The organism is Bacillus sp. LLTC93 (genome assembly GCF_002993125.1).
GTDB classification, from domain to species: domain Bacteria; phylum Bacillota; class Bacilli; order Bacillales; family Bacillaceae; genus Bacillus; species Bacillus zhangzhouensis.
The window spans coordinates 1-57671 of the sequence record NZ_PVME01000005.1 but is presented as its reverse complement, the minus strand read 5'-3'; the positions used below and the strand labels follow the sequence as shown (position 1 = coordinate 57671).

The window sequence follows — 57671 nt, the reverse complement described above, 5'->3', positions numbered from 1 at the left end:
GAATCAATGAAGTAGACGGGAAAGTACAAGCATTCCTTGCACTGGACGAAGAGAAAGCACGTGCGTATGCAAAGGAATTGGACGAGGCAGTTGGTGAAAAGGACGAGCTTGGTCTATTGTTCGGTATGCCGATCGGTGTGAAAGATAACATCGTGACGAAGGATTTACGTACAACAGCATCAAGTAAAATCTTGCAGAACTTTGATCCAATATATGATGCAACCGTTGTGAACCGTCTAAGAGAGGCGGAAGCTGTCACAATCGGTAAACTAAACATGGACGAATTTGCAATGGGATCTTCTACAGAGAACTCAGGCTACAAAGCAACGAAAAACCCATGGAATTTGAATACAGTTCCGGGTGGATCAAGCGGTGGATCAGCTGCATCTGTTGCAGCAGGTGAGGTACCATTTTCTCTTGGATCAGATACAGGCGGTTCTATTCGCCAGCCAGCATCATTCTGCGGGGTTGTAGGTCTTAAGCCGACATATGGCCGTGTATCCAGATACGGTTTAATTGCATTTGCTTCATCATTAGATCAAATTGGGCCGATTACGCGTAATGTAGAGGACAATGCTTATGTTCTTCAAGCGATTTCTGGCGTCGATCAAATGGACGCAACAAGTGCAAATGTCGATGTCCCAGATTTTCTTTCTTCATTAACTGGCGACATCAAAGGTCTTAAAATTGCAGTGCCGAAAGAATATCTTGGCGAAGGCGTTGGCGAGGAAGCAAAAGAGTCTGTTCTCAAAGCGTTAAAAGTATTAGAAGGACTTGGTGCGACATGGGAAGAAGTGTCTCTTCCGCATTCTAAATATGCGCTTGCGACTTACTACTTACTGTCTTCTTCAGAAGCATCTGCGAACCTTGCGCGTTTTGACGGCATCCGCTATGGCTACCGTACAGATAACGCAGACAATCTCATTGATTTATACAAAAATACACGTTCTGAAGGCTTCGGGGACGAAGTAAAACGCCGCATCATGCTTGGCACATTCGCTCTAAGCTCAGGATATTATGATGCGTATTATAAAAAAGCACAAAAAGTCCGTACATTGATCAAAAAAGACTTTGAAGATGTGTTCGAAAAGTATGATGTCATTGTAGGACCAACAACACCTACTCCTGCATTCAACATCGGTGAAAAAACAAGCGATCCACTTACTATGTACGCAAACGACATTTTAACGATCCCTGTTAACCTTGCAGGCGTTCCGGGAATCAGTGTGCCTTGTGGATTTGCAAACGGTCTTCCGTTAGGACTGCAAGTCATCGGCAAACACTTTGATGAAGGAACAGTTTATCGCGTCGCTCACGCTTTCGAGCAAGCAACAGATCATCATAAAGCAAAACCTGAACTGTAAGGGGTGAATCAGAATGAACTTTGAAACGGTAATTGGACTTGAAGTCCACGTAGAGCTAAAAACACAATCAAAAATCTTCTCAAGCTCGCCGACACCTTTTGGTGCAGCTGCCAATACACAAACAAGTGTCATCGACCTTGGTTATCCTGGCGTATTGCCTGTACTGAACAAAGAAGCGGTGAACTTTGCGATGAAAGCGGCAATGGCGCTGAACTGTGAGATCGCAACAGACACAAAATTTGACCGTAAAAACTACTTCTATCCTGATAACCCAAAGGCTTATCAAATTTCACAATTTGATAAACCGATCGGTGAAAACGGCTGGATTGAAATTGAAGTAGACGGCAAAACAAAACGAATCGGTATTACGCGTCTTCACTTGGAAGAGGATGCAGGAAAACTGACGCACACAGGCGACGGTTATTCACTCGTCGATTTCAACCGCCAAGGCACACCGCTTGTTGAAATCGTATCTGAGCCAGACATTCGGACACCAGAAGAAGCGTACGCTTACTTAGAAAAGCTTAAATCCATTATTCAATATACAGGCGTATCCGACTGTAAAATGGAAGAAGGCTCACTTCGCTGTGATGCCAATATTTCTCTCCGCCCAATTGGACGTGAAGAGTTTGGAACGAAAACAGAACTTAAGAACTTGAACTCGTTCGCTTTCGTTCAAAAAGGGCTTGAATTCGAAGAGAAACGTCAAGAGCAAGTATTGCTTTCTGGCGGTCTAATCGAGCAAGAAACACGCCGTTATGACGAAGCGTCTAAAAAGACAATTCTGATGCGTGTCAAAGAAGGCTCTGATGATTACCGCTACTTCCCAGAACCGGATTTGGTGGAGCTGTACATTGATGATGAATGGAAAGAGCGCGTCAGAGCATCGATCCCAGAGCTTCCAGACGAGCGCCGTAAACGCTACATCGATGAGCTTGGACTGCCTGCATACGATGCGATGGTTCTGACGCTGACAAAAGAAATGTCTGATTTCTTTGAAGCGACCATTTCAGAAGGTGCAGAAGCGAAGCAAGCATCGAACTGGCTGATGGGTGAAGTATCTGCCTACTTAAACTCTGCTCAAAAAGAGCTGGACGATACAAAACTAACGCCTCAAGGGCTTGCTGGCATGATCAAACTCATTGAAAAAGGAACGATTTCCTCTAAGATTGCCAAAAAGGTATTCAAAGAACTAATCGAAAATGGGGGAGATGCAGAAACAATCGTCAAAGAAAAAGGACTTATCCAAATTTCTGACGAAGGTGCACTGCTCAAACTTGTCACAGAAGCACTTGATAACAACCCGCAATCCATTGAAGACTTTAAAAATGGAAAAGACCGCGCCATTGGTTTCTTAGTCGGACAAATCATGAAAGCATCGAAGGGACAAGCAAATCCACCGATGGTCAACAAGATACTTCTTGAAGAAATCAACAAACGCTAAATAGCAAAAACCGCCTCATGAAGAGGCGGTCAGATTGATGACAAAGGGCTAAAATGATCTTTATTTTAGCTCTTTGTCTTTTTTTCAGCGTGATATGAAAACCCTTGAAGTCTAGGAAGGCCGAGTACTGGAGCGGAGCGAATTTGATATTCGTGAGCACCAGCACGCAGAACTGACACCGAATGCGAGGGTTTGTCTTCACGCTGACCGCCTTATGGAAGAGGCGGTTTTTTTGTATGGGAATGACAGGGTCTTATCATAGATTCAGACCACCGCCGTATATCAATTCGGAGATTCTTTTCTTATAATGAAGCATAAGCGAAAGAACATATTCGAAGGGGATCAAGGTGAACTAAATGAAAAACGGCACGTAATGTTATTGCAGAAACAGCTTCAATTGTTCCACTACTCTTAGGACGGCAGGGTCCTCACACATGTCTAAATTTGTCAGCATCCCTTGAATGACCGGCTTACGAGGCTCATCTTTCGCTAGTTCTTCTTCAATTACTTCGATAGATACGAGCGTATCATCAGAAAGCAGATGCTCAAGCTTTAACAATCGAAGCTCCTCTCGAAGGGAAACGGCATTCGGCGCTTCATCTTCCCAAATGGCTTGATTCAGAATCGGTTTCGTCTTAGAACGAAGCAGTCCTTGAACCAAATCATCAAACCGATCGAGTATAAAGGAAGAGAGCTCGTCAAATGATAATTGGATATGATCTTGTAAAAGTAGTAACTGCACATATGATTGAATGATTCCTTGGGTCATGACTGACAGGTCAGTTATATAAGGTTCAATCTGTTGTCCATAAGTAGCCAATAGGGAAATTTGTATTTCATCATGCATTTGTTTTTTCACAGTTTTAGAATGCTTTTTAATTTGCTGATTTTCTGGAATAATGTTCTCGCTGAGGATCAAAATGATAAAATCCTTGTTCTCTGCAAAATGCTGAAACTGTTCAGCGATTTGTTTCTGAAAGATCTCTCTAGGCGCAAGATGCTGATTCTCTTTTCGAATTTTTTCAATACTTTGCATAGAAGTGTCGATATAATATTCGAACGCTCGGTTGAAAAGCTGTTCTTTTGATTTGAAGTGCAAATAAAACGCACCCTTAGAAATTCCGCACTCATCTGCTATTTCCTGAATGGTCGTAGAAGAAAAACCCTTTTTCGCAAACAACTGGATGCTTGCTTTAATGATTTTTTCTTTTTTTTCGTTCATGAAATGAGACCCCTTCAACTTTAGAATGTTTTGCCAAATAAGTAAAATGGTTGACTACATTGTATATCACCGATTATTATGATATAGAATGACCAGTCAGTCAATACATAACAGAAAATGGAGGACATAATGAATTCGATCATCAATTTTGTATTAAAGAATAAGTTCGCTGTATGGCTCATGACAATTATCGTAACAGTTGCTGGTCTATATGCTGGATTGAATATGAAACAAGAATCAATCCCGAATATCAACACTCCAGTCATTACGGTTTCTACAACGTATCCTGGTGCAACGCCGGACGAAGTATCAGATAAGGTGACCGATCCAATTGAAAAAACGATCCAAAACCTAAATGGAGTGAGTGTCGTCACTTCCAATTCATATGAAAATGCGTCATCCATTCAAATTGAATATGACTATAGCAAAGACATGGATGAGGCGAAAAAAGAAATTGAAGATGCGATTAGCAATATCAACTTCCCAGAAAATGCGGAACAACCAAAAATCGCACGTTTCACCATTAACGCCATTCCAATTTTAGCACTCAGTGTGTCTGGCGATAAAGAATCCTTACAGGAATTAACTGAAAAAGTTGAAAATGATTTGATCCCTGCACTCAAAGGTCTCGATGGAATCTCATCTGTAGATGCATCTGGTCAACAAATCAAAGAAGTGCAATTCTCATTTAAACAAAAGAAACTCGAAGAATACGGTTTAGATGAAGAAACCGTTCAAAACATCATCAAAGGTTCCGATGTAAACCTGCCACTTGGTTTATACACATTTGACAACAAGCAAAAATCGGTTGTCGTGGATGGTAACATTTTAAGCGTGAAAGACTTGAAAAATATGCGTATTCCTGTGACAGGAGGGGCCGGTAATGCCTCTGGCGGAATAGGAAATACAGGTGCAGTTGGAAGTGCTGAGCAACAAGCAGCAGCGGGCAGTCAGTCTGTAGAGCTCCCAACAGTGAAGTTATCTGAAATAGCCAATATCAAAGTAGTAAAAGAAGCAGAATCAATCTCAAAAACGAACGGTAAAAATAGTATCGGACTTCAAATTATGAAGGGCTCTGATGCAAATACAGTTAGTGTTGCAGAAGAAGTCACAAAAGAACTAGACAAATTTAAAAAAGACAACGATGGAATGAACATAAGTTCAACTTATGATCAGGCAGAGCCAATCAAAGAATCTGTCAGCACAATGCTGAATAAAGCAATCATTGGTGCCATTTTCGCCGTTATTATTATTCTCTTGTTCCTTCGTGACATCAGATCAACATTGATCTCGGTCATCTCGATCCCGTTATCACTGTTAATTGCTATCTTAATTTTAAATCAGCTCGATATTACGCTGAACATTATGACCCTTGGCGCGATGACCGTTGCAATTGGTCGTGTCGTGGATGACTCCATTGTCGTCATAGAAAACATATACAGACGAATGGCACTCAAAGATGAACCGTTACGAGGAAAAGCCCTTGTACGAGAAGCAACGAAAGAAATGTTCTTGCCAATTATGTCTTCAACGATAGTCACAATTGCCGTGTTCTTGCCATTAGCACTTGTTGGTGGCATGATCGGTGAATTATTTATCCCATTTGCATTAACAATTGTGTTTGCATTACTTGCATCACTTCTTATAGCCGTTACGATCGTTCCAATGATGGCACACAGCTTGTTTAAGAAAAACTTGTATGGCGATAGAAAAGAGCTCAAAGAACACAAGCCAAGCAAGCTAGCACTTGGCTACAGACGTGTGTTGAACTGGACATTAAATCATAAATGGATTACGTCTGGAATTGCCGTTCTTATGCTTGTCGGAAGCTTATTCTTAGCACCACTTGTTGGCGTTAGCTTCTTGCCACAGGAAAGTGAAAAAACAGCAATAATCACGTACACACCTGAGCCTGGACAAACAAGAGAACAGGCTGAAGATGAAGCGAAGAAAGCAGAAGAATACTTAATGAAACGTGAGCATGTCGATACAGTTCAATATTCATTAGGTACATCAAATGCTCTGATAGAAAATGCTGGCGGAACTTCAAATGGTGCGCTCTTCTTTGTTAAATATGAAGATGACACACCGAACTTTGAAAAAGAAAAAGAAAAAATCAGCAAAGATATTCAAAAAAATGCATCTCAAGGTGAATGGAAGTTACAAGATTTCTCATCTGGCGGTACGAGCAATTCTGTCACTTACTATGTGTATGGTGATACAGCAAGTGACATTGAAGGTACAGTAAACGATGTAGAAAAGATTTTAAAAGATGAGAAGAACTTGAAAAACGTGAGCACAAGCTTGGCTGATAAATACGATGAATACACATTTAACGCAGACCAAGAGAAGCTTGCTAAACTAGGCCTTACAGCTTCCCAAATCGCACAAGAGATTGCACATCAAAGCAGCGAAATCACTTTAACGAAGGTGACAGAGGGCGGCACAGAAATTGATGTGAAGCTTCAAACAGATAAAGACGAATACAAGAGTAAGAAAGATTTAGAAGATAAAAAAATCACGACACCTACAGGGCAAGAAATCCGAATCGGAGATGTAGTGAAGGTCAAAGAAGGAACAACGGCAAATACAATCACGAAACGTGACGGTAAAATCTACGCTGAAGTATCCGGAGATATTACAACGGATAACGTAGCGAGTGTCACACAAGACGTACAGAAAAAGGTCGACAAGCTTGACTTGAAATCTGGTGTAACTATTGATTCAGGCGGTGTGAGCGCAGATATTCAGGAATCCTTCACACAGTTAGGGATTGCGATGCTAGCTGCCATTGCCATTGTGTATCTGGTATTAGTTATCACATTCGGTGGAGGGCTTGCACCATTTGCGATCCTGTTCTCACTACCATTCACAGTCATTGGTGCCTTGGTCGGATTGTTTGTAGCGAAAGAAACGATCAGCTTAAACGCAATGATTGGCTTGCTGATGCTGATAGGAATCGTCGTAACAAATGCCGTTGTCTTAATTGACCGAGTCATTAATAAAGAGAAAGAAGGACTCTCAACAAGAGAGGCATTACTGGAAGCTGGTACAATAAGAGTACGTCCAATCTTAATGACGGCACTTGCGACAATTGGGGCACTTCTTCCATTAGCATTAGGATTTGAAGGCGGAAGCCAAATTGTTTCAAAAGGCCTTGGCGTCACAGTCATTGGTGGTCTGGCAAGTTCAACATTGCTGACATTGGTTATCGTACCAATCGTATATGAAATGTTAAGCAAATTTAAACGCAAAAAGAAATATGTAGAAGAAGATTGAGATGAAGCCCCGCTTTGATGGCGGGGCTTTTTTATGTTGAAATCTGACAAACAGCTCTTTTCATAAGCTCTTCAAATGCTTGGAAAAATGCATCACGATCGACATGGTCAATCACTTGAATTGATTTTCCATCTGTATGCTTTTCGGTACGTCCTTGCTTTGGCGTTTCGGTGTAAACGATCGCATTCATTTCCTTTGAACGAGTAAATGATGAGGAAGCAAGAGTGATCGTTGTCAGCACGTCCCATAAGTAGTAAGTCGAATTGGTTTCATGATGAATGAGCGGCGGGCAAAAGGCGTAACACTGTCCAATAAAATCAATCCCGATATGAGAACGAAGGGAAGCCCATCGCTGACGAATATCAGGTGTAAGCGGAACTTGATTTGTGCTCTCAAGTGCGACCATTTCAATAGGAAAGCGTTCCTGAAAAACAGTGCTGACAGCATAAGGGTCCCAAAAGGCATTCCATTCTGCTGTCCCATCATGCTCGGGTTCTTCGACATTGCCTTTTTCAAGGAACGTACCGCCCATCCACACCAATTTCTCAATTTTATTAGAGATTGAAGGATCTTCTTCTAAAGCGCGTGCAAGGTCTGTGAGCGGACCAGTAAAGAGCAGAGTGACAGGTTCTTTTGCCTTTTTAACCGTTTCAATTAGATGAAGGTGTGCTGGAAGCTTGGACACTTTTGTATCAACAGTGCCTTTTTCATTTAAAATCGGCAGTGCATCTACATAAAAAGCATGCATGCGCCATTCCTTTGGAAATGGATTGACACCTCTAGAATTGGAAGCAGCGACTTCAATCTCATATGGGCTAAATCGGTCAATGATTTTCTGAGACGCACTCAGCGCGGGCTCTAAATAACAATCAGCAGGAATCACAGACATTCCGATGACTTTCAGGTGCTCCATTTGCAGGAGAAGAAATAAGGAGACGAGGTCATCAACACCGCCGTCATGATTGAAATAGACAGGCTTTTTCATCGCATACCATCCTTTGCAGCGTTTTCTTTTATCTTATCAGAATGCTTATCTGTTGAGGGAGATGTGCCATGAGATTTCAAATATGAGGTGGTTGTTCTGTTGCCATTTTCAAAACTCATAGTATAATTAAAGGTTGTTAGTGGTGAAAATAGATTGCATAATGAATATAGGATGATGATGAATGAAACGTGCTCGAATTATATACAATCCGACATCTGGGCGGGAACTCTTCAAGAAGAATTTACCGCAGGTTTTGCAAAAATTTGAACAAGCTGGTTATGAAACATCTTGTCATGCGACGACATGTGCAGGAGATGCGACACAAGCAGCAGAAAAAGCCGCACAGAGAGATTTTGATTTAATTGTAGCAGCAGGTGGAGACGGCACGATCAATGAAGTCGTCAATGGACTAGCGCCGCTTGATAAAAGACCAAAATTAGGAATCATTCCAGTTGGAACGACAAATGACTTCGCAAGAGCACTTGGAATTCCAAGAGAAGATATTTTAAAAGCAACAGATGCCATTATTGATGGTGTAGCAAAGCCGCTTGATATCGGTAAAGTCAATGGCCATTATTTTATTAATATTGCTGGTGGCGGCCGCTTAACAGAACTAACCTATGAGGTGCCTAGTAAGCTGAAGACAATGCTTGGACAGCTTGCTTATTATTTGAAAGGCATGGAGATGCTTCCTTCCATCCGCCCAACAGAAGTTGAAATTGAATATGACGGCAAATTGTTTCATGGAGAAATCATGCTGTTTCTCGTTTCACTCACAAACTCAGTAGGCGGCTTTGAAAAGCTAGCACCAGATTCCATTCTAGATGACGGTATGTTTGACCTGATTATTTTGAAGAAGGTCAATCTAGCAGAAGCTATTCGAGTGGTTAGTCTTGCACTTCGAGGCGAGCATATACATGATAACAATGTCATCTACACAAAAGCGAATCGCGTCAAAGTAGATGTAAAAGATAAAATGCAACTCAATTTAGATGGTGAATACGGCGGCATGTTGCCAGGTGAATTTGAAAACCTGTATCGCCATATTGAATTTATTGTGCCAAAAGCAACAGCTGAAAAATAGGGTAGAGATTGAACTTGGTTCCTTATGGCGACCAAGTTTTTCTTTGCAAATGAGGTGATGAAATTGGTGAACATGAAACCACCTGTTCAAAAGAATGAATATTACAATGTAACCTTCGAAGATTTAACGCACGAAGGTGCTGGTGTCGCTAAGATTGAGGGCTTCCCTGTTTTTGTACCTAATGCTCTCCCGGACGAACAAGGAAAAATAAAAGTAACACGTGTCAAAAAAGGATTTGCTTTTGGACGACTTATGGAGCTGACAAAGGAAAGTCAGCACAGGCAAGATGCGCCATGTCCCATTTACAAGCAGTGCGGTGGCTGTCAAATTCAACATATGAGCTATGAAGGCCAGCTGCTATTTAAACAGAAACAAGTAAAGGACGTATTAGAGCGGATCGGCAAGCTTGATATGAGCCGTGTAAAAGTTCATCCTGTACTCGGCATGGAAGACCCGTGGAATTACCGAAATAAAGCACAAGTTCCAGTTGGCGAACGGGAAGGCGGGCTTGTTGCAGGATTTTATCAGCAGCGTACCCATGAAATCATTGATATGGAAAAATGTTTGATCCAGCAATCAGAAAACGATGAAGTCGTTCAAGCTGTCAAAGAAATATGCCAAGCGTTCGGTATCAAAGCATATAACGAAGAGCGGCATAAAGGCTGGCTGCGCCATGTCATGGTTCGCTACGGCATTGCAACAGGTGAAATGATGGTTGTTTTTGTTACTAGAACGGCTGACTTTCCGCAAAAGCAGCAGGTGATTGAGCAGATGATAGCACGTTTCCCACACGTTCGGTCAATTGTGCAAAACGTGAATTCGAAGAAAACAAATGTCATTTTCGGAGACGAAACGACCGTTTTATGGGGAGAAGAATACATTTATGACACGATTGGCGACATCAAATTTGCTATTTCAGCCCGTTCGTTTTATCAAGTGAATCCAACTCAAACAAAGGTTCTTTACGACAAAGCGCTTGAATATGCAGAGCTGCAAGGCGAAGAAACCGTTATCGATGCCTACTGCGGAATCGGTACGATTTCCTTATTTCTCGCACAAAAAGCAGGCAGAGTATATGGCGTAGAAATTGTGCCAGAAGCGATTGAAGATGCAAAACGCAACGCTGCCTTAAACGGGATTAACAACGTTGAATTCGCAGTTGGCGAAGCAGAAACTGTTATCCCAAACTGGTACAAAGAAGGCATCAAAGCAGATACGCTAGTTGTCGATCCGCCAAGAAAAGGCTGTGATGAAGCACTGCTTGATACGATTTTAAAGATGAAACCAAACCGCGTTGTGTATGTGTCCTGTAATCCCGGGACGCTTGCTCGTGATTTGCGTATTCTTGAAGATGGTGGATATGTGACGGAAGAAGTGCAGCCTGTGGATATGTTTCCGCATACGGCGCATGTGGAGTGCGTGGCGTCTTTATCCCTTAAATTGTCTAACTAAAATAATCTTCTCACAGATAATTAACATTGCCGATTTCCATGTTTGACTCAATATTATCCCGGTATCCTTCAATTGGATTTCGGGGTTTTTCTTGTCAAATAACTCCTCTTTTCTCTTATATCTCCTCTATTCCTTGGGGTTTCTCACTTTATCCAATATACCGTCCATAATAGTTCGAAGAATGCCCCGCAGGCTGTTTAATCGTCGGGACAGCCGCCGTTGCTCATACAAGTAAAAAGCCGTACAGCAAGCCCTGGCGGCGGCTTACTACTACCCTGACAAAGGGGCGGAAAAATAATGGCGTTGATGGCTATTACGGACCGAAAATTGCGGATGTGGTCAAACGATTACAACTTATGCATGGTCTTGCTGCTGATGGCATCTATGGTCCAAAGACTAAAGCAGCGCTAGAAAAGCTATTAAAATAAAAATCTATAGACATACGACTATAGATAGTAAAAGCTATGAAATAAACAAACCCCTTCTCCATTATTGGATGGGGGGTTCTTCTTCTATATTTTGATTTTTTTGATCCAGCGCAGAGGATATGATATCAAGTCCAATGTATAAAAAACTAACAAAGAAAGATAAAATTAATACACCATTCCCCCATATAGAAACTTCAACTATCTCCATATTTAGTACATATTTAATTGAAAAGTAAATAAGAGCCCACGAAGCAAAAAATTCTAAAATATAAGTTATCCATTTTGGAACCTTCAACAAAAAAATTATTCCTTTCCCTATAAATAAAACGATAAATGACCAAAAAATCACAATGATGCTGACTAACAACGAAAAGGTAATTAAAGAGAAAAATGAATCATAAGTGATGTATTCACCGAAAAGAAAATTTACTCCCAATGAGACTAGGTAAAGCATGGCAGTTGGAAGGACAATAACGAAACTTAGGGAAAAAAATATAAGTAAAATAAGAAGAACGGCAGCAATAGCGCCAGGGGCTTCATCTACAACGTTTTTCTTCCTTAGAAAAGTATAGAATATGATAGACACTAAAAGGAGTATTAAAAAAGTCAATGAAATCACGTAAGAAAAAGACATGAAGACCCTCCATAAAAAAGCGCTATTAGAGTCGTTAAAGTGTTTGACTGAATAGGGCTAGTACTGTTATTTGTTGCGGCTTGTTGTAAAGAAGTTTTATACACCTTCGTATGTACTGGTGTTGTTGATTTAGCCGGCTCTGCTGCAAACGCGGTAGTCACACCAAGACCGGAAGTTAATAAAGTTGCGCTTAGTAGTGCAGGAACAAATTTTTTTTCTAAGAGTCATGTTAATTTCGCCTCCGAAAATTCAATGTAGAGGCTGTTTATAATGTTAGAAAAATCTTGTTGTCCAAGCAACAATTATAAGATACATCTTAAGAAAATCCAGTGAATTAAGTCTTAAAATCGTATAGGTCTTTTATATAAGATAGTACCTTTTTAACGGCGTTTACGTCTCCTGAAATGTTTGATATTTTATATAGTGCTGATCGTATTTTGTTAATGTTCATTTTAAGCTCCTTTTGCGTCTGTCCATTATAAAAAAACGTCCCCAAAAGAATACTTTTAATTACAATAATTGTTTATAGTTGATTATGATCAAAGCCTGTTATAATAAGGTTTCTAACATCAAGAACGAACGTTTGCGTTGAATCCTTACAAAAGTATATAATGATTAAAATTGCTGAACGAATTTATAGAAGGACATGCCCTTTAGGCGCTATGTCATGAGAGGAATTGGATGAAAGATGAGTAAAAATTTCTGGCATGATTTACCACGGCCATTTTTTATATTAGCACCAATGGAAGAAGTGACAGATGTTGTGTTTCGTCACGTTGTGAGTGAGGCGGCGAGACCAGATGTGTTTTTCACAGAGTTTACGAACAGTGAGAGCTATTGCCATCCTGATGGCATTCAAAGTGTGAAGGGGCGTTTAACGTTTACAGAGGATGAGCAGCCGATTGTTGCTCATATTTGGGGAGACAAGCCTGAGAACTTTAGACAAATGAGTATTGGAATGGCGGAGTTGGGATTTCAGGGGCTTGATATTAATATGGGCTGTCCTGTTCCGAATGTTACACAAAACGGGAAGGGCAGTGGTTTGATTCTTCGTCCAGACGTTGCCGCAGAGCTGATTCAAGCGGCAAAAGCTGGGGGTTTACCTGTCAGCGTCAAAACAAGACTTGGTTTTACCGAGGTCGATGAATGGCGCGGATGGCTCAGACACATATTGGAGCAAGACATTGTGAATTTATCGATTCACCTTCGCACAAGAAAGGAAATGAGCCAAGTTGATGCGCATTGGGAGCTCATTCCAGAGATTAAAAAGCTTCGTGATGAAGTAGCACCTGATACCCTTTTGACCATTAATGGTGATATTCCTGATCGAAAAACGGGCTTAAAGCTTGCTGAGCAATATGGAATAGACGGAGTGATGATTGGGCGAGGGATTTTCCATAACCCATTTGCCTTTGAAAAAGAGCCGAAGGAACATACGAGCGATGAACTGCTAGGTCTTTTAAGATTACATCTTGATCTCCATGATCAATACTCATCACTAGGTCTGCGTCCGTTCACAGCACTACATCGCTTCTTTAAGATTTATGTAAAAGGATTTCGAGGAGCAAGTTTCCTAAGAAATCAATTAATGAATACATCATCAACAGATGAAGTGCGTGCGATGCTTGATGAATTTGAAGCGAGAAATAAAGAACAATCATGATAAAAAAAGAGGAGGGATAACCCTTCTCTTTTTTTATAATAGGACTATTAAACTAGTTCTAATAAATGGTAAGATGAGATAGAAATGACATTTGGAGGTATTTTGATTGAAACCATTCTGGGATAAAGACATAGAAAGCGAAGAAACATTTAAGAAAATCAATGAGAAAGGAATTGCAAAAGCTGAGAAGAAATTAGGCGTCATCCTGCCGGATACATATAAGAAACTCATCCTTGAACAAAATGGCGGCTATACCCTACATAACGCTTTTCCGACAGATCAATCGAATGGTTGGGCAGAGGATCATGTACAGTTCAACCATTTAAGAGGGATTGCCAAAGGCGAAGGTATTATGGATAGTGATTATTTAATAGAAGAATGGGAATTGCCTGAGGGACTTGTGCTCATTTGTGGGGATGGTCATACGTGGATCGCATTGGATTATAGAGAAACGAAGGAGCACCCGCCTGTTCATTACTTCGATCTAGAGGACGAGACAGATTTCAAACTAGCGGATTCGTTTGATGAACTGATTGCTGGGCATTATACCGCAGAGGATAGCTTAGAAGATGGGATGTCAGATGAAGAGTGGCTGGCTGAATACGAAAAGCAAAATAAACCATTATCAAAAGAAGAAGTGAAAGACATTTTCATCACCAAAGACCCTGAACAACTTTCAAAAATCTCAAATTTTCAAGTGGAACAAATAGATGATATTAAGTGGATTTTTTCTGAAGTAGAAACATATATGGACACCATTCAAGACGAAGAAATGTTAACGACTGCTGGCTGGGCAATCAATACAATCTTTATACTGAATGAAGAAATGATTAAGCAGCATGCTGATGTTGTTGAGAATGCACGTCGTTTTGCGGAGCATTTGAATCAATCAGAAATAGATGAGATGCACGACATAGCCAATAATATATCGATTGCGTTGGAATTTGATTTAGACGAGTAATAAATCTTTCTTTTTTAGTGAGAAATCTGTTATTTCAACAAAAGACCCCCTTACCAAAAAGGGGGGTCACCAACCACTTACTCAGCGCTCTCCTCAACCTCACGGCTATCTTCTGTTTCACCAATATAAATAGGGCCGTTTGCATGGTCGATTCGGATTGGCCATTCGTATGGGACTTGCAGGCGTCTTGCGATGGCTCTCCAAAATTTAGTGGAGTCGAGTTCGAATTCTTGGAAGTCTTTTAATAAGTCTTTGTAAGACGAGCCATCAAATTGAATGTACATGTCTTGCAGGCGGATGAACGCGACATGTCTCACTTCTAGTGCTGCCGCAGCTTCCATTTCTTCTTCTGTTGCTTCTCCAATGATCGTTCCTGCGGGTGGAAGCATGTCATATACATTAAATTCCTCTTCTTCTTCATGGGCTGCATTGTGCTGTTGATCTGACATTTTCTTCACTCCTTCTACTATTCATCATTGCTACACTTCTATTATCGGAAGAAAATGCGAAATGTGGAATGAATTCAGGAAGGAGATGCACGACACTTGCTTTTTTTCAAAGAATCTTTTAAGATAAATTACAGATATAAAAGGTCTATAATAGATAGGAAGGAATCATCTGATGAAATATTCTAAAGCGACCAACTATGCGCTGCATACGATGGTGTTTTTAACTCTTGCGCCAAAGGGAAAAGCGATGGGTGTTGAGCCTCTTGCTAAGATGCAAGATCTTTCACCAACCTATTTATCAAAAATTTTAACAAAGCTTGTGAAGGCGGGATTGATTGAATCAACGCCTGGTGCAAAGGGAGGATACACCATTCTCAAACGAAAGGAAGACATTTCGTTTTTAGACGTCATTCAGGCTGTAGAAGGGCACACGAATTTATTTCGCTGTTCCTTAGAGCACGAATCTTTAATGCCTCACGATGGTTGTTTGATTGAACAAGTCATGCAGGATGTTGAAACAAAAATGCAAGAAACCCTCAGTCAAAAACGTTTAATTGATATTGCGAGTCAAATTGAGCAGACAGAAAAGAATCCATTTTTCAAGATGTAATTTTTTTGATCAAATTATAGATATAAAGAGTCTTTGAAGTCTTTAATAAAAAGGAGAGATTCATATGTTCATAGATTGTGCCATTATTGGAGGCGGACCAGCTGGATTAAATGCAGCACTTGTTGTGGGAAGGGGCAGAAAACAGGTCATCGTGTTTGATGACGAGCAGCCAAGAAATCGAGTGACACAGGAATCACATGGTTTTATTACAAACGATGGAATGACACCGTTTGAGATCAGAAAAGCGGGAGAGGCAGATCTTCAGACCTACCCTAATATCCAAATCAAACGAAGTAGAATTGTTGATATACAAAAGAAAGAGGACCGCTTTACGTTACTGACACACGAGGGTGAGACGGTTGAATCAAAAAAAATCATATTGGCAACGGGACTTCAGGATATTTTACCAGAGATCAAAGGGATTCATGATGTGTATGGAAAGACGTTGTTTAGCTGTCCTTTCTGTGATGGATGGGAATTAAAGGACAAGGCACTTGCGCTCATTGCAGAGAATCATCGTGCCTTGCATATGGCTAAGCTTCTCTCCAATTGGACAAAGGATTTGATCGTGTTTACGAATGGGCAACAAGTGTTAGCTGAAGAGGAAAGGGTACTTCTTTCGGCGCATTCTATTCAAGTCATTGATGTGCCAATTGTGTCGATCGAAAATCACAATGGGCAGCTGCACTCTCTTCAGCTTGCGGATGGGGAGAGAGTAAAAAGAGAAGGCGGATTTGTAGCAAGTGATTTCAAGCAATCAGCCCCATTTGCCGAAAAGCTTGGCTGTCAAATGACGAAGAATGCGGGTATTGAAACAGATAGCCTTGGACGCACATCCGTAAACGGTGTATTTGCATGTGGTGATACTTTAGGTGGTCCTGCTCAGCTAGTTCTTGCAGCAGCTGCTGGCAGTCAGGCAGGAATGGGCGTGATTCATGAGCTTGTACAAGAGGCGTTTCAAGAAAAAACATCTCTATGAAAGAGATGTTCAACGATGAACGGTTTTTCGTTTTGCTAGGACGTGAGCTGTCCAGTCGAGAAGAGCGTAAATCACAAAGAAGATGATGATCCAGCTGCTGGCATCGACCCATATATTGGTGATCTGAATGATGTTCACCTGATCAAGTCCAGCCTGAATCCACATCGTGATCAATGATGTGAGAAATACGTGTAAAAGCCATTTTGATTTTTTCAATTGGTCACACCTCCATCTCTTTCCATCGTATAAGAAATGACAGTTCATTTCCAATTGTTTTTCTCTATGCTTCAATATTAAAATAAGACATAAAACCAATGGAAGGACATCCTATGAGCGATCAAACAAATATATTTTTAAACACTTATTTTCCAAATCTGTACCTAGCACCGCCTCTCTTTTATGAATGGCCGTATGGGCTTCGGTTTGAAGTAGCAGATTGGTCATTAGGAAAGGAAACAGAAGTGTTAGAAACAGCAGGAGATCGCGCTTTACATATTGTAAGGCATTCCTTTCAAGCAGAAGACGATGTGCTGCTTGTGACTGATGTGTATACAGAACATGAACATGAATTAACGAAACGTAAGCTCCTGGTGTATCAAAAATATGTCAATCGGAAAGTGCGTTACCGATTGCGTCATGAGCCTTTGACCTATGTACACCCAGAAATAGAAGAGGTTATTCAGTTAGAGCGGTTTACAATCAACTGCCGTCTGAGAGATATTCGGTTGCGCCCTTTGCTTCATGCGATATGCCAAGAAGATTTTTTTACACCAAATCAGATCATGAAGGGAAAACTGGGGTATGAAATCTATCTCATCAACCTCTCAAAACAGATGATTTTTCACTTATATGATGATCGAGGTTGTGATCTTATTGCAGCAGACCCTGAGCGTCTACGCCCAGTCTATGAAGGCTTACAGCACTGGCTATTAGACTATGATCGCGCTCAGATGGACCGGCTGTTTGCAGGCAAATAAGAAAAACCGCACTTTCAACTAGTGCGGTTTCAACGTGAAGACAAACCCTCGCATTCGGTGTCAGTTCTGCGTGCTGGTGCTCACGAATAGAAAATTCTCCAGTACTCGGCCTTCCTAGACTTCAAGGGTTTTCATATCACGCTGAAAAGAAGACAAAGGGCTAAAATAAAGATCATTTTAGCCCTTTGTCAACAATCTGAACCCGCACTTTCAACAAGTGCGGGTTTCTTTTTATGCTTCTACTTTATTGAAAAACTGTGGCAAATACTCTTTGTGTGCTTCTAGCATTTCATCTAGGATGCTTTTTGCAATGGCATCTGATGGCACAAGCGGATTGATGGTCATCGCCACAAGTGCTGTGTTGTAATCGCCTGTAACGGCTGCTTCAGCGGCTACACGTTCAAAGGATTTAATTTGAGAAATAAGTCCTTTCACAGCGACCGGCATTTCACCAACAGCGATTGGTTTAGGACCGTCTTTTGTGATAACGCAGTTGAGTTCAACGGCAGAATCATTTGGAATGTCACTAATCGCGCCATTGTTAATCGTGTTCACCGGCTGAATGTCGTGCTTGTCGTTATAAATCGATGCGATCAAGTTACAAGCCGCATCACTGTAGTAGGCACCGCCTCGTTTTTCAAGCTGTGGCGGCTTGATATCGAGATCAGGGTCTTTGTAAAGCTCGAACAGGTCATTTTCTAGTGCACGAACGACTTCTGCACGAGTCCCTTCGCTCGCTGCTGCTTTCTTTTCTTCAGCCAGCATATCACTTGTTTTGTAGTAGTAGCGGTGATACGGACAAGGAATCACGCCAAGACCTTTTAAGAAGTCTGCATCCCAAGGAATCGCATGAATATTGTTCATCGACATTGTGGAATTTGGATCTGCCATGTCTTCAATGACTTGATCCATGATGCTTTTGCCATCTAAGAATACGTTGAGTCCAAATACCATATGGTTTAATCCAGCAAAGCTGACTTCGACTCTGCTTGCGTCTACATCCAGCCCTTTGGCGATTCCCATGCGAATGCCGATTGGCACGTTACATAAGCCAACGACTTTGCGGTGGTTTGAATAGCGAAGAACTGCTTCTGTGACCATACCGGCAGGGTTAGTGAAATTCACAAGCCATGCGTCAGGGCATAATTCTTCAATATCTTTGACAATATCAAGAATGACAGGAATGGTGCGAAGCCCTTTAAAAAGACCTCCTGGACCATTTGTTTCCTGACCAATGACATCATATTTTAAAGGAATGCGTTCATCCTTCATGCGTGCTTCAAGCAGTCCGACACGGAATTGTGTTGTAACGAAATCAGCACCCGCAAGCGCTTTCTTACGATCTAGTGTTAAATGGACGTCGATTGGAAGGCCTGCTTTTTTGACCATTCGTTTTGCAAGGTCTCCAACGATCTCAAGCTTTTCTTTTCCAGCTTCAATATCGACGAGCCAAAGTTCGCTAATCGGAAATTCATCGTACCGTTTAATGAATCCTTCCACAAGCTCTGGTGTATAGCTTGATCCTCCGCCAATTGTGACAACCTTTAATCCTTTTGCCATGTTCTGCACCTCCGAATAATGTAACGCGCAATGTTATAATAGAATGTAGCCAATTCTTTTTCTTTTGTTTGTACATCTATAGCTTATCGTGAGAGCATCTAGTGCGTAAATGACTTCAGCGTCTTTAGGCAAGGGTGTCTCATTTAGAGATTTGTTACATAGAAGAAACACGTTGTGACATATTGTTTGTGAAAGGGGAAGTCAGATGTTTTCAAGTGAGGTCATTTCGAGCTTTAATGAACTAGAAAGCGCTTTATATCGATACATTATGGAAAACAGTGAAAAGGTCGTGTATATGAGAATTCGAGACTTGGCAGATGCCGCTCATATTTCCACCTCGTCTGTCCTTCGCTTTTGCCGAAAAGTGAATTGTGAAGGCTTTTCAGAGTTTAAAGTAAGGCTCAAAATGTATTTAGAATCAGAACAAACACCTTCTTTGAAAAGCACTCAGCATTTTCTATATGAATTTATAGAACGAACACTCAAAGGAGACTTTGAGGAGAAAATCAAAGGGGCAGCGAGGCTCATTGCCGAAGCAAAAAACGTACTGTTTATCGGGACTGGCAGTTCTGGTATTTTGGCGCAGTATGGGGCAAGGTACTTTTCGAGTCTTGAGAAATTTTCATTTTACATCAATGATCCATTTTTCCCGATGAATATGCAGTATTTGGACAATAGTGTCACCATTGTGCTTTCTGTCTCAGGGGAGAACCGCATTACGATTGATCATATTTCGAAATTAAAAAGAGAAGGAAGTACGATCATTAGCATTACAAACAATCAGCACTGCACAATTTCGCGAATATCTGACTTAAATATTGCCTATTACGTCACAGATGAACGAGTGCACAGAGCCAATATCACGACACAGACGCCGGTCGTGTATATATTAGAAACAATGGCTCGTGAGATGTTTACGATGTTAAAAGAAAAGTAAAAGAGCCGCTGTATTAAACAGCCGCTCTTTTTTTCTGCACCATGAAAGCGAGGATGGCGATGCCTGAACAGATGAGCACAAACAGACCGCCTAATAAATACACAAACCTTGCTCCGAATGCATCTGCAATCATCCCAACAAAGAAAATGGATAAACCGACAGATACAGAAGAAAGGACGTAGTGAGCGGAATACACCTTCGATAAATCACGGACTGGTGTTTCCGTTTGAAGAATGGTTTGCTGCGAAACATCTCGAATTTGATAGGCAGGTCCCATCAGGATACAAAGCACAAGAGCAAGCCACGGAAGGCTGTTCAGTGCAAAAAGAATGGTCAGGACCGCATAGATGAATGACCCTGCTGCCATAAAGAGGAGCAGCTGCCTTTGTATGAAACGACTCATCCACGCAGCCAACAGCCCGCCTATAATGGCACCAGTATAATAAGCAGCATTGATAAATCCCCACCAATCTTCACTTTCTTTTAAATCGTGTGTGACAAAGGCAAGCGTAATGGCTCCGATCCAAACAGCACCCGCTATATTTTCACAAACATCCATAAAGGTCAGGGTGCGAACGGTTTTATTTTTCCAAATGACCGTCCAGCCGTCTTTGAAACTGTTCAGCTTATTTGCTTTTCGATCTACATCTTCTTGCTTAAGAAGAGGAAAAACGGGCATGAAAAATAGATATGACAACACAATCATGAGACAAGTAATCCCCAGTAAATAAAATGGACCAATAAACAAGACGAGCATTCCAGTAAACGAATAGCCGGCGATTTGAACCATTTGATGAAAAATGGAGGCTGTACTATTCGCCTTCACAAGCTGATTTGCTGGCACAAGCATCGGCATGATCGCCTGTAATAAAGGACTGATGAATCCGCCTGTAATGGAAATCAAAATGAGCGCTCCAAACAGCCACACCATATGCTGCTGAAAGAAATGAAATTGAGCTGTAAACACGATGAACATTCCAAGACGTAAAAGAGGGACCCATTTCAATAGACGATAGGCTTGAAAGCGATCTGTCAAAACAGGGGAAATGAGCCCAGCCAAAAGCTGGCATAGCGTTCTAATGAGCGGAAATACAGCGGCATACGCAACAGATTGTGTATCTTGATAGATGACAAACGTGATGGTCATCACAAAAAGAATATCACTTAGCATGAGGAGGCTTTTACTGCCTGTATAAAACCAAAACTTATTTCCCATATCAAACCGACTCCTTTTCAAAAACAAGTTCAGTATAGCATGGGGATGAAGTGCCTAGAGGCTTTCCATTGAAAAATACATCTTAAGGATGAGATGATTGTGATAAGCTTTAATGAAAGACACCATAAGGAAAGGGGTTCAATCTAGTGAGAAAATTACCGGCACATGACTTTTTGGACAAGCTCGGCATCCCATATGACATCAAAACATTTTCTGCCGAAACAGAAAAAGGTGCAGCAAATGTAGCGGAAGCCCTTGGTTTTCAGGAAAGACAAATGATTAAAACATTGATCTTTGAAACAGGGGAAGGGGAGCAGCTGCTTGTGATGGTTGGCGCTGACCAGCATATCAAATCAGGAAAACTAAAGAAAGCGGCCGGCTCCCGCAATATCAAAATGGCTTCACCGGACACGGTTCTTGAAGTGACGGGCTATCGAATTGGTTCGATTCCGCCATTTTGCTGGCAGCCTGAAGGCTTTCGCACGATTATTGAAGCTTCGCTATTAGAAGAAGAGGTATTAGGAGTTGGAGCGGGAGAATGGGGAAATGAAATATTGATGACTCCAAAACGATTAGTTGAAGCGGCCAAGGCTTTACCGTTTGACATAGTTCAGCCATCTAAATAGAGAAAGTGCCTGTTACTTCAGCAGGCACTTTTTTAATTTGAAGGAGGCGTTGTAAACGGACCAATGTCCTTCATTTGCAGGAAGGCATTCACCGTCTTATTTTCTTCAAGATCATTCGCTCGTTTGCAGACAACGACAGGTCTGACGATTTCAATTCCTTCAATGTACACGCGCCCAATTTCTTTCCGATCGAGACTTTTGTGAACAGCATCACGAGGAACAAGAGTGATGCCATAGCCTGCTTTGATCATTTGAATCGCTTCATGGACACCGCTGAATTGTAAATCAACGGTCGGTTTTTTAATTCCTTTAGAGGTAAAGAGAGAAAAGAGCTTTTCTCTTGTGGAACTGCCTTCTTCGCGCATTAAAAAAGGTTCATGGCTCAGGCGCTCAAGCGGGACGGTTTTTCCGTTCAATGGATGGTCCGCCGGGACAATAAAATCATAGCTTAAATCAGTCAAATGGGAGGTGAGAATCTCCTCGTGGTGCAGATCTTCAATCACAGCGATGGCCACATCTGATTGATATTGCAGAAGACTCTCTATGACTTGAGCGGAGTTTCCGCTTTTTAATTCAATTTCGGTCTGTGGTGATGATGTTTTAAAAGCAGCAAGCCAATCAGGCAGCAAAAAATTGAGCGGTACGTAGGTAGAAGCGATTCGGAGTCGCCCTTTTTTTCCGTTTTGTAATAGCGTGATCTGATATTCTACTTCCTTTTCAGCTTCAAATACTTGACGGGCATAAGGATACAGAATTTTCCCCATTTCCGTGAGTGTAATTCCCCGGCCGTTTCGTTTAAAAAGGCGAAAACCGATCTCTCTTTCAATGCTTCTGAGTTGAGCTGTCACAGCTGGCTGTGTCAAAGCTAACACATCTGCCGTTTGTGTGACGCTTTTTGTTTCTGCAACCTTTGCAAAAATCCGGAGGGCATGTAAATTCAATTTTGCACCACCTATCAATTATTTTGATGATTAAATCAAAAACATTCATTAGATTTATTATAAGGTATCCCTTATCGTAAAGATAGCGAAGGGGGCAGAGAAAAATGGACCATCGTCAAAAGCAAGTCGTCTCAATATCGCTCATCACAGCGTTTGCACTCATTGGAGATTCAATGCTTTATATTGTTCTTCCGATCTATTGGAGAGAGATCGGTTTATCATCCATTTGGGAAGTCGGATTACTGCTGTCGATCAATCGATTCATTCGCATCCCTCTAACGCCTGTTGTTTGGTGGTTATACCGATATGTGCCAATGAAGACTGGCGTATTGATTGCTATCTTGATAGCCTCAGTGACAACGATGCTATATGGTGTTAGCGGTTTTTGGCTGCTGCTCATTTGCCGCTGCTTATGGGGATTGGCATGGACTTTATTACGTATGAGTGGAATGCGGTTAATTGCTGAAATGGATGAAGGCTCACAAGGCCATTTGACTGGTCTTTATAACGGGCTTTACCGTCTTGGCAGTTTATTTGGAATGTTATTTGGCGGGTTATTCGCAAGCTTCATCGGCTTCCAATCGATGACGCTCGTCTTTGGTTTACTCTCATTGCTAGGGTGTATTTTTTATGTGTCTTTGGATGAGATTGAAAAGGGGCAAGGTAACGAAGTGTATCAAGGTATTAAACAGAAGTGGTTTGCACGAGATGTAGTAAAAGTACTGATGACTGGAATGTTTATAGCACTTGTGATACAAGGTTTATTTGCTTCAACGCTGAGTCATGTGATTGAAGCAAAGATCGGTCATGGTGAATTTGCTCTTTTCGGTTACGTCATAGGCGCATCTGCTTTAAGTGGAGGGATTCAAGCGATCAGATGGGGGTGGGAACCATTTGTCGCACCGAGAACAGGCAGGTGGTTTGACAGGGTGGTGTTGAAAGAACGAATGCTATGCTGGATGTTTCTTTCGTTTGGAGGTCTCAATATGCTTGCGGTCATGCTGAAGGTAAGTGGCTGGTTTCTTGTTATGTTGCTGTTGATCCAACTGCTGTCAACGACCTTAACGACGATGACAGATACGTTTGCTTTTCAAAAAGCCTCTACTCAAACAGATAAGAATCGCTTCCTTGCAAGCTATTCCTTCGTTCAAGATATTGGTGCTGCTTTAGGACCTTTGTGCGGATATACGATGATTCATTTTTTTGGATCAAGCAGCGTCTTTTGGCTGATGATTATCATCAGCTTACTGCTTTTAAGCATGTGGGCGAGAGGCAATCGGTCGCATGTCTCTTCTGGTGCAGTGTGAAAATTTTCCGCTTTACGCTGTTAGGTAAACCTCTTGATGTCAGCATATGCAGAAGCTGATATAAGTAAAAAACTGCCTCATGCAGCTGAACGCAAGGGGCAGTCATATTCTCTTAATCTATGTCTGAATCGTATGCTTTTTGCGTCAGCTGGCTGACGACTTCTTTTAAGGCATTTGGTTTATGAAATTCAACAGGCGTGCTTCCTTTTTCGAATACGATTTGGTCTGCTTCAACTAGCACAACATAACGATTGTTGACCTTTGCAATATGGATCGAGTGGCCAAAGTCGGCTAGAAGACTTTTGATTTCTGTTTCACCTAGACGCATTTTCATCGTGATATCAGGGGTTTGTTCAACAATGTGTGAAGCCGCTAACGTGACCTGTTCTGTATCGAGCCGTTCCCTGATCTCCCGCTTTTCACTCGCTTCCCATATTTCAAGGTCCTCTTCAAATTGTTTTAATTCTTCACTTTCATCCTGTAATGTTTCAAATACTTGTTCCTGCACCATATTCATGACCTGTGATTTCATGATTTCAGGCATTGATTCTCCGTATTCGACGAATTTTAGAAAGTCCTCAAAATAACGGGCGTGAGAGGACTGGTGAATTTTCACTTCTGCTTCCTCTGTCATGCCCTCTTCTGGCATAAACGGATATTGAATCGATTTCATGTTTTTTGTTGTAATGGCCATTTCGACTTTTCGAATCAAGGTAGATGTATCGGCGATAGAAGCGACTTTCTGTTCAAAATCGCATTTCATGATAAAGACAAAGGAGTCATCGAAATACTTTTTAGGAACCGCAGACGCAACTAAAAAAACGCCGCCTCTGACAGCACTTGTATCTAAATAAGTGCGAACAAACTGTTCACTGCACTCATTAAACACTTCTTTTGAATCAGCAAATCTCGTCTGATGAAATAAATTGTAGTTTGGATTTGAATCAAGCTCATGACCCGGTTCTACAATGAAACGGCCAATTTTGGTCGGCACTTGTTCGGATTTAGGGTGTCTGTCCACTTTTCGTTTGACGATTTTTTTCAGTTCACCGTCTAGAAAATCCTTCAGCTCACTTTGTTCAAATTCCTCTTGGTCTAATGTTTGATAATGTTTAAATCGTTTATTTGCTTGTTCATCTTTGCCTTCGACTTCAACGACAAAGAATGATAGAAAACGTATTGTAAAATCCATTGATTGGTCACCACTTTTTCTTCTTCGGATATGTTGAGTATAGAAAAAGGAGTGAAAATCGTCAACGAATGGAGAATGATCGTGTCATTATTTCCCGAGAAATGTTTATTGAAAAACACTTGATAATAATTATCATTCTTGATAGAATGATAAAAGAAAAGAAGGAACCTGCCAGTTCCTTCATCTCAGAAAAAAGTATTATTTTGTTTCAAATGTTTCGCAATCAGTTTCTGCATTGCGAGTCACGTCAGCGATTGTGCTTTTACCAATTTTAATTGTAGAAGCTGTACAGCTGTTTTCAGCCCAAAAACGGCAAGAGTTCACTTCACAAAGTACATTTTGTGCCATGGGAATTCACCTCCGTGATTCATATTGAGAATGAAGCAAGCTGCCACTTGAATTCATTCAATCTCGTAGTCTCTTTATAGAAAGAGGCTGTTTGTGCTGTGTATGCACATGTTTATCATACCATCTACCCTGAAAATATACAATTTAAACTTTGAAGGAGCGAGAATACAAATCTCGCTCTTTTTTATTTGTAAAAATAGTTAAATGCTAGGTGGCACCCTCTCTCATTTCGACATATGAATAGAGTAGATTCAAAACCTGAAGTCGGACAAAGTATGAGGATACATGTACTGATTTTCCGCATAAAGATAGGGTTTTCAATCAAAATCTTCATAGAGAGATGAGGGGAGAAGATGAAAGCAGTCATTCTCTGCGGAGGAAAGGGAACGAGAATGAGTGAGGTCACACAAGCGCTTCCTAAACCACTTGCTATGATCGGAGATCGGCCTATTCTATGGCATATTATGAAAATCTATCAGTATTACGGTGTAGACGAGTTTATCTTATTGCTTGGATATAAAGGTGAGAAGATCAAAGAGTATTTTCTCAACTATGACTGGCGGCACCACAGCATGCAGCTGGATATGTCGACAGGAGAAATGAAGCTTTTAGGGAAAGCAGAAAACTGGAAAATCACCTTTTTAGATACTGGCGAGAATACGATGACTGGCGGACGTTTAAAGCAGGCGCAGGACTACATTGGTGATGAGACATTTATGATGACCTATGGTGATGGGCTTGCCAATATCAATATGTTTCATTTGCTCAAACGTCATCAGGAGCTTGGGGCAGCAGCCACTGTCACGGGAATTGAAAAGATGTCACAGTACGGGACGTTGAAGGTGTATAACGGGATGGCACAATCCTTCTCTGAGAAGACGGATAGTATCGGGATGATCAATGGAGGATTTTTTGTGTTGTCTCCAAAGGTTTTTGATTATTTGACAGACGATGACCAATGTGTGTTCGAAGCGGAGCCTCTTCAAAATCTGGCGAATGATGGAGAGCTTGCGGTTTATGAGCACCACGGATTTTGGACAGCAATTGATACGTATAAAAACTTGAAAGAAATCAACGGCATGTGGACAGAAGGAAAACAACCATGGAAGGTTTGGTGACGGCATGAGCGGATTTTGGAAGGGCAAGAACGTATTTGTGACTGGATGTACAGGGCTTTTAGGAAGCTATCTCGTCAAGGAATTGATTGATCAAGGCGCAAGCGTGACAGGGCTTGTACGTGATCAAGTGCCAAGATCGAATTTATATCAAGGCAGTCAGTTTGAAAAGATGAACGTGGTGCAAGGCGCACTTGAGGACATGCAAACGATTGAACGTGCGTTAGGAGAATACGAAATTGATACTGTCTTCCATTTGGCAGCCCAAGCCATTGTTGGGGTCGCAAACAGACATCCTGTTTCTACATTTGAAGCCAACATTTTAGGCACATGGAATGTGCTGGAGGCGTGCAGAAGACAGCCGCTGATCAAACGAGTCATTGTGGCTTCAAGTGACAAAGCATACGGTGATCAGGAGCAGCTTCCATATGATGAAGACATGCCGCTTAACGGGAAGCACCCGTATGATGTATCAAAAAGCTGCGCAGATTTAATTTCTCACACGTATTTCAACACGTATGGTCTTCCGGTTTGTATTACGCGGTGCGGCAATTTATACGGAGGCGGAGATTTGAATTTTAATCGAATTATTCCGCAAACCATCCAGCTAGTTTTAGAGGGAGAGGCGCCGGAAATTAGAAGTGACGGCACTTTTATTCGTGATTACTTTTACATTGAAGATGCGGTCAAGGCCTATTTGCTGTTAGCTGAAAAAATGGAGGAAAAAGGGCTGGCTGGAGAAGCCTTTAACTTTAGTAATGAAATTCAGCTGACGGTCCTTGAGCTCGTGGATAAGATTTTAAAGGCAATGGGAAGTGATCTGAAGCCTCGTATTCTGAACCAAGGAACGCATGAGATTAAGCATCAATATTTATCGGCAGAAAAAGCGAGAAAGCTGCTCGATTGGAAGCCTGATTACTCCATTGATGAAGGTTTAGAAAAGACCATTGAATGGTACCGCGAATTCTTTCAAAAATAGAGGTGTAAATAGATGAACAGCATATATTGTACGGTTCTATCAAGTGGAAGACTTTATCAAGCCATTGCGTTTTTCTTATCGTTGAAGCAAGTAGAAGATGATGCTGTCATCAAGACGTTATGTATGGATGATGCTGCATTTGATTTGCTTCGTCAAATGAAATTCCCACATGTCGATCTTGTCCATGTACGAGAACTTGAAACACCGGAGCTGCTAGAGAAAAAAGAGGAACGGGATGCGTCGGAATATTGCTGGACATTAAAGCCGATGTGGATTGAGAGGTTATTTGAACAGGAGAAGGCGGAGGAAGTGACATATCTTGATGCGGATTTGTTCTTTTATGAGAGCCCACAAATCATTTTTCAAAACCAGCCGGATGCTTCTGTTTTACTCTCGAGAGGAGATATTGTCATTCCAAGCTTCGATCCTGAGGAAGTGAAAATGCTTCAGAAGCTTTTAGGGCGCTATAACTCGGGCTTCCTACATTTTAAAGGAGACGAAGCCGGAAGGAAGTGTCTCAGCTGGTGGAAAGAAGAATGTCTAAAAGAATGCAAAAATGCGCCGGGAGAAGGCAAATTTGGCGATCAAGGGTATTTGGATCATATGCCGATACTGTTTGAAAAAGTAGAAGATATTAAAACAAAGGGCGTCAATATTGGTCATTGGAACTATGGGCAGCATTCCTATCGGGAAGAGAATGGACGTATTCTGCTTGAGGATGGGAGCCCGCTCATTTGCTATCATTTCAGCGGCTTTCGCATCGTGAGTAAGGATCATATGCAGCAAATCCATGAAAAAGGAAGAAGTGACTTGCCATTTTTCCAAGAAGCCTATCGAAAAGTACTTCGTCATGTGATTGAATCTGTGGAGCAAGTCAATCCAATGTTTAACGGCTATGCCAAACTGGAGGGGGATGACGCATGAATGAAAAGCCAAAGGTAAGCGTCATTATTCCGAGCTATAATGCGAAAGAGCGTTTAGAAGGGAGCCTTTTTTCCTTAACGCTTCAGGAAACGGATATTCCATTTGAGGTCATTGTCGCCGATAATGGGTCGACTGATGGCACGATGGAAATGCTCGAAAAAATGGAGGTGAACTTCCCATTTAAAAAGGTGCGTGTTCCTGTCAATCAAGGGATTGCTAAGGGGCGTAATCATGCCATTCGTGAGGCAGAGGGAGATCTGCTGATTTTCCATGACAGTGATATGCTGGCAGAGCCGAGGTTTATTCAAAAGCATGCAGAGGCACATGCAGATCAAGAGGATCTTGTCATTTGCGGTGTGTGCTGGAAGCGGATCTATCGTTATTTTTACACAGCATTTGATAAAGATCATTTGATGAGTTTGAAAAAGCAAGGTCTGTATAAGCGGGAAATGAAGAACAAAACGCCTCTTTTATCAATGGAGGAAGTCGAAAATGGTGCATTTCTAGAGAAAAGCTTCGATTTGCAGTCTGAGTTTATTGATATCCTCAAAGACATCTTGCACACGTATCATTATGATTTAGGTTCTTATGAGTTGCCGTGGAGATTTTTTATTACAAATAACTCCTCTGTCAAACGCAAGCATGTCATGGCACTGGGGATGTTTGATGAAAATATCGTTCGGTACGGGTTTGAGGATTATGATTTAGGGATCCGTCTGCATCAGCTTGGCCTGTCATTTGAGCTGAGAGAGGATATCATGAGTGTGCATCAGGAGCATCCAAGTAATTTAACGTCATTTGATGACATCAAATATAACATTTTGTATATGTGCGAGAAGTACAACAATATTGATTCCATTGATGTCCATTTGGCATTCTCTGGCCCGTTTTCTCACACCGTGACAAATGACATCGTGAAAGAAATTCGGAAGCTGCGTGAGCATCCGTCATTTGATGGTCTGTTATCTTATTTTTTAGAGCTGCTTCATTTGATCACAGAGCGGAATGTAGGCATCAAACGTGATCAAAAAGATGTGCTGACAGCAAAGCACTTTCCGTTGAAAAAGCTGTCAGAGACTGCGCAGCTTGCAAGGCAGGAATATGGCTGCACGGTTCTTGTCGAAGCAATTCAAGGGCTGACGCAAGAGCTGTTACGCGTGGATTTGTTTCAAGTGGATGTGTTGTAGATGGCGTCCTATCATTTTACAACCATCGTGTCGAATACCCATGTATTTAAGCTGCTGGCGCTGATTCATTCGCTTGAACAAACCGCCCATTCATTCAAGCTGTCTGTTTTATGTGCGGACCCTTTGGCTTACAAGGTGTTAAGTGAGTTCCCTCATCCGCATGTCCAATATGAACAGCTTCAAGATATTGAAGATGATTCGCTGCGAAAGGCAAAAGATGATCGTACGTTCCATGAGTATTGCTGGACGCTAAAGCCTGCCTTTCTACTCAAAATTCTTGAGTCATCAGATGCAGATTATCTCGCTCATTTGGATACCGATTTGTATTTTTATCATGATCCAGAAGCCATTTTTGCAGAGAATCCACTCGCTCATTTATTTTTGACAGATCATATGAATTCCAAGCGGTTTTATCACTTTTATGAATTGTCAGGCCGCTTTAATACTGGTTTTGTAGGCTGTCGTAACACAGACGTTGCCAAACAGGCGGTCACGCAATGGAAAGAAAACTGTATTGCGCACTGTACAGTAGAAATGGATACGAAAAAAAAGACGTACGGAGACCAGCGGTATGTTGAAAGATGGATCGATGATTTTGACGGTGTCCATGTGGTGACATCTAAAGGGGCCAATGCGGCGATTTGGAATATCGAAAACTACAAGCTTTCAGTTGTGGAAGGGGATATTTACCTCGACGAAAATTCCCTGCTGTTCTATCATTTTTCTGCCTTTACGATCATTGATGAGAATACCTTTAATCTCAATTGGTATTACTATATGACAGAACAAAAGCTGGTGGATCATCTGTATATTCCGTATGCCGACTTGGTTCATCAAAAAATTAAACAGGTGAAAGAGGTATTTCCAGAATTTCAGCAAGGGTTTATTGCGAAGAAGCATGTTCCTGACACTCATTTTTATGAGATATGAAAAAACCGCTCAGTTAATGAGCGGTTTTCAATTTTATGATTCATTCCATTTGGAGATGGTATGATCACTAGGAAGTAAAACGGCTAAGATGCCTAAAATCGGTAAAAAGGCTGCACCGATCATGGTAGGAGTTAAACCGAAGGCATCAATGAATGAGCCGAGGGCAACCGATCCGATCGCACCCATTCCAAACGCAAGCCCAACAGTTAATCCAGACATTGTGCCAATTTTCCCGGGAAATAGTTCTTGGGCGTATACCACTGTGACAGAGAAGCTTGACATCAATATGAGTCCAATGAGTCCAAGTAGAACGTACGCAAAAACAGGTCCGGCAAATGGTAATAGAAGTGCAAGTGGAAAAGATGCCAATAAAGAAGCCAAAATCACGTTTTTCTTACCAAATCGATCTGCAAGCGGTCCGCCTAAAAATGTCCCGACTGCACCTACAATAAGAAATAAGAAAATATAAGTCTGTGATTCTTTAATCGTCACACCATATTGTTCAATGGCATAGAACGCATAGAAATTCGAAATGGCATTCCCATACCAAGAGCGGGCAAAAATAAGAAAGACGATAATGCCAAGTGCCGCGAGTGCTGACTTACGGTGAATATCAGACCTTGGAGCTTTCTGATTTGCTTTCTTGGCTTGTGCTCTAAAGGCTTGAAGCTTCGCAGCGTACCATCTTGAAATATAGAGAAGAAAACCGACAGCAATCATCCCAACAATCGTAAACCAAGCCACTCCTGGTTGACCGAGCGGGACGAGCATTAATGCAGCGATAAGTGGTGCAAAGGCTTGACCTGTATTCCCGCCTACTTGATAGATGGACTGGGCAAGTCCGCGTCTTGGACCAGCTGCCATGTTGGCAACACGGGAGCCCTCTGGATGGAAGATCGCAGAGCCGAGTCCGATAAAGGCGACGCAAAGCAGAATGGTCGCAAAGGATGGAGCAAAAGCAAGCCCGAATATACCGACAGCACTTGAGAATAAAGCAATAGGAAGTGCATAGGGCATCGGCCGTTTATCTGTGTACCACCCAATAGCAGGCTGCATCACGGAGGAGACCATATTTAATGTAAAGGCAATCAGCCCTAATTGTGTAAAGGTCAGCCCCATTGAGCGTTCTAAAATAGGGAACATGGCAGGAATAACGGCTTGCAAAGTGTCGTTGAGCATATGGCAAATACCAATGATCAGTAAAATGGGATAAACCGTTGAACCGGTTACAGCTTTTTGTGGTTTATCCTTTGCACGAGCAGCAATAGCCAATGAGACTTCCTCCTTTCATCCAACTGTTTTCTTTTTTTGCATTCCTCTCATTTTATTCATAAGGTGAACTATAAAACAATAGTAAATTGTCATGATTTAGAAAAAAAGAGACACAGCACTTGATTGATAGCGTGTGTCTCTAAAGGATTATTGATAAAAAGAAGCGATCACAGGCTTCATTTTTTGAATGACAAGTCCACTGCCGCCGCGGTTTTTCACACCTTCGATCATGCCGACGAGGACGTAATCTTCTTTTTTAGGATTAAACGCAAGTAAAAATCCATTTTCAGTGCCATCTGTTGCACCTTGTTTGCTCTTTAGCTCTGCCGTTCCAGTTTTAGCGGCAATATCAGCTCCTTCGATTTGTAAGGAGTGAGCTGTACCGTTTGGATTGGTGACGACTTGAGTGAGCGCGTCTTTCACCGTGTTTGCTGAGTCTTCTTTGATGATTTGTTTTGGTGATACTGTTTTTTCATCTTGAATCACTCGAGGATAGACAAGCTTGCCTCCTGTTGCAAAAGGAGAATAGGCATGTACTTGCTCAATCGGTGACATGAGTAGTTCCCCTTGACCATACGCCGAGTCAGCGAGTAGGATGTCAGATTGAATGCCATCGTTCGACACTTGTGCTGGCTTCATTGTAAATGGCATGTGTAAGTCTTCGCCAAACCCAAATGTTTTCACTTTTTTCTCGTAGGTTTCTTTACCAATTTCAAGTGCTTCCTGTCCGAAGTAAATATTGTCAGAGTACACAAGGGCATCGACCATATTCACTTTTTCTTTGGCGTGCACCCGTGTAATTTGATAATTTCCCCATGATTGATCCTTTTGCCATTTCAGTCCTTGAATGGTACGCACTTTATTAGGCTTTGTGACACCTGTTTCTAGCCCAATGGCTGCTGTAATGGTTTTGAATGTGGACCCTGGTGCATACCTGCTTGCATATCGAGCTTGGAATGGGAGGTCTGGGTTTTCACTGTATGCCTGATATTGCTTAGGTGTCATCCCATTTGTCATGAGATTGACATCGTAGGAAGGCGTGCTGACAAGTGCTAATAGATCACCAGATGATGGATTCATGATGGTGACAGCTCCTTTTTCACCTTTCAGCTGTTCATAGGCTTTTTTCTGTAGAGAAGCATCAATGGTCAGCTTCACTGTTTTTCCGTCTTTTCGGTCTGTTTTTTGCAATGTTTCTTCAATACCTGTTTCATCATGGACAATGAGAATGCTGCCACCATCTTGTCCTCGTAAATTTTGATCAAATGTGAATTCAAGACCGGTTTTGCCAATGATTTGATCAGCCTTTAATGCTGGATTCCTTTTGATATCATCCGCATTTGCTTTTCCGACATAGCCTGTTAGATGAGCAGCGGCTTCGTTATATGGATAGTAGCGCATTTCCTTCGATTGATAGGTGACGCCGTTTACGTCCTTAGGAATCGGCATTTGCTCTAACATAGATTTCAGCGGGACAAACGTGTCGTCTGTGACCCATGTTTGTTTCAGCTGATTTTGAATCAATTCCTCATCTATATCAAAAGCTTTGCTGATTTTTTTAATATTGCTTTCTTTTTCATTCCCTGTCCCGAGCTTTTCTGGGATGATGCCAAGTGCGTTTCCACCCGTTGTTTCTGCTAAAGTACGGCCTTTCCGATCCACAATGTTTCCGCGTACAGCAGGATCTGGTTTCACCTTGATGGTATCTCCCTTCTCCATTTGCGGGAAGATGAGACTTGGCTTCCAGTCCACTTTCCACTTGTCATCTTCTTCAGTGAGAACCCCCTTGTATGACAGCTTGTTCAGTTTTCCAAGAGACGTTTTCATCGTGACATCATAGGTGAACTGATACCCATTTCCTTTGTCCTGTTTTTCGACTTTGACCTTTGATACGTTCAGATCATAAACACCAATTCCATTAAAAATATTGTCGTATTTTTCGGTTAGTTGTTTTTTGGAGAAGTCATTGGCTTTCAGAGACGCACTTGTCACCTCATCTGACAACTTCGCAAAGTCTTTCTTCTCCATGTGTTTCGTAAAGGACTCGGCCGCCTGTAACGCCTCTTTTTCTTTTGAGAAAAGAGTATCTTTTAAGAAAAAGAAAGCAGCCGCAAGTACGATCATGCTAAGAATGGGTATGATGACTTTTTTCTGTTTCCAAAATGCTTTTCGTTGATCTGTAAACAATGAAAACACCTCAATTTTTGATTAGATCCTCTATATTTTACAGTTATTGCGTGTGATTTGTATAGTTTCTCCTATGAAAATAGACCAAGTCTTGAAGTAGAAATATGAATAAATGACAGGTTGCTTCTCTAAAAGATATCTTCATTTTTTCTTATGATTTAAAGGATTTCTTTAGCAATCATCGAATGTGGAAAATTAGAAAAAATTTTACAAGCGTTTTCATTAGGGGGGATTGTGATCGTTTATAAAAAAGTGAATTTAACTGGACTTGTTCTTGGACCAATGCTATTCTTGTTGATTCTTTTTCTCATACCAGAAAATGAATTGACCTATGCTGCGAGAGTGGTATTAGGCATTACGGCTTGGACTGCGACGTGGTGGGTAACAGAAGCATTGCCGATACCAGCAACCTCTTTATTGCCAATCATCCTTCTGCCAACACTTGACGGGCTCTCTATGGAGCAAACATCAAGGGCTTATGGAGACCCGATTGTCTTTATGTACATGGGCGGATTTATGATCGCAATCGCAATTGAAAAATGGAATTTACATAGAAGAATGGCATTACATATTTTAAAGATCATTGGCACAAGAAGTGACCGCATTGTATTAGGTGTCATGATCTCGACTGCTTTTTTATCTATGTGGATTTCCAATGCAGCTACAGCACTGATGATGCTGCCAGTGGCACTGGCTGTGATTAAAGAGGTCAAAGCGAACGAAATCTTATCTGGTGTATCTCTTGAACGATTCAGCAAAAGCATCTTATTATCGGTTGCTTATTCAGCGTCAATTGGTGGTTTGGCGACACTTGTTGGGTCTGTGCCAAATGCTGTTTTTGCAGCGATGTCAAAAAAGCTGTTAGATCGGGAAATTATGTTCTTTGAATGGTTTTTGTTTGGTTTTCCCGTGGCGACGGTTCTTCTTATTCTCTTATTTTTGTATTTGACCAAAATACAGTTCAAGGTAGAGCACACAGGTGAAATGAGTGTAGCGTTCATACGAAAGGGGTTGGAAGATTTAGGGAAAATGAAACAAGAGGAAAAATGGGTTTTTGCTATTTTTCTCATGACGGCTTTTTTGTGGATATTTAAAATCTTTTTGTTTGGAGGTATCAACGTATCTGATACATCTATCGCCATTTTTGGTGCGATGCTGTTGTTTCTCATTCCAGCGACAAATGGAGAGAGAATACTAGAATGGCAGGATATGAAACAGCTGCCGTGGGGGCTTTTGCTTTTGTTTGGTGGTGGGCTTTCGCTCGCTACGGGATTTGCAGAGACCAATCTAACAGCATGGATCGGGGGAAATTTACAGCATTTAAATGGGCTTTCGTATCTCATGTTGTTGATTATTTTAACCGCCGCTATTTTATTAATGACAGAAATTATGTCCAATACAGCTGTTGCCAATATGATGATTCCGATTACGGTAGGGCTCGGCCTTGCAATTGGCATCGAGCCGTACGGTTTAATGGCTGCGGCTGCCTTGGCTTCCTCATGTGCGTTTATGCTGCCGATCTCCACACCGCCAAACGCCGCTGTCTTTAGTGCGGACGTGTTAAAAATATCTGATATGGTCAAGGCGGGCTTTTGGTTAAATATCATCAGTATTGTGGCGATTGTTCTTGCGGTTTATTTCTGGCTCCCGATCGTGCTTAGATGAGGGCTTTGAGCGAATCGAGACTATCGGTGTTGGTGTTTCTTTTGGCTTCGGTGCTGGGGCTGACTTTTTGATGCTGGTTTCTTTTGGCGTATAATAGGTTGCCCCAATATTGAGTCTGCCTTGAAGCTGGTCAATGGAAAGCTCACCAAACTCTAAGTGATAGTCAATTTTATCCACGTGCAATGATTCAATATGAATATGCGTATCCTCTGAGACAGGTGAAGCAGCAGGTGCAGACATTTTTTGCTCAAGAGCGGTTAGTCTTTTTTCCAGTTCGACGACAGATGGAGGTGGACTGGATTTCGTTTTTTTAAAGAGTGATTGAATGAAATGTTTCAAGTGGACCACAACCTTTTCTTCCGCCTTGCTTTAGTCTATGGAAAAGCTGCCCGGTATATACTTATAGAGATGACAAGAAAGGGGAGAAGTGCATGCTGCCTACACGGATTCAGATTGCCCATATGAAGACGAACTCTATTGGCAAAGGGTCCTCGATGACATTCGGTTCGACGATCGTACGAAATCACTGCTCTACGATAAAAAGAAACAATGGTTTTGGTGAGCAAAATGCGGATGGCGTGATCACGATCCTGCCAATTGAAACGATTGATGATCGTGATCAAATAGACGCAGTGAGTATCAATATTCGTCATCTATCATAATCGCAGTTGCTTTTCCTTCATCCTTTTGCAAACGGATGTACAGAACGCCGTCTTTAAAGGCGGCATTCATTTGACCAAGAATCATCTCTGGAAGCCGAATTTTTCTTTCAAACGGACCATATTTCCCTTGTTTTTGGCGAAAGTCCTGCTCGTTAAAAAAGGAAATACGCTGCCCTTTCACAACCAAATATTCACCATATGATAACACCTGTACATCTTCTTTCCGGTAGCCAGGTAAATAAATTAAGTACTGAATTTCTGTAGGGGTTTCCACAATGTCGATTGGTGGAAACGCCGTCTCTGTTCCTCGTTGATCTTGCTGCGTAAATGTAAAGGGGGACGGACCATTTGCCATAAAGGGAGATCTTTGCTCATCATCGAAAATCATTTTCCAAAAATCGTCTCCATGCATTTGCTGGGCAATGTCCATCCACTGCTTCATTTTTTCGAAGTCCATGTGAAGACCTCCTGTTAACATACTTGATGGGTGCTTGCATATACCTATAAAAAGGAGGTTTATCTGTGGTTCAACCAACTCCGTATATCAATATTAATATTTTCATGTTAAAAATTAATTCCTTTGAAAATGCGTCGGCGGTGAATGTCGGACAAAATTTGTTAGCAGAGTGGCAAAACTCAGATAAAAAAAATCAGGGTTACGGACAGAATTTTGGAGATGCCAGCGGTTTTGTCGGTACAAAAAGCCATGTAGATGATCGAGATCAAGTGGACTCACCTGCCTCTTTTTCGCCAGCAGCTAAACCTATTCAAAGGAAGTGACGTGTGATGTTATTCTCACCCTCAGTCGTCAATGTCGGTGCTTTTAAAATCAATGCAATGGACCGGGGTGCATCGCTGACGCTAGGTCCTTATCAGCAGGTCGATTATTTTCTTTCGATGAAACTAAACCAAGGTTTTGGTGAGGACAATGGAGATTGTTCACCGCTTGTCATTCCAATTTCAAGCGTGTTAGATCCAGATATGATCGACTCAAATTCAGCCAAAAACAGCGTGATTTAAGCAAAAAAAGAGACCGGGAATCCCCGAGTCTCTTTTCTAATGTGTTTGATTGAGGTGACTGTTTCGTCTTGCGTAGGTGAAATAGACAACAACACCAATGGCCACCCAAATAAGAAAGGCTCGCCACGTCGTCCATTTAAGTGTGGCCGCCAATATCATACAAATGATCGCACTAATAATTGGAAGAACAGGTACAAATGGTACTTTAAAGGCTGTCTTCATATTCGGATGTTTCTTACGTAAAACGATGACGGCAATCGAGATCACCGTAAAGGCTGCAAGAGTACCGATGCTCACTAAATTTGCAAGCGTCGATAAATTCACAAATCCAACGATACATGCTGCAACCGCGCCTGTCAGCCAAGTGTTGGCAACGGGTGTTTTGGATTTCGGATGAACCTTTGAAAAAATCTTTGGCATCAGCCCATCCCGGCTCATCGCAAAGGTTAAGCGAACCTGTGCATAGACAAGAGCGATTAAAACCGTCGTAATCCCGATAATCGCACCGGCGGATATGATACCAGCCACACTATTAAGGCCAACCACTTGAAGAGCAAAAGCGACAGGGTCACTGACATTCAGCTTCGTATAGTGAACCATGCCTGTTAAGACAAATGAGACGCCGATGTATAAAATGGTACAAACACCGAGCGCACCGATGATTCCAATTGGCATCGCTTTTTGCGGATTTTTGACTTCTTCTGATGCATTGGCGATCGCATCAAATCCAAGGTAAGCAAAAAAAACAGTTGCTGCCCCTGCGATCACGCCATGAAAGCCCATTGGCATAAAGGGTGTCCAGTTTTCAGGTTTGACGTAAGCGAAACCTGAGATGATAAAGAGAAGGACAATGGCGATTTTGATCAGCACAATGATGTTATTCAGCTTCGTGCTTTCTTTTACGCCTCTTGAGACAATAAAGGTAATGAGTAAAATAATGAGTGCGCCTGGAAGGTTAAAGACGGCGCCATCAGCGGCTCCAGGTGCTGCCGATAAAGCTTTCGGTATGTGCAGGCCGAATCCACTGAGCAGTGATTGAAAATAGGACGACCATCCACTTGCCACAGCAGAGAGTGCAACAACATACTCAAGCATGAGATCCCAGCCCATTAAGAAGGCGAGAAATTCACCAAGTGTTGCGTAAGAATACGTATAGACGCTTCCTGATACAGGAATGGATGAGGAGAATTCCGCGTAGCAAAAAGCAGCAAGGGCGCAAGCGAGCGCAGCCAATATAAAAGATATAATAATCGCAGGTCCCGCATCTTTCGCAGCAGCAACCCCCGTAATCACAAAGATCCCTGTTCCGACCACACAGCCGATGCCAAGCAAGATTAAATCAAATGTATTCAAAGAACGACTGAGCCGCTTTGTTTGACTTTCAAGCATGAGCTGGTCGAGAGACTTTTTTCGAAATAAAGAACTCATGTTGACCTCCTAATGGATAAATCTTTTCGTAAGACGAATGTTAGTATATGCGTAAATGACAATTTAGTCAATTGGTTGAAAAACGCTTTAAATCACTAAAGTGTTAAACGTCACAAGTGAATCAGTGTGTCAAAAGAGACATCCGCCGGCATAGGGCAGGCGGATGTGGTGACAGACGATCTATGTCTGTTCAGCAAATATTTTTTCATTGTACAGTACACTCGGATGGGTAGGATAATGTGCTGAGGAGGCAAGGTGATGTTTTTTGGCTTGATCCAAATCACCGAGCTGATAATAACAATAGCAGAGCTGGAGGTGAGGGTACCACGTTTTATATTGTATGAGCGTGAAGGCTGTTTCGTTTTCAGGAGCCTTCAGCGCCTGCTCATACCAAAAGATTGCAGCCTGATGTTTATTTTGCGTTTTTAAATGATCCCCGATTCGGCAGCAAAATTCTGGGCGGGGCTGATCATATAAGAAGGATCGCAATAATGAGGATAAGGCCGCTTCCTCAAAACCTGTCGCATAATAGCAGTCAGCTAAATATTGGCATGCACGAATTTCATCCTCAATCCAGCACTGTTTTGTTGCTAAAAATTCATGATAAAAACGAATTGCTCTGACATGCTGCTGGTTATCTCTTAGTTCATTGGCAAAGTAAAAGAGATCACGAGGCGTCATATTCTCTCCTTTTGCAAGCATGTCTTCATAAATTCGCAGGTTGCGTCCAGGCTCGCCAGCTGTTGTTTTCTTGCGCTTTTGATGAGTGACGGCTATATCGGCAGGAAAGATGTTGCCATAGACTTGAAGAAATTCATGAACGGCCCCGTACCACTGAAAATTCAAGGCACGCTTCACAAGCCGATTTCTTCTATATTTAAAATTCACCTGACCGTCCCCATCAAACCCAACGTGATAAAACATTGAAACGGCATCCACTGCGGGGTCAAGTGTCTGCTTGAGGTGAAGAAGTTTTTTTTGGTCTTCTTCAAGCAGGACATCGTCAGCATCGAGCCATAAGATATACTCTTTGGTTGCATGTGAAAAAGCGAAATTTCGTGCTTTTGCAAAGTGCTGGACCCATTCAAAATCCAGTACCTGTGCTGAAAAGGAGTGAGCAATTTCCTTCGTTCGGTCTGTTGATCCCGTATCAACGATGATCATCTCATCTACAATGTCTTGAACAGAAGAAAGACAGTCCGCTAAAACCTCCTCTTCATTTTTCACAATCATACATAAGCTAATGGTTATCATCTTTAGATCACCTCTTCATAGTGTATCGAGCATCGAAAGGAAACATTCTTTTCAGCAGCGGTTTTTTTAAAACTAGTTTTCTGCTACTGGCTGATTTAAAATAAAGGAAGAATCTATGTAAGGGCTGATAAAAATGAGTTTATTGAATGTTGAAGGATTATATAAAACCTATGGCGAAAAAACGCTGTTTGATCATATTTCTTTCCATATAGAACCAAAGGAACGGATCGGGTTAATTGGACCAAATGGAACAGGGAAGTCAACGCTCCTAAAGGTGATTGCAGGACTTGAATCGTTTGAGGAGGGTGACATCACGAAAGCAGGGACACTTGATATCGAATTTCTCGAGCAAGATCCTGAAATGAACGGGAATGAAACGATTCTCGACTACATTTTTTCTGGAACGGCACCAATCATTCAAACGATGAAGGCCTATGAACAGGCGCTCGCCGATTTAGAGCATGATCCGCAAAATGAGGCAAAACAAGAAGCGCTGATGCGCATGCAAAATCGGATGGATCAGGAGGACGCATGGGATGCGAACCTTTCGGCAAAAACGATTTTGACAAAGCTTGGGGTCAAAGATGTGAGCCGTTTTGTTCATGCATTATCGGGCGGCCAGAAAAAGCGTGTCGCGATTGCTAAAAATTTAATACAGCCTGCGGGTTTGCTGATTTTAGATGAGCCGACCAACCATTTAGATAATGCAACAATTGAATGGCTCGAAGGATACTTAAGTCAATACAGCGGTGCTGTCATCCTGGTGACACATGATCGTTATTTCTTAAACCGCGTCGCCAATCGGATTTATGAATTAAATCAAGGGCAGCTGTATACGTATAAAGGAAATTATGAAGTCTTTTTAGAAAAAAGAGCGGAACGAGAAGCAGAAGCTCAGGTGAAAGAAACGAAACGTCAAAACCTGCTTAGGCGAGAGCTTGCATGGCTGAGAAGAGGGGCGAAAGCAAGAACGACGAAGCAAAAAGCACGCATCGGCAGAGTAGAAGAGCTGAAGGATCAAAAAGGGCTCGATGCAAAAGGTGAGCTTGATTTTGCTATCGGCTCGCACCGCCTTGGAAAACAGGTCATTGAGGCAGAAGACATGTCGATATCATTTGCTGGTCAGACACTTGTGGAGCGGTTTACAGATTTAGTTGTGCCAGGCGACCGTATCGGATTTATCGGACCGAATGGAGTGGGTAAATCCACTTTACTCAATTGTTTAGCGGGCAAAATGGAACCGACCACTGGACAATTGATCATTGGACAAACGGTTCGCATTGGCTATTACACGCAGGATCATAAAGAAATGAATGAAGAACTGACCATTATTGATTACATCAAGGAAACAGCTGAAATCGTCAAGACATCTGATGGCGCGATCGTGACAGCAGAGCAAATGCTAGAGCGGTTCTTATTCCCAAGATCCATGCAGCGGACTTTTATACGCAAGCTGTCAGGGGGAGAGCGCCGCAGGCTGTATTTACTAAAAGTCTTGATGGAAGAGCCGAATGTTCTCTTTTTAGATGAGCCAACGAACGACCTTGATACAGAGACGCTCAGCATTTTAGAGGATTATTTAGAGCAATTCCCTGGCGTTGTCATTACGGTGTCGCATGACCGTTACTTCCTAGACCGAGTCGTCAATCGCCTGCTTGTCTTTGAAGGAAATGGACGCATTTCACATTTCCAAGGAGCTTACAGCGATTACATGGAGCAAGAAAAGGAGCAGAAGCGAACAGAGACAAAGCCTGCTGAAAAACAAGTAGAAGCCGCACCTAAAAAGAGAAAAAAACTTTCCTATAAAGATCAGCTTGAATGGGACGGAATTGAAGACCGGATACAGGCATTAGAGGAAAAACACCAACAGCTTGAAGCCAGCATTGCTGAGGCAGGTAGTGATTTTGGGAAAATTCAAGAGCTGATGGATGAACAAAAAGCCGTCGCTGAAGAATTAGAACAAGCGATGGATCGCTGGACAGAACTGTCGATAATGATTGAGGAATTAGAAGGTAATGAAAAATAAGGATTGGAACAAAAAAACTGTAGAGCGTCTCTACAGTTTTTTTTGATAAGAGCATTTGGCATAGGCGTCATGCTGGTGAATGGATTCCTCATTACGACACTCGACTTGAAAGCCTCTGATCCATTGTTGCTCATATAATTCTACCGCAATCAACCTCGCGACATCCTCTACAAAGCGTGGATTTTCATAAGCCTCTTCTGTTACTTTCTTTTCATCAGGCCTTTTGAGCACGGGATAAAGCGATGCACTCGCATTTGATTCAATGATGTGTAAAAGAACTGCCTTCATGTCGTCAGGAAGCAATGCTTGTTCAAATAGCTCTACCTGAATGGAAACAGAGCCGCGCTGATTATGCGCACCATATTCACTGATTTCCTTTGAGCAAGGACATAATGTTGTCACCTGTGCGGTGCAGCCAACATGACAGGTCCAGCCGTTTTTTTCATGAAAATGAATGTCATATTGCACAGTCGCATGCATCAAACCTGACGTTCCGCTGACCGGGCTCTTTTTTTCTATGAACCACGGGAAGGAAACTTGAACCGAGGCAGATGGCTGATTCATTTGCTTAGCAAGCTGTGCTGTCAATTCTCTTAAGGAATTCATATCAAGCGGCTTACCGCTCTCATAAAATGAATGCAGCTGTTCGGTGAGACGGCTCATATGAATGCCTTTTTGATGAGCTGGAAGATATGTGCTCAGTGCAAAGACAGCGGAAGTTGTTTGGGTCTGTGGTGTCGTTTTAGACACAATATGTACAGGATAGGACACACGGCAGATGCCCACTTGTTCTAGATGAAAATAAAAGTCCTGCTCCGTTTTTTGTATGTCCATCATGTCTTCTTTTTGACAGGGCTTCGTTCCAAGGGTTGGTGGTACAGATCCAAATAACTGATGGCGTTCTTTTTTGGGTGGAAAAGATAACATGCAATGCCTCCTATAAATCGTAATTATTACTATTTATTTTGCATGAAACGACTAAAGAAATCAAGTTTCAAAACTTTGACGTTTACGTTAAGGTTATAAAGGTGTATAATAAAATATGAATTGATGAGCAGGAGGCACTGGCGATGGAATGGATGAAAATTGATCAAGTGGCGAAAAGAAGCGGTCTGACAAAACGGACGATTCGTTTCTATGAAGAGATTGGTTTATTATCAGCACCAAAGCGAACTGAGGGCGGTGTCAGACTTTACTCAGAGGACGACATGGAAGAGCTAGAGAAAGTAATGCAGGCAAAAGAGGTACTCGGCTTTTCTTTACAAGAGCTTCAATCGTTTATGGAAATAGGAAAGCAGCTAGAGTTGAATAAAGAAGGCTACTTGCTGTCACTTGATCCGAAGGAACGATTAGAGAAGCTGTTAGATATTGATGCGCAGCTTCATGAACAGCATCAATTGATTACAAAAAAGCTTGAAACCATCCAATCCTTTAAAAAGGATCTTGAAATGATGAAAGAAAGAGCGGCTCATGTCATTGAGCAATTACAAAAATAAACACCTCTGTGTGTTTATTTTATTTTGTCAACATTTGAAGGAAAGGTTCTGATGGAATGAAGGAAGAAGAAGTATTGAAACAGCGTACAAGTCTGCTTAGGCAGCCGAAAGCCGTTTGGGCTGTAGCCTTTGCGTGTGTGATTTCGTTTATGGGAATTGGGCTCGTAGACCCGATTTTGCCAGCCATTGCGTCACAATTACACGCATCTCCAAGTCAGGTCTCTCTTTTATTTACAAGCTATTTACTTGTGACCGGCTTTGTGATGTTTTTTACTGGCTTTATTTCTAGTCGTATCGGTGCCAAATGGACGTTATTAGTAGGACTCATCTTTATTATTGTCTTTTCTGCTTTAGGCGGTACCTCTTCAACCATTAACGAATTAATTGGCTTTAGAGGAGGATGGGGCATTGGGAATGCCTTATTCATTTCAACTGCACTCTCTGTCATTGTTGGTGTGTCTGTTGGGGGAAGTGCGAAGGCCATTATTTTATATGAGGCCGCACTAGGTCTTGGGATTTCTGTTGGACCGCTCCTTGGCGGTGAGCTTGGAACCATCTCTTGGCGCGGGCCATTCTTTGGCGTTGCAGTGTTAATGCTCGTGGCTCTTTTAGCCATTACGTTTATGCTTCCACCCATACAGAAGCCTCAGAAAAAAGTGAAATTATTCGAGGCTGTTGGGGCTTTGAAATATAAAGGGCTTTTAACGATGGCATCTGCCGCTTTCTTATACAATTTCGGTTTCTTTGTGCTTTTAGCGTATTCGCCATTTGTGCTCCACCTCGATGAGCATGGTCTTGGCTATGTCTTTTTTGGATGGGGGCTCTTTTTGGCTGTGACATCCGTTTTCTCAGCTCCAGTCATTCATCGCAAACTTGGTACATTGACTGCTCTTGTTGTTCTGTTTGCTTCGTTTGCTGTGATTTTATTCGGCATTGGGGTATGGACGTCACATGTTGTGGTGGTCATCTGCGGGATTGTCATAGCTGGGGGAATTCTCGGCATGATCAATACAGTGCTCACGACGGCTGTGATGGGCTCGGCACCTGTTGAGCGTTCGATTGCTTCATCTTCATATAGTGCCGTACGATTTATTGGTGGTGCGATTGCTCCTTGGGTTGCCGGAGTACTCGCTGAAGCCTATACAGCAAGCACACCTTACTATGTAGGGGCGGCTGTTGTTCTGCTAGGAATGATCATCCTGCTCCTTGGCCGAAAGCATTTGGTGAATATTCAAGCAGGTCATTAAATAGAAAAAAGCCTTATATCTGCATAAGATATAAGGCTCAGCGTGTAGACAAACCCTCGCATTCGTTGTCAGGTCTGCGTTCCGGTGCTCACGAATGTTCAATTCGCTCCGCTCCGGTACTCGTCCTTCCTAGACTTCAAAGGTTTTCTATCACGCTGAAAAGAAGACAAAGGGCAAAAATAAAGACCATTTTAGCCCTTTGTCAACAATCTGAAGCCTTTTTTATAATACTTTTGTCGTCCAAGATTCGCAATTCCATGTGTCTGTTGCGACATCTTGATAAAATTCAGGTTCGTGGGAAATCAATAAGACGCTGCCTTTATATTCTTTTAAAGCGCGTTTTAGTTCTTCTTTGGCATCGACATCCAAGTGGTTTGTCGGCTCATCGAGAACTAGTAAATTGGTTTCTTCGTTGATCAGTTTGCAAAGACGAACCTTTGCTTTCTCTCCACCGCTTAAAACAGACACGCGGCTTTCAATATGTTTTGTCGTTAATCCGCATTTTGCAAGGGCGGCTCTTACTTCATATTGCGTGTAAGAAGGGAAGGTGCTCCACACCTCTTCAATACAGGTGTTGCTGTTTTGCTCTTTTACTTCCTGCTCAAAGTAGCCAATGTGCAGGAATTCTCCGCGTTCAACCTCACCAGAAATTGGCGTAATCTCTCCTAGAAGACTTCGCAGCAACGTCGTTTTTCCGATTCCGTTTGCGCCGTATAACGCAATTTTTTGCCCACGTTCCATTTTCAAATTCAAAGGACGAGAGAGCGGCTCCTCATAACCGATCACTAGATCCTTCGTTTCAAAAATCAATTTCCCGGAAGTACGTGCAGGTTTAAAGTGGAATTCTGGTTTTGGCTTTTCTGCTGCCAATTCGATCATGTCCATCTTATCCAGCTTTTTTTGACGAGACATGGCCATATTTCTTGTGCTGACACGTGCTTTGTTTCTTGCGACAAAATCCTTTAATTCAGCCACTTCTTGCTGCTGCCTTTTATAGGCTGATTCCAGCTGCTGCTTTTTGACTTCGTACACTTGTTTGAATTGATCATAATCACCGACATAGCGAGTCAATTCCTGATTTTCGACATGATAAATCAAGTTAATGACACTGTTTAAAAACGGAATATCATGTGAAATGAGGATAAACGCATTTTCATATTCCTGTAAATAACGCTTCAGCCACTCAATATGCTGTTCATCCAAATAGTTGGTCGGCTCATCGAGAAGGAGAATTTCTGGCTTCTCTAACAGCAATTTTGCCAGCAGCACTTTCGTACGTTGACCACCACTGAGCTCTGTCACATCACGGTCTAGTCCTAGATCCGTTAACCCAAGACCTCTTGCAATTTCTTCTATCTTGGAATCAATGATATAGAAATCATTGTTTGTCAGTGCATCCTGAATCACGCCAACTTCTTCTAACAGCTTTTCTAGCTCATCAGGGTCAGCTTCACCCATTTTTCCATAAATGTCATTCATTGTTGCTTCCATGGAAAATAAATAATGGAAGGCATCTTGAAGGACGTCACGGATGGTTCTTCCCTTTTCTAGTACCGTATGCTGATCAAGGTAGCCGACACGGACATTTTTTGCCCATTCGACTTTTCCTGCATCTGGCTCTAGCTTACCAGTAATAATATTCATAAACGTTGACTTTCCTTCACCGTTGGCGCCGATTAAGCCGACATGCTCGCCTTTTAATAAACGGAAGGAGACTTCGTGGAAAATGGCTCTGTCACCAAAGCCATGGCTTAAATCTTTAACAGATAATATCATTTTTTACACCTCAAATAGATTCAAAAACGGCTAGTGCCTCTCATGATTATATCGAACTGTCCGGCTCGATAAAAGCATCAAAAGAAAAATTGCGTTTCAAAGCTGATTTTGAGATACTTAAGGATAGATTGAATCAGGATAAAGGAGATCGACATGACGGAAACTTGGGCATTTTTTAAAGAAGCAAAGCCATTTATTCAAGAGAACTTTGAAAAGGCTGGCTTCAAGCAACCAACAGCTATACAAGAAAAAACAGCAGAGTGGATTACGGAGAAGCGTGATGTGATCGCAGAATCACCAACTGGAACAGGGAAGACACTTGCGTATGTTCTGCCGCTTTTAAATAAAATTGATGTGAATATCAAACACCCGCAAGTCTTAATCTTGGCACCTTCAAGAGAGCTTGTGATGCAAATTTTTGATGTCGTGCAAGAGTTCAAACAAGGATCAGACATCAAAGCCATCTCCTTGATTGGCGGAGCGAACATCAAGAAGCAGCAGGAAAAACTAAAGAAACACCCGAACATCGTTGTGGCCACTCCTGGCCGCGTACAAGAATTAATCAAAATCAAGAAACTGAAAATGCATGAAGTCAAAACGATCGTGTTAGACGAAGCAGATCAGCTTCTTGTGCCAGAGCATATGAAAACAATCCAAGGGATCATTAAATCCACATTAAAAGAAAGACAAATCCTTTGTTTTTCTGCGACTTTGAAAGAGGAAACGATCCAACTTATCAAAGAAATGACATCTGAGCCAGAGGTATTGAAAATCGGCAGAAGCCAAGAAGAAGCGCAGAAGGTAGGTCACTATTATTTGTTATGTGATCAGCGGGATAAAGTGAAATTACTGCAAAAGCTATCGCGGCTTGAGGACATGCACGCGCTCGTCTTTGTCCGTGATATCACGAACTTAAGCATTTATGCAGAGAAATTAACGTATCACCATGTGGACCTTGGTGTGCTTCATAGTGAAGCGAAAAAAGCGGAGCGTGCTGTGATGTTGAAGTCATTCGAACAGCGGGAATTCCCGCTTCTTTTAGCAACAGATATTGCAGCAAGAGGCATCGATATCGATGATTTACCGTACGTGATTCATGCAGATCTGCCAAATGAAGAAGGCTATATCCACCGTTCAGGCAGAACAGGCCGTGCAGGCAAAGAAGGAGCTGTCATCAGCCTTGTCACACATCAAGAGCATGCGATGCTGAAAAAAATGGCGAAAAAGCTGAATATCTCGCTTGAGGAAATTGTGTATAAGCAAGGCCAGCTACATCTTGCGCCCAAGCAAGCATAAAAAAAGGACCCTTCCACATGGAGGGTCCTTTTCTTGTTATGAAATTTTGACAAGCTGTTTCCCGACATTTTCACCTTTGAATAGTCCAAGGAATGCATCAGGGATGTTGTCAAAGCCTTCAATGATTGTTTCTTTGTAAGTCAGTTTATCTTCTTTTACCCATTGAGCGAGATCCTTTGCTGCCTCTTCAAAACGATCTGAATAGTTGGCTACAATAAACCCTTGCATCAATGCGCTTGTTTTAATGAGCTTTGTTTGCACACGTGGTCCAATGTCCTCGCTTGCGCTAATGTTATAAGAAGAAATAGCGCCGCACACTGGAATGCGTGCAAAACGGTTCAAATGATTCATCACTGCGTCAGAAATCTCGCCGCCTACATTGTCAAAGTACACATCGACGCCGTTTGGACAGGCTTTAGCAATGGCATCATCCAAATCATTTGTTGTTTTATAATTAATGGTCTCATCAAAGCCCAGCTCTTTTAAATAAGCAAGTTTATCATCAGATCCGGCAATTCCGACGACGTGTGCGCCTTTGATTTTAGCGATCTGTCCGACAACGGAACCAACGGCACCTGCGGCTCCTGAAATGACAACAGTCTCGCCTTCTTTTGGCTGACCAATTGAAAGAAGTCCAAAATAAGCTGTTTGCCCAGGCATGCCCAAAATCCCTAAGTAATAGGATAATGGCGCAATGGATGGATCAATTTTTGTCAGAGACTCAGCTTTGGCAGTCGAATATTCCTGCCAGCCGAGGAATCCAAGGACAAAATCACCTTTTTCAAATTGAGGAGATGTTGACTCGACGACTTCTCCGACAACACCACCCTGAATCACTTCATTGAGTTTGAACGGAGGTGTATAGGATTTTGTATCCTGCATTCGTCCTCTCATATAAGGATCTACAGAAACATATTTCGTTTGAATCAAGACTTCGCCATCTTGCGGCACGGGTATATCAACTGTTTCAAAACGAAAAACATCTTTTGTAGGTAATCCTTTTGGACGTTTTGCTAATTGAATTTGCTTTTGTTGACTCATGTAAAATCCTCCCTTTCACTTGCATCCTAGATTTACATTAACATGATGCTTCTTTTCATTCAAAACATACGGTCTTTTCAAAACACATACAAAAAAGCAGTCACCATCTGAAAGAATGGGACTACTTTTTTTGAAAAGAGACAGAGAGGAGCGGCGGGAGACAACCAAACAGCTGATACACGTCCACATCACGTTCTTTTAACAAATATTCATTGGCATTTTGCATGGAGGCTTTCATCATATCGCGCGTCACAAAGGGAAAAAGGATATTCAAGTATGAGGACAACAGGTCTTGTGGATCTTGTTCAATCGACTCGATATCTCCAATGTTAATAATGATAGAAAAGAGATAATCAATGGAGATGCGGAAGTGCTGTTCAGCAAACAATGTAAGCGGCTTTGCTTTTGCTTCTTCAGGATTCCACTTTTGAAAAAGCTGTTTCACCAAATCACTGACAACCCAAGCATTAAACTGCTGCTCCGCTGAAAAATAATACATCAGCTCTACCTCATTTCTAGCCTCCAGTATAAGAATTGTACAACAAATCAACAGGAATGAACACGATGTTTCAGAATATTTAGTCATTTTTAAGGGATTTTTGTCAAAAATAAGTCAATAGGCACGGTAAATACATGCAGCAAAATGAATGTGCTGGTGGAAGGTTTAATGACAAAAGTGACGGGTAAAAGATTCGTAAGACGTTAAAGGAGGAATATAAAATGAAACCTGTTGTAAGAGAGTATTCAAATGATGAAACACTTCAACGAGATGTAGAGCAATTAAAAGAACTCGGTGTTGCAAGAGAGGACATTTATGTTCTGTCCCATGACGATGACCGAACAGAGCGTATTGCAAATAATGCAGATGCCAATACGATAGGTCCAAAAGAAGTTGGACTTAAACATGCTGTTGGGAATATCTTTAGTAAAAAGGGCGATGAGCTTCGCAATAAAATTCATGAGATTGGATTCTCTAAAGAAGAAGCTGAAACATTTGAAGAACACTTAGACGAGGGAAAAGTTCTTCTATTTGTGACAGATCACGAAAAAGTGAAAACCTGGGCGTAAACGCAAATCTTTAAAAAGCCTCTTACTTTTGTAAGGGGCTTTTTGTCATGTCTTCATGTCTGGATCAGACATCCATCTTTTTTACTATAATAAGAAAGTTCAAAGGATTGGAATAAATAGTAAATCGTCTAATTGAAAATGTAGAAATACCAAAGAGAATCATCAAAAAACAGAAAAAATAGTCGAAATATCACAAAAAATCATTCGGGAAATAATTATTATATATTTCATTTTTGTCTCAAAATGAAATAAAAATCTTGTGTAATTTAGTAGATAAATTTCTTGGTTCTATTGGTTTAAGTTGTATTTTTGTGTAGAAATATGTGTTTTGAGGTCAATAAACCACGAAAAATACCTGTATTTTCAATTAGAAAATTCATTCTAACGTTTAGGAAATAATTTGTTGACAAAATAAACTAAAAACAATATATTTGGCTTAATCCAGTCATTATGGAATTAGTTGTTAATATTCTGGTAGGTTAACACGAAGCATATTCTAGTGAAAGGTGGTGCATGCAACCAAGGTGCAAGCGTTTCTGAGGGATAAACATGTTTTACTAGACCAGAGAAAATGATCTTTTATTTGAAGAAGAAATGGAAGAATGATCGTCGTTCTAAACAATAGTTTGAACTTTCTACTACAATCAATGCTAGAAGTATCAAAAAGGTGTCATGCCACTCAGAGGAACACAAAAGAGAAAGCGGTTTCAATAAAACCTATGGATTGATCAAGCAGTTAAGGAGGTGAACTCATATGAAAAAAAGAGACAACAAGCTGAGGCGCCGCATCTTTCGAATGGCTGCATGTGAGGATGAGTGCTGAAAAAGAAGAGTGAACATGTGGGATGCTTCTCTCCTTTTTCAGAAAATAGATTTTCCTAAAAAATCCATCTATCATTCTATCATAAGGCTTTTTGCTTGAAAACCATCTGATTGTGAATTGAAGGAGGTCCCGTGATGAAAAAGGCTTTGTACCATGAAGACAGTGGATTGTATTTAGAAAAAATGCGCGTGGCATTTCAAGAACACTATGAACAAAGAACAGATATGTGGTCCACTGATCCGTCATTAACGGACGCAGCTGTGATGTCATTAAAGGCATGGCAATCAAGGGAAAAGGAAGCACTTGCTTCTGTGCTGGATATTGGGTGCGGGAACGGCCGGGCACTTGAACATTTAGACGGGCTCTCTGCATACGTCGGCATTGATCTGTATGAGCATGAGGAGTGGGAAGGGTTAAAGAAAAAAGAAACGATTCCTGTCCATTTTGTTCATCAGGATTTTATGTCATGGTCGAGTGATCAGGGGCGCAAGATGCAGTTTGATTTAATTTTAGATCATGGCTGTTTTCACCATCAACATCCTGATGATCACGAACGTTACTTAAAGCAGGTCACTTCTTTACTTCATGAAGGTGGCGTCTTTTCACTTGTTGTATGGGGAGAAGAGTGGAAAACAGGATTAATCGGAGAAGATGGCCGATTCCATTTTTCATTTTCAGATTCTCAGCTTGGAGAAAGAATTTGTACATCAGGTCTTGAGCTTGTATCGATTGCACCATTAAAAGCAAAGGCCGGAATCAGCCAGCATCATGTCATTGCCGTCAAAATCTAGTACAAAGGAGGATAAACGCGATGTTTGAGGTGATGGTTCTTGATGCAGGTTCAAGTCCAAGTGTTTAAGTGCTGCAATCATTGTAACTGAAAAGAAGTATCGTCTATTCATCCATGATGAGTGACGAGCTCAGATGGGACGCACTTATGGGACCAATAGCATTTAAAGGACCAGAGCTTCTAGTAAAGGTAGAAAGCAGCTCGAAGCTTACGGACCCATTCAAAAATAACCGGATGGTGTCGCTGCTCTTTCAGAGAATACAGCGTGTGAAGCTCGATTTCTGCTCCTTTGTACTGGACAAAGGCCAGATCGAAAAGTCGTCAGTTCTTCAGGCATTCAAATAAATGCAAATAAAGAATCTTTTACGAAAATAAAGGTACTGAACGATGAGAGGCATCGCGCATCCATTGAGCGAATGTATGCAGCAGCCGGTATATGTACAGGTATTTCCTCGTCAGGCATGATTGTAGCTGGAAATGGGTGCCCAGGACGATGGAGTGCGTACACATATTCATCACTCCATCACTGCGCTGCCAAAATCGAATTGGGTGCAGTGATCAATAGGGGGGAGACAAATGAACAAGTTTGTAGCTGAATTACAATCAATGATTCATCGTTTTACATTTCAAGAAAAAGACTATTTACTCGTGGGGCCAGTGAATCTGCCAATTTCTATTCAACATGAAGAAGTGCAGTTTAAATGGTATGCCTTTTCACCTGTTGATCCAGATACAAGGCCAACCATCGAATCCATTGTACAAATGAGTACCATGCAGCAAACATTTTCCTCTTGTCTCCTATTTGGCGACTTTGAAAATGAGGTACCGCCGCTTGTGCGAATTCATAGTGTCTGCCAAACAGGGGATGTGTTTGGGTCACTGAAATGTGATTGCGGTCCACAGCTTGCGTTATCGCTGAAGAAAATCACAGAACACGGAAAAGGCATGCTCGTGTATATGGCCAACCAAGAAGGGCGTTCCATTGGGCTGATGGCAAAAGCACTGACGTATAAATTGCAGGAAATGAAACTAGATACGTTTGAGGCCAATCGCCTGATCGGCTGCGGAGATGATGATCGGCATTACGAGGAAGCTGCGGCTGTATTGCACTACTTAAACAAAGGGAAACCATTGCATTTGTTAACAAACAATCCAGATAAAGTCGACTCCATTGCTGCTTACGGTCTTCCGGTTTTACGGTTTGATCATACAGTAGAAGCCTCTCTATATAACGAAGCGTATTTAAAGGCAAAGGCAGCCTCAGGGCATATGGTCGATGAGAAGAAGTTAATTAATCAGTAGATGAGTTTACTTAAAGAAGGCGGGAGAAAAGCGTGAAACCTGATATCAATTGGATTCAAATCCCAAGCGGCTATGCAACGATTGGAAGTAATGAAGAAGATATGAAAAAGGCATCAGAATTTTGGAAGGACAAGCTTCTCAATCCAGCCTATGGACGTGAGAAAAAATTTCAAAAATGGCTGTACAAAGAATTTCCATCCTATCAGCCGTATATCAATGAATTTTTTATCTCAGATACGGTCGTAACCAATGAATGGTATCAAAGCTATTGTGATGAAACAGGCCAGACCTATCCGGAGAGCTTAACGAACCCAGAGCTTGGCGGGGGAAAAGACCATCCAGCTTGGGGCATGGACATCGAGGAAGCCTTCTCGTTCTGTCAGTGGCTGAGCGGGAAGCTCGGATATGACGTTTCGGTCCCTACTGAAGAAGAATGGGAGTATGCTGCCCGGGGCAACACGAGACATCAATACCCGTGGGGAGATGAGTTCGATCCGTCCTACTGCAATACGCACGAATCAACTATTGAAAAAACGACACCTGTCCGGCATTACGAAAAGGGAAGATCCCTATTCGGCCTTTATGATATGGGAGGCAACGTCGAGGAATGGGTCAACACCAAATATCACGTATATGAAGGCGGCATCGAGGTTGTAGATGATTTAACGGAAACACTCGGCAGCGATTACTACATTCTAAAAGGCGGCTCCTTCGCAAGAGGCGGAGATTTATGCAGAGTCGCAAGAAGACACGGGAAGCACCCAGACCCCGTTTTTCGATTTACTGGTTTTCGTCTAGTTACTCGTCAAAAACAACATATAAAGGTGGGAGTGTAAAACGATGCATAGAGGACCAATTACTTCTGTTTTATCAACGGATCATGACCAAATTGTTTACACTGGCGGCTATGACCGCTGTATTTATAAGTGGGACCGGGCCACAGGAGAAGGAACGTTTATCGGGAGTCACGAGCATATCATTAACTCTTTATCTCTTTCTGAAAGTGGAAAGTATCTAGCGAGTGCATCGTCAGACTATACCATTCAATTGTATGATACAGGCACACAGACACGAATTCGTACGCTGTTTGGTCATGCGGATGATGTGGAAGCCGTCGCCTTTGCCAAACAGGATACCTTACTTGTATCGGTGTCTAGAGATAGAAGGTGCTTAGTATGGGATATCGAAACAGGAGCTATTTTAAGAGAATTCCATGGACATAGCAAAGATGTATTAGCTGTATGGATCCATGGAGATAAAGCTTATACAACAGGTGATGATGGTTATGTCCTTGTATGGCTATATGATACAGGAGAAATTGTGGGGGAAATTGGCCCATTTGATTATGAGCTGGACACAATCAGCGGAAGCAATCAAAAAGAAGTGTTCGCGCTTGGCAGAGACGATGGTACCGTCATCATATATGATGCGAACTCCTTACAAGAGAAAAAAATCATCAAAGCCCATTTACAAGGTGTAAAGCGTGTGAATTTTTCTCCGAGTGGAAATTACTTGCTGACAGCGGGCTATGACCATTTAATTAAGCTATGGAATTATGAAACGGGTGATTTAATTGATACCCTCCTGCCTCATAAATATCAATGGGAGCGCTCGCTTGTCTGGACGGAGGATGAGAAGTCAATTCTGGGAGCCAGCTTTGGAAAAACGTATTGTGAATGGTCCATTGAAGAGGGAAAAGTCATATCTGATGAGATTGAAATGGCGACACCATCTATTAATGATATTGCGTTGACTAATGCGGGTGATATCATTACTGCATCAGATGACGGAAAATTCAGAAAAAATGGGATCGAAATCGCAAAATCGACAGGCGTTTTAACAAATGGAGTGGCTGTCGCACGGGATGGAAGCTATTATGCGTGGGGAGATCATGCAAGTCAGGTGCACATTGTACACGAATCATTACAGCAAATGGTCTCTTTTGACCTCAACACAGGTCCTGTCAACAGCGTGTATTTCCACGAAGAGGATCGCCAATTCTATATTGGAACTTACGGCGGTTATGTGCATGTCATTTCGACAGAACATTTAAAGGAAATTGGCCGTTCCAAAGCACATGATTGTGCTGTCAAAGCATTAAAGGTAGAAGGAGATCATATCATCACAGCCGCGGTAGAAGGTACCATCTGTCTTCTGGATAAGAAGAGTTTGTCTTTAAAAGCGGAATACATTGGTGCGACAGAGCTATTAAATGATGTATTTATTGATAGCAAAAGAGACCGTATTGCCATTGTCAGTCGTGATAAGAATGTCAGATTGTTTGATTTGCATACAGGTAGAATTTTAGACCAGCACAATGAGCATCAATATTCCATTAAATCAGTCACTGTCACAGATTCTGGCTATATTGTGAGCGGAGATTATTGGGGATACATCGTTGTGTGGAATCCAGAGCTAGATGTCAATACAGGTCCAATCCGAATTGCCAAGAATGGGATTAGTGCAATCAGACAATTAGGAAATGATGTGTATGCTAGCTCATATGACGGCGGTATTTATCATATTAGAGAAGATGGCACGCATACGGAAGTTTTGCGCTTATTTGAACAATTTCCGGAAGAAGTAATCTCTCATTAAGAAAAAGAATGTAAGCGGGGGATTCTCATGATAAGTGTTTGCAAGGAACATATGAAAAAAGGTCTAACTGTTCTCAATTGTCCGCATGTGCTCCTCATTAATAAATATGAATGTCGCAAATGCTGTTTTTGTAAACAACGAGCATCGTATAAACTTTTTTATTCCTTGCCTTACTATGATCGATCTGAAAAGAAACGGATGGAAACAATATAGCACATGAGAATAGAACTCCTTCATTTCCTGAAGGAGTTCTTTCCCTTGAAAGAGAAGAAAGGAGCCGCAGATGAAAGACGATGTTTTTTATATGAAGCTAGCTATTGCTAACGCAAAGGCGATGAAAGGACAAACCTCACCAAATCCACTTGTCGGTGCAGTCATTGTTCAGCGCGGGGAGATTGTTGGGATTGGTGCGCACATGAAGGCTGGCGAGCCGCATGCTGAAATTCATGCACTGCGAATGGCAGGAGAAAAGGCGAAGGGAGCTGACATGTATGTGACACTCGAACCTTGTACGCATCAAGGGAAAACGGGTCCTTGCACACAAGCCATCATCAAGAGTGGGTTGAAACGTGTGGTCATTGGCACTCAAGATCCGAATCCGCTTGTAGCAGGTAAAGGAATGACCATTTTGAAAGAAGCAGGGTTAGAAGTTGAAGAAGGAATATGTAAACAGGAAGCAGACCGCTTAAATTTGCCTTTTTTTCATTTGATTCAATCAGATCTTCCTTATGTCATATTAAAATCAGCTATTTCAATAGATGGAAAAATTGCAACGGCTCATCAAGAAAGCAAATGGATCACCGGAACAGAAGCGAGAACAGAAGTGCAGCGTTTACGTCAAGAAGCAGATGCGGTGATAACAGGAGTTGAAACGATTATTCATGATGATGCAGGTTTAATTGTGAAGGATTCATTCATCACTCAGCCTATTCGTGTCATTTTAGATTCAACTTTAAGGATTCCGCTTCATGCGAAATGTTTAACAGATCATATGGCAGAAACCATTATTTGTACCTCACAAATGTACGATCAAAAAAAGTATGATCAGCTTGTGAAAAAAGGGTATGAAGTATTTGTCACAAACGGGGAACAACGGACAGATCTTCATGAAGTGTTAAACATGTTAAAGAAGCGTTCTGTGATGTCGGTACTTGTAGAGGCAGGAGGAAGCGTGAGTGCATCATTTTTAGAAGCGTCACTTGTAAATGAAGCTGTTATTTATATGGCACCTTTATTGATTGGTGGAAAACATGCGCCTACTTTCTTCGAAGGAGAAGGTGTGAAAAAACTAAAAGAGGCGATCCGTCCAGCGGATATTGAATATAGTATGGTAGGAAAGGATTTAAAAATGACGATGAGATTTCAATGAAAGAAAGACCTTGTGTATGGAGCGCAAGGTCTTTTCGATATGTCCAAATAAAAATAAAAATGTACATACACCTTTCCTGGTGAGGATGAATACGATGGATGGGGGTGATTCTATGAAAAGATGTAGACAATGTGGAAAAACCTATCCAACTCATTCGAAAGACCACTACCAAAAAAAGAGCTGGTATGATGGGTATAAGGATGATGGATGGGAATGTGATAGTTGTAAGAAAGGAAAATCAGTGAAAAATCCTTGCTGCGGAAAGGATCCCTGTGTTTGTGTCATTCAAGGTCGGCCAGGCAGAAGAGGTCCAGCAGGTCCAGCAGGTCCAGCAGGTCCAGCGGGCCCGATAGGTCCAACGGGAGTAGGCTTAACTGGCATCGTGGCATTTGATCCAGCGGTAGCCCCGACTTATCCAGTAGGTCAAGTGGTCTTTCCATTCGAGCTTTTGAATCGCTGTCTCTCTTCCTAAAGGACACCAACCTCTTTGTTGAAAAATAGATTCCTTACTTGATCGAATCGGACGGCCCGTGAGATGAGCCAAGTACCATTCATTTG

Annotated in this window: 54 protein-coding genes and 2 pseudogenes (1 of these 56 running past the window's edge); 35 read left to right on the top strand and 21 right to left on the bottom strand. The window is 41.8% G+C overall.

Translation table 11 applies throughout. The annotated features are described in order from the left end of the window. Positions 1–1364 carry the 3' portion of an Asp-tRNA(Asn)/Glu-tRNA(Gln) amidotransferase subunit GatA gene (gene gatA, locus C6W18_RS15540; RefSeq protein WP_105928157.1) on the top strand. 94 nt of this gene lie to the left of the window's left edge, so the window shows 1364 of its 1458 coding nt (coding positions 95–1458); its start codon lies off the left edge, out of view; it ends in the stop codon at positions 1362–1364. Between the two features lie 13 nt (positions 1365–1377). Further along, on the top strand, positions 1378–2808 hold the full coding sequence (gene gatB / locus C6W18_RS15535; RefSeq protein ID WP_034320149.1) for an Asp-tRNA(Asn)/Glu-tRNA(Gln) amidotransferase subunit GatB: 1431 nt from the start codon (positions 1378–1380) through the stop codon (positions 2806–2808). A gap of 376 nt (positions 2809–3184) precedes the next feature. Here gatB and C6W18_RS15525 read toward each other — a convergent pair whose 3' ends face one another. Further along, a complete protein-coding gene (locus C6W18_RS15525) occupies positions 3185–4030 on the bottom strand; it encodes a TetR/AcrR family transcriptional regulator (protein ID WP_034320146.1) in 846 nt (281 codons plus the stop codon). Positions 4031–4159: 129 nt separating this feature from the next. On the opposite strand from C6W18_RS15525, the gene C6W18_RS15520 reads away from it, so the two are divergent. Further along, positions 4160–7309 (top strand): efflux RND transporter permease subunit, encoded by a 3150-nt coding sequence (locus C6W18_RS15520; RefSeq protein WP_105928156.1) that lies wholly within the window; start codon positions 4160–4162, stop codon positions 7307–7309. A gap of 31 nt (positions 7310–7340) precedes the next feature. On the opposite strand, the gene C6W18_RS15515 is transcribed toward C6W18_RS15520, so the two are convergent. Continuing rightward, on the bottom strand, positions 7341–8294 hold the full coding sequence (locus C6W18_RS15515; protein ID WP_105928155.1) for a nucleoside hydrolase: 954 nt from the start codon (positions 8292–8294) through the stop codon (positions 7341–7343). 181 nt (positions 8295–8475) lie between these two features. Here C6W18_RS15515 and C6W18_RS15510 point away from each other — a divergent pair, with 181 nt between their 5' ends. From C6W18_RS15510 to C6W18_RS15500, 3 genes and pseudogenes are all read left to right on the top strand, one after another. Next, positions 8476–9378: a diacylglycerol kinase gene (locus tag C6W18_RS15510; protein ID WP_034320137.1), complete on the top strand. Its 903-nt coding sequence runs from the start codon at positions 8476–8478 to the stop codon at positions 9376–9378. Positions 9379–9444: 66 nt separating this feature from the next. Continuing rightward, entirely contained in the window at positions 9445–10830 is a 1386-nt protein-coding gene (gene rlmD, locus C6W18_RS15505) for a 23S rRNA (uracil(1939)-C(5))-methyltransferase RlmD (protein WP_105928220.1), read from the top strand. A gap of 235 nt (positions 10831–11065) precedes the next feature. After that, positions 11066–11258, top strand: a pseudogene (locus C6W18_RS15500) (peptidoglycan-binding domain-containing protein); the annotation flags it as partial. Between the two features lie 61 nt (positions 11259–11319). Here the strand turns inward: C6W18_RS15500 and C6W18_RS15495 are convergent. Further along, positions 11320–11892 (bottom strand): hypothetical protein, encoded by a 573-nt coding sequence (locus tag C6W18_RS15495; protein WP_105928154.1) that lies wholly within the window; start codon positions 11890–11892, stop codon positions 11320–11322. A 688-nt stretch (positions 11893–12580) separates the two neighbouring features. On the opposite strand from C6W18_RS15495, the gene C6W18_RS15490 reads away from it, so the two are divergent. Together C6W18_RS15490 and C6W18_RS15485 are read left to right on the top strand one after the other, a co-directional pair. Further along, positions 12581–13555, top strand: coding sequence for a tRNA dihydrouridine synthase (locus C6W18_RS15490; protein WP_105928153.1), 975 nt, complete (start codon positions 12581–12583; stop codon positions 13553–13555). Between the two features lie 106 nt (positions 13556–13661). Then, on the top strand, positions 13662–14516 hold the full coding sequence (locus C6W18_RS15485; protein WP_105928152.1) for an SMI1/KNR4 family protein: 855 nt from the start codon (positions 13662–13664) through the stop codon (positions 14514–14516). Between the two features lie 77 nt (positions 14517–14593). Here the strand turns inward: C6W18_RS15485 and C6W18_RS15480 are convergent, their stop codons facing one another. Next, the gene (locus tag C6W18_RS15480; protein ID WP_105928151.1) at positions 14594–14965 is read right to left on the bottom strand and encodes a hypothetical protein; all 372 of its coding nucleotides are present in this window, start codon (positions 14963–14965) and stop codon (positions 14594–14596) included. A 172-nt stretch (positions 14966–15137) separates the two neighbouring features. Between C6W18_RS15480 and C6W18_RS15475 the strand changes: the two genes are divergently transcribed. Then, entirely contained in the window at positions 15138–15575 is a 438-nt protein-coding gene (locus tag C6W18_RS15475) for an Rrf2 family transcriptional regulator (protein ID WP_105928150.1), read from the top strand. A gap of 64 nt (positions 15576–15639) precedes the next feature. Then, positions 15640–16554 carry an NAD(P)/FAD-dependent oxidoreductase gene (locus tag C6W18_RS15470; protein ID WP_105928149.1) on the top strand — a complete coding sequence of 305 codons (915 nt, stop codon included), beginning with the start codon at positions 15640–15642 and terminating at the stop codon, positions 16552–16554. A 9-nt stretch (positions 16555–16563) separates the two neighbouring features. Here the strand turns inward: C6W18_RS15470 and C6W18_RS15465 are convergent, their stop codons facing one another. Next, positions 16564–16770, bottom strand: a complete 207-nt coding sequence (locus C6W18_RS15465; RefSeq protein WP_105928148.1) for a hypothetical protein — start codon at positions 16768–16770, stop codon at positions 16564–16566. 113 nt (positions 16771–16883) lie between these two features. Between C6W18_RS15465 and C6W18_RS15460 the strand changes: the two genes are divergently transcribed. Continuing rightward, positions 16884–17531, top strand: a complete 648-nt coding sequence (locus C6W18_RS15460; RefSeq protein ID WP_034320112.1) for a DUF3885 domain-containing protein — start codon at positions 16884–16886, stop codon at positions 17529–17531. 231 nt (positions 17532–17762) lie between these two features. On the opposite strand, the gene C6W18_RS15455 is transcribed toward C6W18_RS15460, so the two are convergent. Beyond that, complete coding sequence (locus C6W18_RS15455) at positions 17763–19091, bottom strand: 6-phospho-beta-glucosidase (protein WP_034320108.1); 1329 nt, start codon at positions 19089–19091, stop codon at positions 17763–17765. Positions 19092–19296: 205 nt separating this feature from the next. Here C6W18_RS15455 and C6W18_RS15450 point away from each other — a divergent pair, with 205 nt between their 5' ends. Further along, entirely contained in the window at positions 19297–20028 is a 732-nt protein-coding gene (locus C6W18_RS15450; protein WP_105928147.1) for a MurR/RpiR family transcriptional regulator, read from the top strand. 13 nt (positions 20029–20041) lie between these two features. On the opposite strand, the gene C6W18_RS15445 is transcribed toward C6W18_RS15450, so the two are convergent. Further along, complete coding sequence (locus tag C6W18_RS15445; protein ID WP_034320103.1) at positions 20042–21244, bottom strand: MFS transporter; 1203 nt, start codon at positions 21242–21244, stop codon at positions 20042–20044. Positions 21245–21390: 146 nt separating this feature from the next. Between C6W18_RS15445 and C6W18_RS15440 the strand changes: the two genes are divergently transcribed. Then, a complete protein-coding gene (locus C6W18_RS15440; protein WP_105928146.1) occupies positions 21391–21870 on the top strand; it encodes an aminoacyl-tRNA deacylase in 480 nt (159 codons plus the stop codon). Between the two features lie 32 nt (positions 21871–21902). On the opposite strand, the gene C6W18_RS15435 is transcribed toward C6W18_RS15440, so the two are convergent. Then, positions 21903–22811 carry a LysR family transcriptional regulator gene (locus C6W18_RS15435; protein WP_105928145.1) on the bottom strand — a complete coding sequence of 303 codons (909 nt, stop codon included), beginning with the start codon at positions 22809–22811 and terminating at the stop codon, positions 21903–21905. Positions 22812–22915: 104 nt separating this feature from the next. Between C6W18_RS15435 and C6W18_RS15430 the strand changes: the two genes are divergently transcribed. Further along, a complete protein-coding gene (locus tag C6W18_RS15430) occupies positions 22916–24118 on the top strand; it encodes an MFS transporter (RefSeq protein ID WP_105928144.1) in 1203 nt (400 codons plus the stop codon). A 112-nt stretch (positions 24119–24230) separates the two neighbouring features. Here the strand turns inward: C6W18_RS15430 and C6W18_RS15425 are convergent, their stop codons facing one another. Together C6W18_RS15425 and C6W18_RS15420 are read right to left on the bottom strand one after the other, a co-directional pair. Next, positions 24231–25310: a DUF3900 domain-containing protein gene (locus C6W18_RS15425; RefSeq protein ID WP_105928143.1), complete on the bottom strand. Its 1080-nt coding sequence runs from the start codon at positions 25308–25310 to the stop codon at positions 24231–24233. Positions 25311–25508: 198 nt separating this feature from the next. Then, positions 25509–25658: a DUF1540 domain-containing protein gene (locus tag C6W18_RS15420; protein WP_078061668.1), complete on the bottom strand. Its 150-nt coding sequence runs from the start codon at positions 25656–25658 to the stop codon at positions 25509–25511. Between the two features lie 353 nt (positions 25659–26011). Between C6W18_RS15420 and rfbF the strand changes: the two genes are divergently transcribed. The 5 genes from rfbF to C6W18_RS15395 are packed head-to-tail and all read left to right on the top strand — an operon-like array spanning position 26012 to position 30793. Further along, complete coding sequence (gene rfbF, locus C6W18_RS15415; protein ID WP_105928142.1) at positions 26012–26776, top strand: glucose-1-phosphate cytidylyltransferase; 765 nt, start codon at positions 26012–26014, stop codon at positions 26774–26776. 4 nt (positions 26777–26780) lie between these two features. Then, positions 26781–27752 carry a GDP-mannose 4,6-dehydratase gene (locus tag C6W18_RS15410; RefSeq protein ID WP_034320085.1) on the top strand — a complete coding sequence of 324 codons (972 nt, stop codon included), beginning with the start codon at positions 26781–26783 and terminating at the stop codon, positions 27750–27752. Between the two features lie 12 nt (positions 27753–27764). Next, complete coding sequence (locus C6W18_RS15405; RefSeq protein WP_105928141.1) at positions 27765–28676, top strand: putative nucleotide-diphospho-sugar transferase; 912 nt, start codon at positions 27765–27767, stop codon at positions 28674–28676. Further along, positions 28673–29863, top strand: a complete 1191-nt coding sequence (locus tag C6W18_RS15400) for a glycosyltransferase family 2 protein (RefSeq protein ID WP_105928140.1) — start codon at positions 28673–28675, stop codon at positions 29861–29863. The genes C6W18_RS15405 and C6W18_RS15400 overlap by 4 nt, the downstream gene beginning before the upstream one ends. Beyond that, positions 29864–30793, top strand: a complete 930-nt coding sequence (locus C6W18_RS15395; protein ID WP_034320078.1) for a putative nucleotide-diphospho-sugar transferase — start codon at positions 29864–29866, stop codon at positions 30791–30793. A gap of 33 nt (positions 30794–30826) precedes the next feature. Here C6W18_RS15395 and C6W18_RS15390 read toward each other — a convergent pair whose 3' ends face one another. Both C6W18_RS15390 and pbp4 read right to left on the bottom strand, forming a co-directional pair. Then, a complete protein-coding gene (locus tag C6W18_RS15390) occupies positions 30827–32065 on the bottom strand; it encodes an MFS transporter (protein WP_105928139.1) in 1239 nt (412 codons plus the stop codon). A gap of 147 nt (positions 32066–32212) precedes the next feature. Next, positions 32213–34252: a penicillin-binding protein PBP4(5) gene (gene pbp4 / locus C6W18_RS15385; RefSeq protein WP_105928138.1), complete on the bottom strand. Its 2040-nt coding sequence runs from the start codon at positions 34250–34252 to the stop codon at positions 32213–32215. Between the two features lie 282 nt (positions 34253–34534). Here pbp4 and C6W18_RS15380 point away from each other — a divergent pair, with 282 nt between their 5' ends. Next, positions 34535–35917, top strand: coding sequence for an SLC13 family permease (locus C6W18_RS15380; RefSeq protein WP_189318110.1), 1383 nt, complete (start codon positions 34535–34537; stop codon positions 35915–35917). On the opposite strand, the gene C6W18_RS15375 is transcribed toward C6W18_RS15380, so the two are convergent. Then, positions 35849–36265 (bottom strand): hypothetical protein, encoded by a 417-nt coding sequence (locus C6W18_RS15375; RefSeq protein ID WP_223251728.1) that lies wholly within the window; start codon positions 36263–36265, stop codon positions 35849–35851. The two genes, C6W18_RS15380 and C6W18_RS15375, sit on opposite strands and share 69 nt — an antisense overlap. 83 nt (positions 36266–36348) lie before the next feature. Between C6W18_RS15375 and C6W18_RS15370 the strand changes: the two genes are divergently transcribed. Then, positions 36349–36579 (top strand): hypothetical protein, encoded by a 231-nt coding sequence (locus C6W18_RS15370; protein WP_034320060.1) that lies wholly within the window; start codon positions 36349–36351, stop codon positions 36577–36579. On the opposite strand, the gene C6W18_RS15365 is transcribed toward C6W18_RS15370, so the two are convergent. Further along, positions 36557–37036: an Hsp20/alpha crystallin family protein gene (locus C6W18_RS15365; RefSeq protein WP_105928136.1), complete on the bottom strand. Its 480-nt coding sequence runs from the start codon at positions 37034–37036 to the stop codon at positions 36557–36559. The two genes, C6W18_RS15370 and C6W18_RS15365, sit on opposite strands and share 23 nt — an antisense overlap. Positions 37037–37101: 65 nt before the next feature. Here C6W18_RS15365 and C6W18_RS15360 point away from each other — a divergent pair, with 65 nt between their 5' ends. After that, positions 37102–37359: a hypothetical protein gene (locus C6W18_RS15360; protein ID WP_003213975.1), complete on the top strand. Its 258-nt coding sequence runs from the start codon at positions 37102–37104 to the stop codon at positions 37357–37359. A 6-nt stretch (positions 37360–37365) separates the two neighbouring features. After that, a complete protein-coding gene (locus C6W18_RS15355; protein WP_105928135.1) occupies positions 37366–37599 on the top strand; it encodes a hypothetical protein in 234 nt (77 codons plus the stop codon). A 36-nt stretch (positions 37600–37635) separates the two neighbouring features. Here the strand turns inward: C6W18_RS15355 and bcaP are convergent, their stop codons facing one another. Then, a complete protein-coding gene (gene bcaP / locus C6W18_RS15350) occupies positions 37636–39027 on the bottom strand; it encodes a branched-chain amino acid transporter BcaP (protein ID WP_034320055.1) in 1392 nt (463 codons plus the stop codon). A gap of 180 nt (positions 39028–39207) precedes the next feature. Next, on the bottom strand, positions 39208–40281 hold the full coding sequence (locus C6W18_RS15345; RefSeq protein ID WP_105928134.1) for a tetratricopeptide repeat-containing glycosyltransferase family 2 protein: 1074 nt from the start codon (positions 40279–40281) through the stop codon (positions 39208–39210). 133 nt (positions 40282–40414) lie between these two features. Between C6W18_RS15345 and C6W18_RS15340 the strand changes: the two genes are divergently transcribed. Then, positions 40415–42307 (top strand): ABC-F family ATP-binding cassette domain-containing protein, encoded by a 1893-nt coding sequence (locus tag C6W18_RS15340; protein ID WP_105928133.1) that lies wholly within the window; start codon positions 40415–40417, stop codon positions 42305–42307. 30 nt (positions 42308–42337) lie between these two features. Here the strand turns inward: C6W18_RS15340 and folE2 are convergent, their stop codons facing one another. Next, complete coding sequence (gene folE2 / locus C6W18_RS15335; RefSeq protein WP_105928132.1) at positions 42338–43234, bottom strand: GTP cyclohydrolase FolE2; 897 nt, start codon at positions 43232–43234, stop codon at positions 42338–42340. Between the two features lie 143 nt (positions 43235–43377). On the opposite strand from folE2, the gene C6W18_RS15330 reads away from it, so the two are divergent. Beyond that, positions 43378–43803 (top strand): MerR family transcriptional regulator, encoded by a 426-nt coding sequence (locus C6W18_RS15330; protein WP_034320049.1) that lies wholly within the window; start codon positions 43378–43380, stop codon positions 43801–43803. A gap of 56 nt (positions 43804–43859) precedes the next feature. Continuing rightward, positions 43860–45050, top strand: coding sequence for an MFS transporter (locus C6W18_RS15325; RefSeq protein ID WP_105928131.1), 1191 nt, complete (start codon positions 43860–43862; stop codon positions 45048–45050). A 222-nt stretch (positions 45051–45272) separates the two neighbouring features. On the opposite strand, the gene C6W18_RS15320 is transcribed toward C6W18_RS15325, so the two are convergent. After that, on the bottom strand, positions 45273–46826 hold the full coding sequence (locus C6W18_RS15320) for an ABC-F family ATP-binding cassette domain-containing protein (protein WP_034320045.1): 1554 nt from the start codon (positions 46824–46826) through the stop codon (positions 45273–45275). A gap of 153 nt (positions 46827–46979) precedes the next feature. Between C6W18_RS15320 and C6W18_RS15315 the strand changes: the two genes are divergently transcribed. Beyond that, positions 46980–48122 carry a DEAD/DEAH box helicase gene (locus C6W18_RS15315; protein WP_034320043.1) on the top strand — a complete coding sequence of 381 codons (1143 nt, stop codon included), beginning with the start codon at positions 46980–46982 and terminating at the stop codon, positions 48120–48122. Between the two features lie 36 nt (positions 48123–48158). Here C6W18_RS15315 and C6W18_RS15310 read toward each other — a convergent pair whose 3' ends face one another. Both C6W18_RS15310 and C6W18_RS15305 read right to left on the bottom strand, forming a co-directional pair. Beyond that, positions 48159–49163 (bottom strand): NADP-dependent oxidoreductase, encoded by a 1005-nt coding sequence (locus C6W18_RS15310; protein ID WP_105928130.1) that lies wholly within the window; start codon positions 49161–49163, stop codon positions 48159–48161. Between the two features lie 121 nt (positions 49164–49284). Then, positions 49285–49662: a YfmB family protein gene (locus tag C6W18_RS15305; RefSeq protein WP_105928129.1), complete on the bottom strand. Its 378-nt coding sequence runs from the start codon at positions 49660–49662 to the stop codon at positions 49285–49287. Between the two features lie 221 nt (positions 49663–49883). On the opposite strand from C6W18_RS15305, the gene C6W18_RS15300 reads away from it, so the two are divergent. The 8 genes from C6W18_RS15300 to C6W18_RS15265 all read left to right on the top strand — a co-directional run bounded on the left by C6W18_RS15300 (position 49884) and on the right by C6W18_RS15265 (position 57585). Next, on the top strand, positions 49884–50231 hold the full coding sequence (locus tag C6W18_RS15300) for a YflT domain-containing protein (RefSeq protein WP_105928128.1): 348 nt from the start codon (positions 49884–49886) through the stop codon (positions 50229–50231). Between the two features lie 957 nt (positions 50232–51188). Continuing rightward, entirely contained in the window at positions 51189–51845 is a 657-nt protein-coding gene (locus tag C6W18_RS15295; RefSeq protein WP_105928127.1) for a class I SAM-dependent methyltransferase, read from the top strand. 146 nt (positions 51846–51991) lie between these two features. Further along, the gene (locus C6W18_RS15290; protein ID WP_142392813.1) at positions 51992–52189 is read left to right on the top strand and encodes a hypothetical protein; all 198 of its coding nucleotides are present in this window, start codon (positions 51992–51994) and stop codon (positions 52187–52189) included. Between the two features lie 231 nt (positions 52190–52420). After that, positions 52421–53146 carry a GTP cyclohydrolase II gene (locus C6W18_RS15285; protein WP_034320027.1) on the top strand — a complete coding sequence of 242 codons (726 nt, stop codon included), beginning with the start codon at positions 52421–52423 and terminating at the stop codon, positions 53144–53146. Positions 53147–53178: 32 nt separating this feature from the next. Further along, positions 53179–53982, top strand: coding sequence for a formylglycine-generating enzyme family protein (locus C6W18_RS15280; protein WP_105928126.1), 804 nt, complete (start codon positions 53179–53181; stop codon positions 53980–53982). A gap of 4 nt (positions 53983–53986) precedes the next feature. After that, a complete protein-coding gene (locus tag C6W18_RS15275) occupies positions 53987–55744 on the top strand; it encodes a WD40 repeat domain-containing protein (RefSeq protein WP_105928125.1) in 1758 nt (585 codons plus the stop codon). Between the two features lie 283 nt (positions 55745–56027). Then, entirely contained in the window at positions 56028–57113 is a 1086-nt protein-coding gene (ribD, locus tag C6W18_RS15270) for a bifunctional diaminohydroxyphosphoribosylaminopyrimidine deaminase/5-amino-6-(5-phosphoribosylamino)uracil reductase RibD (protein ID WP_105928124.1), read from the top strand. Positions 57114–57225: 112 nt separating this feature from the next. Then, positions 57226–57585 (top strand): hypothetical protein, encoded by a 360-nt coding sequence (locus C6W18_RS15265; RefSeq protein ID WP_223251732.1) that lies wholly within the window; start codon positions 57226–57228, stop codon positions 57583–57585. Here the strand turns inward: C6W18_RS15265 and C6W18_RS20350 are convergent. Then, positions 57532–57671: pseudogene (locus C6W18_RS20350) on the bottom strand (hypothetical protein); the annotation flags it as partial. The gene C6W18_RS15265 and the pseudogene C6W18_RS20350 sit on opposite strands and share 54 nt — an antisense overlap.

Coding starts and splice junctions, on each gene's coding strand:
- gatB (WP_034320149.1), top strand. CDS start 1,378: ATGAACTTTGAAACGGTAATTGGACTTGAAGTCCACGTAGAGCTAAAA.
- C6W18_RS15525 (WP_034320146.1), bottom strand. CDS start 4,030: ATGAACGAAAAAAAAGAAAAAATCATTAAAGCAAGCATCCAGTTGTTT.
- C6W18_RS15520 (WP_105928156.1), top strand. CDS start 4,160: ATGAATTCGATCATCAATTTTGTATTAAAGAATAAGTTCGCTGTATGG.
- C6W18_RS15515 (WP_105928155.1), bottom strand. CDS start 8,294: ATGAAAAAGCCTGTCTATTTCAATCATGACGGCGGTGTTGATGACCTC.
- C6W18_RS15510 (WP_034320137.1), top strand. CDS start 8,476: ATGAAACGTGCTCGAATTATATACAATCCGACATCTGGGCGGGAACTC.
- C6W18_RS15495 (WP_105928154.1), bottom strand. CDS start 11,892: ATGTCTTTTTCTTACGTGATTTCATTGACTTTTTTAATACTCCTTTTA.
- C6W18_RS15490 (WP_105928153.1), top strand. CDS start 12,581: ATGAGTAAAAATTTCTGGCATGATTTACCACGGCCATTTTTTATATTA.
- C6W18_RS15480 (WP_105928151.1), bottom strand. CDS start 14,965: ATGTCAGATCAACAGCACAATGCAGCCCATGAAGAAGAAGAGGAATTT.
- C6W18_RS15475 (WP_105928150.1), top strand. CDS start 15,138: ATGAAATATTCTAAAGCGACCAACTATGCGCTGCATACGATGGTGTTT.
- C6W18_RS15470 (WP_105928149.1), top strand. CDS start 15,640: ATGTTCATAGATTGTGCCATTATTGGAGGCGGACCAGCTGGATTAAAT.
- C6W18_RS15460 (WP_034320112.1), top strand. CDS start 16,884: ATGAGCGATCAAACAAATATATTTTTAAACACTTATTTTCCAAATCTG.
- C6W18_RS15455 (WP_034320108.1), bottom strand. CDS start 19,091: ATGGCAAAAGGATTAAAGGTTGTCACAATTGGCGGAGGATCAAGCTAT.
- C6W18_RS15450 (WP_105928147.1), top strand. CDS start 19,297: ATGTTTTCAAGTGAGGTCATTTCGAGCTTTAATGAACTAGAAAGCGCT.
- C6W18_RS15445 (WP_034320103.1), bottom strand. CDS start 21,244: ATGGGAAATAAGTTTTGGTTTTATACAGGCAGTAAAAGCCTCCTCATG.
- C6W18_RS15430 (WP_105928144.1), top strand. CDS start 22,916: ATGGACCATCGTCAAAAGCAAGTCGTCTCAATATCGCTCATCACAGCG.
- C6W18_RS15425 (WP_105928143.1), bottom strand. CDS start 25,310: ATGGATTTTACAATACGTTTTCTATCATTCTTTGTCGTTGAAGTCGAA.
- C6W18_RS15420 (WP_078061668.1), bottom strand. CDS start 25,658: ATGGCACAAAATGTACTTTGTGAAGTGAACTCTTGCCGTTTTTGGGCT.
- rfbF (WP_105928142.1), top strand. CDS start 26,012: ATGAAAGCAGTCATTCTCTGCGGAGGAAAGGGAACGAGAATGAGTGAG.
- C6W18_RS15410 (WP_034320085.1), top strand. CDS start 26,781: ATGAGCGGATTTTGGAAGGGCAAGAACGTATTTGTGACTGGATGTACA.
- C6W18_RS15405 (WP_105928141.1), top strand. CDS start 27,765: ATGAACAGCATATATTGTACGGTTCTATCAAGTGGAAGACTTTATCAA.
- C6W18_RS15400 (WP_105928140.1), top strand. CDS start 28,673: ATGAATGAAAAGCCAAAGGTAAGCGTCATTATTCCGAGCTATAATGCG.
- C6W18_RS15395 (WP_034320078.1), top strand. CDS start 29,864: ATGGCGTCCTATCATTTTACAACCATCGTGTCGAATACCCATGTATTT.
- C6W18_RS15380 (WP_189318110.1), top strand. CDS start 34,535: ATGCTATTCTTGTTGATTCTTTTTCTCATACCAGAAAATGAATTGACC.
- C6W18_RS15370 (WP_034320060.1), top strand. CDS start 36,349: ATGCTGCCTACACGGATTCAGATTGCCCATATGAAGACGAACTCTATT.
- C6W18_RS15365 (WP_105928136.1), bottom strand. CDS start 37,036: ATGGACTTCGAAAAAATGAAGCAGTGGATGGACATTGCCCAGCAAATG.
- C6W18_RS15355 (WP_105928135.1), top strand. CDS start 37,366: ATGTTATTCTCACCCTCAGTCGTCAATGTCGGTGCTTTTAAAATCAAT.
- bcaP (WP_034320055.1), bottom strand. CDS start 39,027: ATGAGTTCTTTATTTCGAAAAAAGTCTCTCGACCAGCTCATGCTTGAA.
- C6W18_RS15345 (WP_105928134.1), bottom strand. CDS start 40,281: ATGATAACCATTAGCTTATGTATGATTGTGAAAAATGAAGAGGAGGTT.
- C6W18_RS15340 (WP_105928133.1), top strand. CDS start 40,415: ATGAGTTTATTGAATGTTGAAGGATTATATAAAACCTATGGCGAAAAA.
- folE2 (WP_105928132.1), bottom strand. CDS start 43,234: ATGTTATCTTTTCCACCCAAAAAAGAACGCCATCAGTTATTTGGATCT.
- C6W18_RS15330 (WP_034320049.1), top strand. CDS start 43,378: ATGGAATGGATGAAAATTGATCAAGTGGCGAAAAGAAGCGGTCTGACA.
- C6W18_RS15325 (WP_105928131.1), top strand. CDS start 43,860: ATGAAGGAAGAAGAAGTATTGAAACAGCGTACAAGTCTGCTTAGGCAG.
- C6W18_RS15320 (WP_034320045.1), bottom strand. CDS start 46,826: ATGATATTATCTGTTAAAGATTTAAGCCATGGCTTTGGTGACAGAGCC.
- C6W18_RS15315 (WP_034320043.1), top strand. CDS start 46,980: ATGACGGAAACTTGGGCATTTTTTAAAGAAGCAAAGCCATTTATTCAA.
- C6W18_RS15310 (WP_105928130.1), bottom strand. CDS start 49,163: ATGAGTCAACAAAAGCAAATTCAATTAGCAAAACGTCCAAAAGGATTA.
- C6W18_RS15305 (WP_105928129.1), bottom strand. CDS start 49,662: ATGTATTATTTTTCAGCGGAGCAGCAGTTTAATGCTTGGGTTGTCAGT.
- C6W18_RS15300 (WP_105928128.1), top strand. CDS start 49,884: ATGAAACCTGTTGTAAGAGAGTATTCAAATGATGAAACACTTCAACGA.
- C6W18_RS15295 (WP_105928127.1), top strand. CDS start 51,189: ATGAAAAAGGCTTTGTACCATGAAGACAGTGGATTGTATTTAGAAAAA.
- C6W18_RS15290 (WP_142392813.1), top strand. CDS start 51,992: ATGGGACCAATAGCATTTAAAGGACCAGAGCTTCTAGTAAAGGTAGAA.
- C6W18_RS15285 (WP_034320027.1), top strand. CDS start 52,421: ATGAACAAGTTTGTAGCTGAATTACAATCAATGATTCATCGTTTTACA.
- C6W18_RS15275 (WP_105928125.1), top strand. CDS start 53,987: ATGCATAGAGGACCAATTACTTCTGTTTTATCAACGGATCATGACCAA.
- ribD (WP_105928124.1), top strand. CDS start 56,028: ATGAAAGACGATGTTTTTTATATGAAGCTAGCTATTGCTAACGCAAAG.
- C6W18_RS15265 (WP_223251732.1), top strand. CDS start 57,226: ATGAAAAGATGTAGACAATGTGGAAAAACCTATCCAACTCATTCGAAA.